The organism is Chitinophaga sp., from assembly GCF_019236475.1.
Taxonomy (GTDB): Bacteria; Bacteroidota; Bacteroidia; order Chitinophagales; family Chitinophagaceae; genus Chitinophaga.
In genome coordinates, this window is record NZ_JAFAIX010000012.1 from 403,701 (window position 1) to 461,371 (window position 57,671).

The 57,671-nt window shown below is 43.9% G+C and carries 51 protein-coding genes (1 of these 51 only partly in view); 20 read left to right on the forward strand and 31 right to left on the reverse strand.

The genetic code is table 11. The features are described 5' to 3' along the window. Positions 1 to 90 precede the first annotated feature (90 nt). Positions 91 to 780: an ABC transporter ATP-binding protein gene (locus JO154_RS17800; protein WP_291947985.1), complete on the reverse strand. Its 690-nt coding sequence runs from the start codon at positions 778 to 780 to the stop codon at positions 91 to 93. A 33-nt stretch (positions 781 to 813) separates the two neighbouring features. Further along, entirely contained in the window at positions 814 to 2,061 is a 1,248-nt protein-coding gene (locus tag JO154_RS17805) for an HlyD family efflux transporter periplasmic adaptor subunit (protein WP_291947987.1), read from the reverse strand. Positions 2,062 to 2,272: 211 nt separating this feature from the next. Between JO154_RS17805 and JO154_RS17810 the strand changes: the two genes are divergently transcribed. The 5 genes from JO154_RS17810 to JO154_RS17830 all read left to right on the forward strand — a co-directional run bounded on the left by JO154_RS17810 (position 2,273) and on the right by JO154_RS17830 (position 8,252). Next, positions 2,273 to 3,628 (forward strand): sigma-54 dependent transcriptional regulator, encoded by a 1,356-nt coding sequence (locus tag JO154_RS17810; RefSeq protein WP_291947988.1) that lies wholly within the window; start codon positions 2,273 to 2,275, stop codon positions 3,626 to 3,628. A 6-nt stretch (positions 3,629 to 3,634) separates the two neighbouring features. After that, positions 3,635 to 4,975 carry an ATP-binding protein gene (locus JO154_RS17815; RefSeq protein ID WP_291947990.1) on the forward strand — a complete coding sequence of 447 codons (1,341 nt, stop codon included), beginning with the start codon at positions 3,635 to 3,637 and terminating at the stop codon, positions 4,973 to 4,975. Between the two features lie 83 nt (positions 4,976 to 5,058). Continuing rightward, positions 5,059 to 5,664, forward strand: a complete 606-nt coding sequence (locus JO154_RS17820; protein WP_291947992.1) for a lysoplasmalogenase — start codon at positions 5,059 to 5,061, stop codon at positions 5,662 to 5,664. Between the two features lie 57 nt (positions 5,665 to 5,721). Next, complete coding sequence (nadB, locus tag JO154_RS17825) at positions 5,722 to 7,320, forward strand: L-aspartate oxidase (protein WP_291947994.1); 1,599 nt, start codon at positions 5,722 to 5,724, stop codon at positions 7,318 to 7,320. A 50-nt stretch (positions 7,321 to 7,370) separates the two neighbouring features. After that, complete coding sequence (locus JO154_RS17830; RefSeq protein WP_291947996.1) at positions 7,371 to 8,252, forward strand: lysophospholipid acyltransferase family protein; 882 nt, start codon at positions 7,371 to 7,373, stop codon at positions 8,250 to 8,252. 83 nt (positions 8,253 to 8,335) lie between these two features. Here the strand turns inward: JO154_RS17830 and JO154_RS17835 are convergent, their stop codons facing one another. From JO154_RS17835 to JO154_RS17860, 6 genes are all read right to left on the reverse strand, one after another. After that, the gene (locus JO154_RS17835; protein ID WP_291947998.1) at positions 8,336 to 8,713 is read right to left on the reverse strand and encodes a LysM peptidoglycan-binding domain-containing protein; all 378 of its coding nucleotides are present in this window, start codon (positions 8,711 to 8,713) and stop codon (positions 8,336 to 8,338) included. Positions 8,714 to 8,733: 20 nt separating this feature from the next. After that, on the reverse strand, positions 8,734 to 9,225 hold the full coding sequence (locus tag JO154_RS17840; RefSeq protein ID WP_291948000.1) for a BON domain-containing protein: 492 nt from the start codon (positions 9,223 to 9,225) through the stop codon (positions 8,734 to 8,736). 161 nt (positions 9,226 to 9,386) lie between these two features. Continuing rightward, complete coding sequence (locus tag JO154_RS17845) at positions 9,387 to 10,790, reverse strand: MBL fold metallo-hydrolase (protein ID WP_291948002.1); 1,404 nt, start codon at positions 10,788 to 10,790, stop codon at positions 9,387 to 9,389. 143 nt (positions 10,791 to 10,933) lie between these two features. After that, on the reverse strand, positions 10,934 to 11,293 hold the full coding sequence (locus tag JO154_RS17850) for a metalloregulator ArsR/SmtB family transcription factor (RefSeq protein ID WP_073084462.1): 360 nt from the start codon (positions 11,291 to 11,293) through the stop codon (positions 10,934 to 10,936). Between the two features lie 213 nt (positions 11,294 to 11,506). Continuing rightward, complete coding sequence (gene tsaB / locus JO154_RS17855) at positions 11,507 to 12,184, reverse strand: tRNA (adenosine(37)-N6)-threonylcarbamoyltransferase complex dimerization subunit type 1 TsaB (protein ID WP_291948004.1); 678 nt, start codon at positions 12,182 to 12,184, stop codon at positions 11,507 to 11,509. A 2-nt stretch (positions 12,185 to 12,186) separates the two neighbouring features. Next, positions 12,187 to 12,849: a 3-hydroxyacyl-CoA dehydrogenase family protein gene (locus tag JO154_RS17860; protein WP_291948006.1), complete on the reverse strand. Its 663-nt coding sequence runs from the start codon at positions 12,847 to 12,849 to the stop codon at positions 12,187 to 12,189. Positions 12,850 to 12,948: 99 nt separating this feature from the next. Between JO154_RS17860 and JO154_RS17865 the strand changes: the two genes are divergently transcribed. Continuing rightward, positions 12,949 to 13,332 carry a RidA family protein gene (locus JO154_RS17865; RefSeq protein ID WP_291948008.1) on the forward strand — a complete coding sequence of 128 codons (384 nt, stop codon included), beginning with the start codon at positions 12,949 to 12,951 and terminating at the stop codon, positions 13,330 to 13,332. Positions 13,333 to 13,399: 67 nt separating this feature from the next. Here the strand turns inward: JO154_RS17865 and JO154_RS17870 are convergent, their stop codons facing one another. The 5 genes from JO154_RS17870 to JO154_RS17885 form a co-directional block, all read right to left on the reverse strand. Continuing rightward, complete coding sequence (locus tag JO154_RS17870) at positions 13,400 to 15,070, reverse strand: L,D-transpeptidase family protein (protein WP_291948010.1); 1,671 nt, start codon at positions 15,068 to 15,070, stop codon at positions 13,400 to 13,402. Between the two features lie 188 nt (positions 15,071 to 15,258). Next, positions 15,259 to 16,809, reverse strand: a complete 1,551-nt coding sequence (locus JO154_RS17875) for an Rne/Rng family ribonuclease (RefSeq protein ID WP_291948012.1) — start codon at positions 16,807 to 16,809, stop codon at positions 15,259 to 15,261. A gap of 319 nt (positions 16,810 to 17,128) precedes the next feature. Continuing rightward, positions 17,129 to 17,224 (reverse strand): AURKAIP1/COX24 domain-containing protein, encoded by a 96-nt coding sequence (locus JO154_RS26535; protein WP_224118025.1) that lies wholly within the window; start codon positions 17,222 to 17,224, stop codon positions 17,129 to 17,131. A gap of 37 nt (positions 17,225 to 17,261) precedes the next feature. After that, the gene (locus JO154_RS17880) at positions 17,262 to 18,104 is read right to left on the reverse strand and encodes a tetratricopeptide repeat protein (protein ID WP_291948013.1); all 843 of its coding nucleotides are present in this window, start codon (positions 18,102 to 18,104) and stop codon (positions 17,262 to 17,264) included. Positions 18,105 to 18,129: 25 nt separating this feature from the next. Then, positions 18,130 to 18,417, reverse strand: coding sequence for an HU family DNA-binding protein (locus JO154_RS17885; protein ID WP_073084475.1), 288 nt, complete (start codon positions 18,415 to 18,417; stop codon positions 18,130 to 18,132). Positions 18,418 to 18,637: 220 nt separating this feature from the next. Here JO154_RS17885 and mutY point away from each other — a divergent pair, with 220 nt between their 5' ends. The 6 genes from mutY to JO154_RS17915 all read left to right on the forward strand — a co-directional run bounded on the left by mutY (position 18,638) and on the right by JO154_RS17915 (position 24,507). Next, positions 18,638 to 19,711, forward strand: a complete 1,074-nt coding sequence (gene mutY / locus JO154_RS17890) for an A/G-specific adenine glycosylase (RefSeq protein WP_291948015.1) — start codon at positions 18,638 to 18,640, stop codon at positions 19,709 to 19,711. Between the two features lie 131 nt (positions 19,712 to 19,842). Next, positions 19,843 to 20,304, forward strand: coding sequence for a single-stranded DNA-binding protein (locus JO154_RS17895; RefSeq protein WP_291948017.1), 462 nt, complete (start codon positions 19,843 to 19,845; stop codon positions 20,302 to 20,304). Positions 20,305 to 20,446: 142 nt separating this feature from the next. Continuing rightward, positions 20,447 to 21,790, forward strand: coding sequence for a gliding motility-associated protein GldE (gene gldE, locus JO154_RS17900; RefSeq protein WP_291948019.1), 1,344 nt, complete (start codon positions 20,447 to 20,449; stop codon positions 21,788 to 21,790). A 24-nt stretch (positions 21,791 to 21,814) separates the two neighbouring features. Further along, positions 21,815 to 22,414, forward strand: a complete 600-nt coding sequence (gldD, locus tag JO154_RS17905) for a gliding motility lipoprotein GldD (protein WP_291948020.1) — start codon at positions 21,815 to 21,817, stop codon at positions 22,412 to 22,414. Between the two features lie 79 nt (positions 22,415 to 22,493). After that, the gene (locus JO154_RS17910; RefSeq protein ID WP_291948022.1) at positions 22,494 to 23,063 is read left to right on the forward strand and encodes a DUF3109 family protein; all 570 of its coding nucleotides are present in this window, start codon (positions 22,494 to 22,496) and stop codon (positions 23,061 to 23,063) included. Between the two features lie 67 nt (positions 23,064 to 23,130). Then, complete coding sequence (locus JO154_RS17915; RefSeq protein ID WP_291948024.1) at positions 23,131 to 24,507, forward strand: LutB/LldF family L-lactate oxidation iron-sulfur protein; 1,377 nt, start codon at positions 23,131 to 23,133, stop codon at positions 24,505 to 24,507. On the opposite strand, the gene JO154_RS17920 is transcribed toward JO154_RS17915, so the two are convergent. From JO154_RS17920 to JO154_RS17955, 8 genes are all read right to left on the reverse strand, one after another. Beyond that, positions 24,508 to 25,614, reverse strand: a complete 1,107-nt coding sequence (locus tag JO154_RS17920) for an energy transducer TonB (RefSeq protein ID WP_291948026.1) — start codon at positions 25,612 to 25,614, stop codon at positions 24,508 to 24,510. It lies immediately after the preceding gene. Further along, complete coding sequence (locus JO154_RS17925) at positions 25,604 to 26,158, reverse strand: sigma-70 family RNA polymerase sigma factor (protein WP_291948027.1); 555 nt, start codon at positions 26,156 to 26,158, stop codon at positions 25,604 to 25,606. The genes JO154_RS17920 and JO154_RS17925 overlap by 11 nt, the downstream gene beginning before the upstream one ends. A 164-nt stretch (positions 26,159 to 26,322) precedes the next feature. Next, positions 26,323 to 27,837 carry a bifunctional phosphoribosylaminoimidazolecarboxamide formyltransferase/IMP cyclohydrolase gene (purH, locus tag JO154_RS17930; protein ID WP_291948029.1) on the reverse strand — a complete coding sequence of 505 codons (1,515 nt, stop codon included), beginning with the start codon at positions 27,835 to 27,837 and terminating at the stop codon, positions 26,323 to 26,325. A gap of 12 nt (positions 27,838 to 27,849) precedes the next feature. Beyond that, complete coding sequence (locus JO154_RS17935) at positions 27,850 to 29,766, reverse strand: ComEC/Rec2 family competence protein (protein ID WP_291948031.1); 1,917 nt, start codon at positions 29,764 to 29,766, stop codon at positions 27,850 to 27,852. Positions 29,767 to 30,089: 323 nt separating this feature from the next. Further along, on the reverse strand, positions 30,090 to 30,326 hold the full coding sequence (locus tag JO154_RS17940) for a hypothetical protein (protein WP_291948033.1): 237 nt from the start codon (positions 30,324 to 30,326) through the stop codon (positions 30,090 to 30,092). 283 nt (positions 30,327 to 30,609) lie between these two features. Further along, positions 30,610 to 33,426 carry a carbamoyl-phosphate synthase large subunit gene (carB, locus tag JO154_RS17945; protein WP_291948035.1) on the reverse strand — a complete coding sequence of 939 codons (2,817 nt, stop codon included), beginning with the start codon at positions 33,424 to 33,426 and terminating at the stop codon, positions 30,610 to 30,612. Positions 33,427 to 33,759: 333 nt separating this feature from the next. Continuing rightward, positions 33,760 to 34,887, reverse strand: a complete 1,128-nt coding sequence (locus tag JO154_RS17950) for an MFS transporter (protein ID WP_291948037.1) — start codon at positions 34,885 to 34,887, stop codon at positions 33,760 to 33,762. Between the two features lie 39 nt (positions 34,888 to 34,926). Then, complete coding sequence (locus JO154_RS17955) at positions 34,927 to 35,673, reverse strand: DeoR/GlpR family DNA-binding transcription regulator (protein ID WP_291948039.1); 747 nt, start codon at positions 35,671 to 35,673, stop codon at positions 34,927 to 34,929. Between the two features lie 83 nt (positions 35,674 to 35,756). Here JO154_RS17955 and JO154_RS17960 point away from each other — a divergent pair, with 83 nt between their 5' ends. Continuing rightward, positions 35,757 to 36,296 (forward strand): 5'(3')-deoxyribonucleotidase, encoded by a 540-nt coding sequence (locus tag JO154_RS17960; RefSeq protein WP_291948042.1) that lies wholly within the window; start codon positions 35,757 to 35,759, stop codon positions 36,294 to 36,296. 74 nt (positions 36,297 to 36,370) lie between these two features. On the opposite strand, the gene JO154_RS17965 is transcribed toward JO154_RS17960, so the two are convergent. Together JO154_RS17965 and JO154_RS17970 are read right to left on the reverse strand one after the other, a co-directional pair. Then, positions 36,371 to 36,814 carry a hypothetical protein gene (locus tag JO154_RS17965; protein ID WP_291948044.1) on the reverse strand — a complete coding sequence of 148 codons (444 nt, stop codon included), beginning with the start codon at positions 36,812 to 36,814 and terminating at the stop codon, positions 36,371 to 36,373. A 252-nt stretch (positions 36,815 to 37,066) separates the two neighbouring features. After that, positions 37,067 to 37,675 carry a helix-turn-helix transcriptional regulator gene (locus JO154_RS17970; protein WP_291948046.1) on the reverse strand — a complete coding sequence of 203 codons (609 nt, stop codon included), beginning with the start codon at positions 37,673 to 37,675 and terminating at the stop codon, positions 37,067 to 37,069. A 447-nt stretch (positions 37,676 to 38,122) separates the two neighbouring features. Between JO154_RS17970 and JO154_RS17975 the strand changes: the two genes are divergently transcribed. The 3 genes from JO154_RS17975 to JO154_RS17985 all read left to right on the forward strand — a co-directional run bounded on the left by JO154_RS17975 (position 38,123) and on the right by JO154_RS17985 (position 41,573). Then, entirely contained in the window at positions 38,123 to 38,440 is a 318-nt protein-coding gene (locus JO154_RS17975; protein ID WP_291948048.1) for a hypothetical protein, read from the forward strand. 195 nt (positions 38,441 to 38,635) lie between these two features. Then, positions 38,636 to 40,549, forward strand: coding sequence for an acetate--CoA ligase (acs, locus tag JO154_RS17980; RefSeq protein ID WP_291948049.1), 1,914 nt, complete (start codon positions 38,636 to 38,638; stop codon positions 40,547 to 40,549). A gap of 79 nt (positions 40,550 to 40,628) precedes the next feature. Beyond that, positions 40,629 to 41,573: an alpha/beta fold hydrolase gene (locus JO154_RS17985; RefSeq protein ID WP_291948051.1), complete on the forward strand. Its 945-nt coding sequence runs from the start codon at positions 40,629 to 40,631 to the stop codon at positions 41,571 to 41,573. 189 nt (positions 41,574 to 41,762) lie between these two features. On the opposite strand, the gene JO154_RS17990 is transcribed toward JO154_RS17985, so the two are convergent. The 6 genes from JO154_RS17990 to JO154_RS18015 form a co-directional block, all read right to left on the reverse strand. Further along, positions 41,763 to 42,329, reverse strand: coding sequence for a L,D-transpeptidase (locus JO154_RS17990; protein WP_291948053.1), 567 nt, complete (start codon positions 42,327 to 42,329; stop codon positions 41,763 to 41,765). 245 nt (positions 42,330 to 42,574) lie between these two features. Next, positions 42,575 to 45,517, reverse strand: coding sequence for a pitrilysin family protein (locus JO154_RS17995; RefSeq protein ID WP_291948054.1), 2,943 nt, complete (start codon positions 45,515 to 45,517; stop codon positions 42,575 to 42,577). A gap of 157 nt (positions 45,518 to 45,674) precedes the next feature. Further along, positions 45,675 to 46,025, reverse strand: a complete 351-nt coding sequence (locus tag JO154_RS18000) for a hypothetical protein (RefSeq protein ID WP_291948055.1) — start codon at positions 46,023 to 46,025, stop codon at positions 45,675 to 45,677. Between the two features lie 28 nt (positions 46,026 to 46,053). Further along, a complete protein-coding gene (locus JO154_RS18005; RefSeq protein WP_291948057.1) occupies positions 46,054 to 46,995 on the reverse strand; it encodes an outer membrane beta-barrel protein in 942 nt (313 codons plus the stop codon). Positions 46,996 to 47,010: 15 nt separating this feature from the next. Beyond that, positions 47,011 to 48,087, reverse strand: a complete 1,077-nt coding sequence (locus tag JO154_RS18010; RefSeq protein ID WP_291948059.1) for a hypothetical protein — start codon at positions 48,085 to 48,087, stop codon at positions 47,011 to 47,013. 27 nt (positions 48,088 to 48,114) lie between these two features. After that, a complete protein-coding gene (locus JO154_RS18015; protein ID WP_291948061.1) occupies positions 48,115 to 48,600 on the reverse strand; it encodes an RNA polymerase sigma factor in 486 nt (161 codons plus the stop codon). A 383-nt stretch (positions 48,601 to 48,983) separates the two neighbouring features. Between JO154_RS18015 and kbl the strand changes: the two genes are divergently transcribed. The 4 genes from kbl to JO154_RS18035 all read left to right on the forward strand — a co-directional run bounded on the left by kbl (position 48,984) and on the right by JO154_RS18035 (position 53,094). After that, the gene (gene kbl, locus JO154_RS18020; RefSeq protein ID WP_291948064.1) at positions 48,984 to 50,171 is read left to right on the forward strand and encodes a glycine C-acetyltransferase; all 1,188 of its coding nucleotides are present in this window, start codon (positions 48,984 to 48,986) and stop codon (positions 50,169 to 50,171) included. 100 nt (positions 50,172 to 50,271) lie between these two features. Beyond that, positions 50,272 to 51,078 carry a class D beta-lactamase gene (gene blaOXA / locus JO154_RS18025; RefSeq protein ID WP_291948066.1) on the forward strand — a complete coding sequence of 269 codons (807 nt, stop codon included), beginning with the start codon at positions 50,272 to 50,274 and terminating at the stop codon, positions 51,076 to 51,078. A 184-nt stretch (positions 51,079 to 51,262) separates the two neighbouring features. Beyond that, positions 51,263 to 52,288 (forward strand): VWA domain-containing protein, encoded by a 1,026-nt coding sequence (locus JO154_RS18030; RefSeq protein ID WP_291948068.1) that lies wholly within the window; start codon positions 51,263 to 51,265, stop codon positions 52,286 to 52,288. A 14-nt stretch (positions 52,289 to 52,302) separates the two neighbouring features. Continuing rightward, a complete protein-coding gene (locus tag JO154_RS18035) occupies positions 52,303 to 53,094 on the forward strand; it encodes a tetratricopeptide repeat protein (RefSeq protein WP_291948070.1) in 792 nt (263 codons plus the stop codon). Between the two features lie 252 nt (positions 53,095 to 53,346). Here JO154_RS18035 and JO154_RS18040 read toward each other — a convergent pair whose 3' ends face one another. Then, positions 53,347 to 54,471 carry an efflux RND transporter periplasmic adaptor subunit gene (locus JO154_RS18040; protein WP_291948072.1) on the reverse strand — a complete coding sequence of 375 codons (1,125 nt, stop codon included), beginning with the start codon at positions 54,469 to 54,471 and terminating at the stop codon, positions 53,347 to 53,349. Positions 54,472 to 54,498: 27 nt separating this feature from the next. Then, positions 54,499 to 57,671 carry the 3' portion of an efflux RND transporter permease subunit gene (locus tag JO154_RS18045; RefSeq protein WP_291948074.1) on the reverse strand. Its footprint extends 73 nt past the window's final position, so 3,173 of the gene's 3,246 nt are visible here — the last part of the coding sequence; its start codon lies beyond the right edge, outside the window; the stop codon is at positions 54,499 to 54,501.

Consider the following 57,671-nt stretch of genomic DNA (forward strand, 5'->3'; position numbering starts at 1 on the left):
TGATGTTCACTTGTTATTTCTGCTCTTAAATTATTTGAATGTATTTTAATAACGTTGTGGTATACACGTAGTTATAGAATTATTTGCTCGTTAAACATGGAACTGCTCTTTAATATTCTCCGTTACTACACGGCCATCAAAGAGGTTAATTACCCGATGCGCAAATCCGGCGTCATAGGGCGAGTGCGTCACCATAATCATGGTAGTGCCGGCATTATTCAGCTCCTGTAACAGTTTCATTACCTCTTCCCCATTGGAGGAATCCAGGTTACCGGTAGGCTCATCGGCCAAGATGAGATTAGGCTTAGCAACCACCGCTCTGGCGATGGCTACACGCTGCTGCTGACCACCAGACAACTGTTGCGGAAAGTGATTTCGACGGTGCATAATATTCATCCGCTCCAGCACCTCTTCCACTTTCTTCTTACGGTCCGGACCCGGCACTTTTAAGTACAACAACGGTAACTCCACATTTTCATATACTGTCAGCTCATCGATCAGATTAAAGCTCTGAAATACGAAGCCTATGGCGCCTTTGCGCAATTGTGCCCGCTGACGCTCACTCATCCGGGCTACTTCCTTCCCCCAGAAATGATATTCTCCGTCTGAAGGATTATCCAATAAGCCCAGTATATTTAATAAAGTAGATTTGCCACAACCGGAAGGTCCCATGATGGCCACAAATTCCCCATCCTGCACTTCCATATTGATACCATTCAATGCGGTTGTTTCCACTTCTTCGGTTGAAAACAGTTTCTGTAAATTAACAGTACGTATCATACTTTCTTTTTTAGGGATTTGAATATAATATTACTAAAAGGCTAACACATCTTTGTTGCCGAAACTTTCATATGAGGAAGTGATTACTTTATCGCCTGGTTTCAACCCTTCCAATACTTCAAAGAATAAAGGATTCTTACGACCCAGCGTGATATTACGCTTAATAGCCCGTTTGCCATCCTTATCAAGTACATACACCCAGTTTCCGCCGGTATCTGAGAAGAATCCGCCCAGTGGCAGTAATACTGCTTCCGCCGATTTCCCTAACACTAAACGTATCGGTGATGATTGTCCACGTCGAATTCCTTCTGGCGTCTTGGCTTCAAAATTCATATCGGCTTGGAAACGGCCGTTCTTCACCTCTGGATATACTTTCGTCACAATCATGTCGTAGGTTTTACCATCAAACTCGAAAGTGGCTTTTAATCCTGAGAACACTTGTGAAACATAGTGTTCATCAATATCTGCACGTAGTTTGAACCCATTTAGGTCATCGATTTGGCCCAGGTTCTGACCCGCTGTAATGCTGGAACCTACTTCTACATCGATGGAACTGAGCTGTCCGGATACGGGAGCCCTAACAATGAGACTATTCAGGTTTTCTTTCATCAGCGCAAGGTTACGTTGAGTACGCGCTAATGTGCCTTCCAACTGCGAAATCTGCCGAGTGGCGTTTTCATCTTGATAGCGCTGCGACTGCAACTGTATATCTCTTTGTTTAATGAGCCCTTCCAGCTCAAATTTATTCTTATTAAACTCCTGACGTGCTACTATCTTTTCTTCTACCAGTTGTTTGTTTCGATCGTATAAATCCTGTGCTGCTGCGATTTTCGCATCAAAATCATAAATGACTTGTTGCATCGTAAATTTCTGCTGACGAATAGACAACCTGGTATTTTGTAATTCATTTTGCAGCCGATAAATTTCTGTTTCATGGTTTACAAAGTCCATCATCAGACGTTGGTTATCCAACTTCAGGATGGAGTCTCCGGCCTTTACCATACTACCGCCTTCCAGGTATTTATGGCTTACATAACCGCCTTCTATAGCGTCTAGGCGAATAGTTTTCAGGGGCATTACAACGGCTGTTACGGCGATGTATACATCAAAAGTACCTTTGGTAACGGGAGATATCGTAATCTTATCTTTTTCCACGTTGAGGGTGGCGCGATGATCTGCAAATATGAGGGTGTATGCCAGTAGCATTACTACAAGTCCTCCAGCCCCTATCATCAGTATACGGCGCTTAGACCAAAACTTCTTTTCTATTTTTCTGTCCATGGTATTAACGGAAAGTTTGACGACCATGAAAAGCCAAGCCATATGCCAATAAAATAAACCATTCATTATCATTGTTTTATAACAGTTTAGGGAGACGACATCTGTCCTGTTCCGCACAGCCCCCGTTCGTATTCGAACACTTTGAAATCTTTGCTTTGATGCGCAGAAAAATTCTTTATTATTGTGCCTGATACCCAATCAAACCACTGCCATGACTACACTCCAACAGGGTAAAATCCTTATCATAGACGACGACGCGGATGTACTACGTGCTGCGAGACTTTTACTTAAAAGACACTTTGAACAGGTGGATTTCGAAAAGAACCCACAAAAGATTCCCTATCTAGTTACCAACTACGATTATGATGTGATTCTCCTCGATATGAACTTCACCCGCGATCTAAGCAGCGGCAAAGAAGGCTTCGAATGGCTGGATCGTATTCTGGATATAAAACCTGATGCAACTGTTGTTTTATTCACAGCATACGGGGACGTAGAAATGGCTGTCAGAGCAATTAAAGCCGGCGCTACTGATTTCGTGCTGAAGCCCTGGGAAAATGAAAAACTGTTAGCGACGATACAAGCTGCCTATAACAAACATACTGCTGCTAATACCAAACCTGGATTGCCTCCACAGCAACAGGCCAACAGCAATATGCTCATTGGTAAAAGTCCAGCTATGCTGGAGGTCTTGGAAACAGTTTCCCGCGTAGCAGGAACAGACGCCAATATCCTGATCCTCGGCGAAAACGGTACTGGTAAAGACATGCTGGCCAGACATATTCACCAGTTGTCTCATAGAAATAATAAATCCTTTGTCAGCGTAGATTTGGGAGCCCTCCCCGAAACGCTGTTCGAGAGCGAACTTTTCGGCCATGTGAAAGGTGCATTCACCGATGCCCGTGAAGACAGACAAGGTAGATTTGAAGAAGCCAATGGCGGCACTATCTTCCTGGATGAAATCGGGAATATCACGATTCCATTCCAAGCCAAACTGCTGACAGTACTGCAAAACAGAAATGTCACCAAAGTAGGCTCCAATAAAAATATTCCGGTGGATGTACGACTGATCTGTGCAACGAACCGTAATCTGCCACATCTCGCCACACAACAGCTTTTCCGACAGGACTTACTGTTTCGTATCAACACAATTGAAATACATCTGCCTCCACTACGGGAACGCATAGACGATATTGTACCATTGGCAGAACATTTCTTGAATGTCTATCGCGAAAGATATAAACGTCCGGTAAACAGTTTGAGTGATGCACTCATCAACCAACTGCATAAATACGACTGGCCAGGGAATATACGTGAGCTCCAACATGCAATGGAAAGAGCGGTGATACTCTCCCAAGGGAAAACATTACAGCCTAAAGATGTGTTTACCCGAAATAATAATGTAAACGATCAACCTACTGATACAGGTTATAACCTGGAGGATATGGAAAGAAATATCATCACCCAGGCGATGAAAAAATGTAATGGCAACATTACAGAAGCAGCCAGAGAACTAGGATTGAGCCGTGCTGCACTTTACAGAAGACTAGAAAAATACAATATCTGACCATAAATGAACAGGTTCAGTATTAATATCTCCCTGCGAGTAATATTACTTACCGCCACCATTGCTTTGGGCGTATGGATCTACTTCCGCGTCAATGATACACTGGCATATCTTTTTATTCCGATGGTGGTGGCCCAGATGTATGGTATCTACCATTATCTGAATCGCATCAATCGTAAGCTGACCCTGTTCCTGGAATCCATCCGCTATGAGGATTTTTCTATCCGTTTCAGCAGCGATAACAAGCTAGGTAAAAGCTTTAAAATGCTGAACCAACAGTTCAATGAAGTATTAGAGGCATTTCGACAAACACGCGCGGAGAAAGAAGCCAACCTGAAATATATTGATACCATCGTACAACATATCAGTATCGGCGTATTGTCTTTTGATGCGGAAGGAAAAATTGAACTCATCAACCCTGCGGCATTTCGCTTATTGGGCATATACCGACTCCGTAATTTGTCGGAATTGAAAACAGTGCATCCGGGCTTGGATACACTCTTGATGGAATTAACATCAGGGAATAAGTCGCTCTATGCTACCAAACAACAACAGCAGCTCTCTATACATGCTGCTGTCGTGCGTTTGCAAGGGCGACTAATCAAGCTCATATCTATTCAGAATATTCATTCCGAACTACAGAAAAAAGAGCTGGAAGCATGGCAGAACCTGACTAAAATTCTACGCCATGAAATTATGAATTCCGTTACGCCCATTGTGTCGTTGATTGGTACGATGCAGGAGATTGTGGAGATAGATATCGCTCCAACTTCCAGTAACCCTGAAGGCATCACGGACCTGCGGGAAGCCCTGGAAACAGTGGAGAGTCGTAGTAAAGGAATTATGAATTTTGTAAATGCTTACCGCGATTACACTGCACTGCCCCAACCACAGTTCACTTCAGTGAATGTGAAATCCCTAATTACCTCTGTAGCCAACCTCTTCCAGACCGATCTCAAACAGGCAGACATCCAATTTACTCTTGACATAGATACACAACAAACCACCATTCACGCAGATTTTTCACAACTGCAAATGGTGTTGATCAACCTGGTTAAAAATGCCATGGATGCCCTGGATCACACCCCCGATGGCGCCATAGAGCTAAAAGCCTGGCTCCCAGGAACAAACCAACTCACCATCGAGGTGACAGACAATGGTCCTGGAATTGATGAAGAGGCAATGGAAAAAATTTTCATACCTTTCTTTACAACCAAAAAGAAAGGTTCCGGTATAGGACTCAGTTTATCCCAGCAGATCATTCAACTGCATGGAGGCCAACTGAAAGTAAATAGTCCTGGTAATAACGGTAACGGTTCTACGTTTTTCATTATCCTGAATTATTAACCACTATGTTATCAACCCTTTTTCGCTCCAAATGGCAGCTACTGTACGCGTTCGTTTTATTGCTCGATGTAATTTTTACCGGAATGGACCTGCATTCCGCCCGCTTTGTCACCAAGCCGCTGTTAACCATCCTGTTGATGTTTTTTGTACTCACCAGCCACGGGAATATGAAGTCTCCCTACCTCAGACGCCTCATGCTGGCATTGCTATTCTCTTTCGGCGGAGATGTATTGCTGATGTTTGATTCGCAATTTCTGACTGGTCTGGGCAGTTTTCTGTTGGCACATGTCTTTTACATTCTTTTCTTCCTTAAAATCCGGTATAGCAATAATCCAGTGCCTATGTGCAAGTTCCCTATTATCTTTTTGCATGCCGCTTTTCTCATCAGTTTTATTCTTTTCCTGCTCCCTCATTTGGGCGCACTGAAAATCCCGGTGATCATCTATGCCCTTGCCTTGAGTATAACGGTACAGTCGTCCATTCATGCCTTTAATTTGAAATGGCAATCTGCTGGCTGGTACTGTATCATTGGCGCTGTATTGTTCTTGATCTCCGACAGTTTGATAGCACTAGGTAAATTCTATCAACCCCTGCCTGCCAATGGTGTACTGGTAATGGTTACCTATGGGCTAGCGCAGTGGGGCATCACCGCTGGAGCAGTCAGCTATTTCAACCCATTATCGCGCTAATGCAAGACATATTTTAGCAGTAGTATCAATCAGCTTAATTTGTATTTTTGTTGTCTTATGCAACAAACAGATTTCCTTGTCATCGGGTCAGGTATAGCAGGACTAACATATGCGCTGAAAGTTTCACAGCAGTGTCCTGATAAGAAGATTACTGTCATCACCAAAAGTAGGGAGGATGAAACCAACACCAAGTATGCACAAGGAGGCGTAGCAGTAGTCAACGACCTGGAAAACGATAGTTTCGAGAAACATATTGAAGATACACTGATTGCCGGGGACGGACTTTGTAACCAGCGTATTGTGGAGATAGTAGTCACGGAGGGGCCGGAAAGGGTCAACGAAATCATCGAGTGGGGTACTAACTTCGATAGAACCGCCAACGGTGACTTCTCTCTCGGCCGCGAAGGCGGACATTCTGTGTTTCGCGTACTTCACCACAAGGATATTACGGGTAAAGAAATCGAGCGGGCTTTACTGGAAGCCATTCATCAGCGGTCCAATATCGAACTCGTTACTCACTGTTTTGTTGTAGACCTGATTACTCAGCACCATCTGGGTTATCTCGTTACCAAATCCACTCCTGATATTGAATGCTATGGCGTGTATGTACTGAACCGCCAGACCAATCAAATAGAGAAAATTCTTTCCAAAGTAACACTGCTAGCTACCGGCGGAAATGGTCAGGTATATCGTAGTACCACCAATCCTACTATCGCTACCGGCGATGGTGTGGCAATGGTCTATAGAGCCAAAGGTCGTATTGAGAATATGGAGTTTATCCAGTTCCACCCTACCGCGTTGTATCAGCCAGGCGTAAGTCCGTCTTTCCTTATTACAGAAGCCGTTCGTGGCGATGGCGGTATTTTACGCAATATTCATGGGGAAGATTTCATGCAGAAGTATGACCCTCGCCTCTCTCTGGCACCACGTGATATTGTTGCCCGTGCGATGGATAGTGAGATGAAGATCACCGGTTCTGAATATGTATACCTGGATTGCCGGCATATGGACATGGAAAAGTTCATTCACCATTTCCCGAATATTTATGAAACCTGTAAGGCAGCCGGCATAGATGTACAAACCCAGATGATACCAGTATCCCCAGCAGCACATTACAGTTGTGGCGGTATCAAGACCAATGAATGGGGACAAACATCCATCCGCAACCTGTATGCCTGCGGCGAATGCGCCAGCACCGGCCTACATGGCGCCAACAGGTTGGCCTCCAATTCCCTGCTGGAAGCCATGGTATTTGCACATCGCTGCTTTTTGGACGCTACCAGCAAGATTGACACCATCAACTTCCGCGATAATGTTCCAGACTGGGATGCCAGAGGCACCACTGCTCCAAAAGAAATGATCCTCATTACCCAGAGCCTCAAAGAACTCCAACAGATCATGAGTGATTATGTAGGTATCGTGAGAACGGATGTCCGTCTGCAGAGGGCTATCCGCCGCCTCGACATGCTTCATGAAGAAACAGAACTACTGTACGAAACCACTGAAGTTTCCCCGCAGCTCTGCCAACTCAGAAATATGATTACAGTAGGATATCTAATCGTAAAAGGCGCAGCCTTCCGTAAAGAAAGTCGTGGCCTACATTACAATACAGATTATCCATTTAAATGTGAACTGGTGCAGAATATTGTACTGTAATCTAACCGTATTGAATTGCTTACCTTTGCACTCAATTCAATAAGGAAATAATGTATTATTTACTGCTGGTTATCTGTTATGGTATATCCCTGCTTCCTTTACGTGTATTATACCTATTGAGCGATTTCTTTTACGTATTGGTATATCACGTATTTGGTTACCGCAGAAAAGTGGTGTTTGAAAATCTGCGACAGGCTTTCCCTAATAAGTCAGATGCTGAAATCACTAGCATTGCGAAAAAATATTACCGCAATCTCACGGATATGATGGTGGAAACCATCAAGCTGCTCACCATGAGCAAGGGAGAACTTAAAAAGCGCTTCCGTTGCGATCTTACCGTATTACATGAACTCTATGCAAAAGGTAAGAGCTGTCAACTTCACTTAGGACATAATTTCAATTGGGAATGGGCTAACCTGTATTGTATGCAGGGCGTGGCTTTTCCGTTCCTCGTAGTGTATATGCCACTGACCAACAAAGCGGCCGACCGTTTATTCAGACATTTCCGGGAGAAAGCAGGCTCCATTCTGTTACCTGCAAATGATATGGGTAATAGTATCAAACCATGGCTGGATAAACAATACCTGATTGCGCTCGTGGCTGACCAAAACCCTGGAAACCCGCGTAGTTGCCTTTGGTATCCTTTCCTAAACAAAATGACACCTTTCTACAAAGGGCCTGAAATGAGTGCCAAACGTCATAATATTCCTGTTGTATTTGTGGATATCCGCAAAACAAAAAGAGGGTATTACGATGCTAAGCTGCAATTGATGTTTGAAGAACCAGGCAATGAACCTGCTGGCAAAATAACGGAGACGTTCGTACGATTTCTGGAGAAAAATATTCATGAACAACCAGAAGTATGGGTATGGAGTCATAGAAGGTGGAAACACCGTTATGAAGACTGGGTGAAAGAAGAGGCGAAGGCTTAATGTCCATATTTTTTTTTGTCGCCTCTGCTCGCTGGGCAGGGGCGACAGGTAGTAGATTTCACCACAGGTAAACCATTGATTTATCAGGCAGATGGAATCTTTAACTCCCATCCTGGCTGTATAATATTAGGATCTTTGATCTGATCTTTATTCGCCTCATAAATATCTTTCCAGGAAATACCGGGATAATTTTTAGCGATTTTGCTGAGGTTATCACCGGATTTTACCACATAGGTTTGTTCTTCTTTTAGCGCATCTGTAGCGCTGATATTCATCACTACATCCGCTGAACGCATTTCGGGGTCCAGTTTTTCGTAGGTATCCCACAACTGGTCTTTCACTTCCGAAGTAGTAGTACCATCGATATACAATACATTATCCTGCTCTCTGACTTGTAGATCAGCTACACCAGCACTTTTAGCCTGGTCGATCAGTTCCTGGTATTTATCCTGTAAGCCCATGACAATAACATTTTAAAGGGTTATTTAACTTTAATATTGTTTACGACTTTCTTTGGTTTGGATTCCTGCGCTGTTTGTACAATTTTCCGAAGATCCGCTTTGGTAGCGGAACCATCTAAGGTTACAACACCACTGTCTACTGTTACACTGATACCGGAAAATCCAGCAGCAGCATAGGAAGAATCCAGCGATTTCTTTAATACTTCGTCTGGATTGATGATCACAGGAGCCGCTTTAGCTACAGGCTCAGGTGCTTTCACCATAATTTTGTTTTCTACATTCTTAATGCCTTTTACACCTTTAATGGCATCTTCTGCTGCCGAACGAGCAGCTTCATCGGAGACTTCTCCGGTTAGGGTAACGTTGCCATTGTGTACTTCAGCTGTAATTCCGGGGATCGCACTCAACTTTTCATTCACAGCCTGCTTAATGTTACTGTCAGATGGTTTGCAGGCAAACAGAAATATGCCCATGAGTAATACCAGGGCGGCAAGTAAGGATTTTCTATTCATGACTCCTGATTTTTAGTCGAAGAAGTTAAGCAATAACAGGGGAATAGAAAATTATTTTATGCATTAACTAATTGAAAATCAATTGTACGCATGGCCAAATATTCACATATTAAAAAAAGCCTTCCCATATGGGAAGGCTTTTAATCAGTATGGTGAAGGGTTTAGTTTAATACAGTTTTCTCCTGTACTACCACCAGTCCTTTTTCATCTTTCATTTTGGCATAACCGCCATCCACATTTCTAATGTTGTGGATACCTTCTCTTTTCAGGATAGAGCAAGCAATGATACTACGGTAACCACCTTGACAGTGAACATACAAGTTCAAGTGTTCATCCATATCTGCCAGTTTACCAGGATCAGTCATTTCTCCTAATGGCAAGCTTACTGCATCTTTGATATGGCCGCTAGCATATTCTGCAGGTTTACGAACGTCCATAATCACGAGGTTTTCATCATGTGGAATATCCATCGCCAGTTCATCTGGTTCAACCGTAATAATCAGGTCTCTTTGCATACCAGCAGCTTCCCATGCAGCCCAACCACCTTCCAGGTAACCTACTACGTTTTCGAAGCCTACACGCGCCATTCTTACTACGGTTTCTTCTTCTTTACCAGGAGGAGTCACCAGAATGATATCTTGATCAAATGGCAGTAAGCTACCAGCCCATTCAGCAAAACGACCTTCCAAGCCAATGCTGATAGCGCCTGGTACAAAACCGTCGCCAAATTCAACTGCAGGACGCGTATCCAAGATCAGTGCTCCAGCATCAGCTTTCTCTTTGAAAGCGGCTGGTGCCAACGGTTGCATGGCTTTATCCATTACCGCCTGCATCGCATCATATCCTTCTTTATTTATTTTAGCATTGATAGGGAAATAAGACGGAGGCGTTGCCAGTCCACTAGTTACTTCCTCAATGAATTTTGCTTTATCTGTGGCCAGTAAGGCATAGTTAGTCGCCTTTTCATCGCCGATAGTGCTATAAGTATTAGGACCAAGGTTCTTACCACAAGCGGAACCAGGACCATGTGCAGGATACACAATCACATTATCAGGCAATACCTTAATAACATCATTGAGAGAATCATAGAGCATGCCAGCCAGTTCCTCTTTGCTGAGATTACCGCTGAACAGATCTGGGCGACCTACATCTCCCACAAACAACGTATCTCCAGTAAACAATGCATATGGTTGCTGTTGTGCATCAGATAAAAGGTAGCAGGAAGACTCCAATGTATGACCAGGAGTATGCAACACTTTGATCGTCAGATCACCGATATTAAACACTTCATTATTCTGTGCAATATATGCCTGGAAGTTCGTCACAGCATCAGGTCCGAATACAATTTGCGCACCAGTGGCCTTCGCTAGCTCCAAATGTCCGGAAACAAAATCAGCATGGAAGTGCGTTTCGAAGATGTATTGGATCTTGGCATTTCTCTCTTTGGCCAGGTCGAGGTAAACCTCTATATCACGCAGTGGATCAATTACTACAGCCACTCCGTTCGACTCAATAAAGTAGGCAGCCTCAGACAGGCAGTTGGTATATAATTGTTTAACGAACATGGTTTTTGATTTATACAAAATTACTAATTAATGGTCGGTGTACTTATGGATAAAATCTATACCAAAATAAAAAAGTAGCCATTATGGCTACTTTTTCTATAATTTTCCCTGCACAACTGGCGTGAAGTCATGCAATAAAATAATTAACCTACCAGTTCTTCCACAAACTTCGCCACTTCAGCAATACGTTGCTTGTTAATGGTATAGTGAATGAACTTACCATCTCTTTCTGTAATTACTATGCCCGCTCTTCTTAAAATAGCAAGATGTTGTGATGCTACCGATTGTTCCAGACGCAGTTTCACATAAATCTCTGTCACAGTCATTTTTTTATGATCCTCCAACAGCTTGATCATCTGCTGGCGCAGTTTATGGTTGATAGCACGCAATACCATAGCTGCTTTTTTTACGGCAATGTAATCCAATTTGATCTGGTCTTTTTCATTGTTACCTCTAGAAATAATAAGAGTATTAGAAGAGGTAGTTAATAATGTTTTTTCCATCGCATAATAGTTTTAAAAAATGATGAAATGAAAGGGATCAACGGACAGTACTCACAAACAGTTAGACAACAATTGTGGTTATCGATTTATACAAAAATATAATATCTGTCACAATAAAAAAAATTTCTATACCTTATTTTTTCATATATATCCCTAGGATACGTGCTAAAAAGATGTAATTTGACAGAATTATGACAAAATCAAACGGATGTGCTATGATTTTTTGGGGAAAAAGAACGGTTTAAGGTAAAAAGGACTGAAATAAGCAAGGTCAGCAAAGGATTTTTGACCATATGCCGCCTCTGAAAGCAGTGACATATCCCCTGCAGTCATTTCATAAAGCCCGAAAATGGCATTATCCTGCGAAACCAGCATCTGGCGCCACTTCGGACTACCATCGCCGAAAAATATGATCTTATGTTTTGATAATAGGTCTTTGTACGAATTTTCATCTAAAATCAAGGCCTGTGGCGGCATTACCTCTTTTAGATCAGCATCATACACCGCTGTGAATACTTCCTGCCTACGGGCATCCAACATTGGGCAATACAGTATTTGACTGTCGTTCTGCTGCAGTAACATACCCTGCGCCATCATCTGTAAGGTGGAAACAGCAATCAACGGCTTATTCCACGCATAACACAATCCCTTGGCAGTTGCTACGCCCACACGGAGACCCGTATACGAACCCGGCCCTGCACTCACTGCTATAGCATCCAGCGAATCAGGATTTACACCCTGCTCTAACAGTAACTGCTGCACGAATAATGTCATCGTTGCTGCATGATCCTTCTGCTCTTCACTTGCCAGCGTCTGTAATACTTTTCCATCACGGGCAAGACTAACAGAGCCTCTTACCGTTGCAGTATCGATATTGATTATAAGTGCCATAACTATATTGCTTCGTATTCTGTTTCTAATAATGCCGCTACTTCAAAGCGATTGTCGTCCAAGCTTTCTTGAACGGCTTTTAATACTTCATACACGTTTTTCACTCCTATCCGCTCACACCATTCAAATGGCCCGAATGGATAATTAGTTCCCAGTTTCATGGAGATGTCAATATCAGCGCGACTCGCAGTACCTTCCTCAGCGGTGATATATGCTTCATTAATGATCATACATATCACCCGGGGAGTGACCATTCCTACCGAATCCGCTACTGCGGCATATTCCCAACCCAACTGATACATCAGGTTATCCAACTGTCCGAACTGTGTATTATCCAATACAGATACCTCTGTAACAGGCATGGTGATAAATCCTGGCAACAAATTGCAGCCCATGATATTGAAGCCTTGCTCAAAGGCCGTATGGTTCATGACTTCCGCCAAAGATACCTTTACAGTACAGGCCAATACAGGCACTTCAGGATTACGGGCGTAAATGGCTGCGTTGGATAGCCTGTCGTCAAACAAGGTATCAATCACCAAATCAAATGCTTTGACAGATAAGACATCTTCCAAGTTTGTCTTCCACTGTACATCGTGCTTTCCCAGCCCTTTCTCCTGCAATTCCTCATACCGCTGGGCATCTGCTATTACCAGGATATTCATGTATTAAATTTCAGCAAACCTAATAAAGAATCATTAATTCTGATGCAACTGTCTGGCCGCCACTGGTGTTGTAGTTATTTTATTTTTATTTTCGCCTTCATGGAAAAGCAAATCATTAATACCCAGAACGCCCCTGCTCCTATCGGGCCATATAACCAGGCTATAAAAGCCGGCAATACACTGTATGTTTCCGGTCAGATTGCACTGAACCCGGCTACCGGCGAAATCGTAAAATCCGGTGTGGTGGATGAAACACACCTGGTAATGAAAAATCTCCAAGCTGTCTTAACCGAAGCTGGTATGAGCTTTAGCGACATCGTAAAAAGCACCATTTTCATTACAGACATGAACGCGTTTGCGCAAATCAATGAAGTATACGGCAGCTATTTCACTGGCAATTATCCTGCTCGTGAAACCGTGCAGGTATCCGCTTTACCGAAAGGGGTAAATGTGGAAATCTCTGTGATTGCCGTAAAAGGATAAGGCATAAAAAAAGCATGCAGTCGTACCAAAGGCGCGACTGCATGCAGTTTTATTATGTGTGCTTTTATTATTTTCCGAATAGGGTGGCCGCCAGTTTAGCATCATGGCCATATACATCATCTCTGAAATTGAGTCGGCCTTCACTATCCACCCATGCTGTGAAATAGCCGATAAATACCGGAACTCTTTCACTTTCTTTCAGGGTTACATATTTCTCCTTCGATGCATTCATGGCATCATCAATTTTTTGTTCTGTCCAGGAAGTATCATTGCGTAACAACCACATAGCCAGATGTTTAGGCTCTTCTACCCGGATACAACCATGGCTGAATGAACGTTTGTTCTGACCAAACAGGTATTTGGCTGGTGTATCGTGCAGGTAGATATTGTATTCATTCGGGAAAAGGAATTTCACTTTACCCAGGGAGTTTTTTCCACCAGGCAGTTGGCGTACGGTATATGGGAAACCTTTACCAGCGTATTTGCTGGCAACAGATGGGGAGACAACTTTCCCTCCAGCCCCAACAATCTCCATATTTTGACGAGCCAGGTAACCAGCTCCACTCCGACGGATACCAGGCAACACTTCTTTATATAAGATTCCCGGAGGCACGTTCCAGTAAGGGCTGAACACAACATACTTCAATTCATTGCTGAATACTACTGTATGCGTACCCGGCGTACCTACTACTACATTGCAGCTCCAGGCAAGTTTGCTATCCTGGTAAACATGCATTCTGAATTCCGGAATATTCACGAGGATATAAGTTTTAGGCGGTTCTACCGGCACCCAACGGAGGCGTTCCATATTCAGCAGGATCTGGCTGATACGCTGTGATACAGGTACATTGAGCGATTTAGTCACTGCCGAAGAAATTTGGCCATCTACTTTCAGTCCCATCCTGGTTTGATAATTACGTACAGCCGTGTCCGTAGCCAAATCAAAGGTGCCGGAGCTATCATGTCCGGGAAGGTCGCCAAACGCTTCCAGGCGGAGTTTTACATTGGCGATTAATGCCGACGAGTCTCCTTTCTTCAGACTTTTAGTGGGAGCAGCGAGGGTATCCCATTTCGTTTTTTCATTGATAACCGCCAGTTGTTTCAGGCGTTCCCGCAGCATTTTATATTGTGGATTTACAGGAGCATTTGATTCAATATTACCGCCTGTTTTGCTGAGTGCCGAATCCAGGATACTGGCAAGATCCAGTTTCTTACGTGGGATAAACCATTCCAGATCTTTAGCATTATCGCTAGTAAGACCACCCCATACTTTGTTGCCATAGCTGAAAAACTGTGCAGTCAGCATCATTTCTGTGCGGGGAATATCCGCAGCACTAACTGCCATGGTAGAATCGGTGAGTGCTAGGGAATCTGTCAGCATCTTCAATTCCGGTGTTCTGACAGTGCTATCCTGTAAGCCGAATGCCGCATCATTCTTCATCATATTGACGAAGTTGCCTGCTTGTTCGGTGAGGGTATCCTTATTGATCCAGGCATAGTGGTAATCACGCTGCCGATAGAAGTTTTTAATGAATTCACCGTAAGGCTGGTAGTTGGGATGGGCTGCCAGGAAGGAATTCAACTGGTTGGAGTCCAGTGTTTTCTCGATATACTCCTGTTTGGTGTAATGGACGGTATCTCTCGCTTTCAGGCGTTTACGTTCACCGCTATTAGACTGACAAGCCACAAAGGCCAACAGGAACAGTAGAGAAATTGAGGTGTAGAAACGTATACTCATAGTTGTTATGGATGTTTACAATATGCATTACAGGCTGAAATGATGGCCTATAATGGGGTGATTGCTTAGGTAAATGTATGAAATATATAGCGTTATAGCATTTCACATGGACATGGTAATAATTTTAAAGGGAGATGTGACCATTTGGTAACATCTCCCTTTAATAACTTATTGGTTCATCTGTTTGTTTAGAGTTTTATTTCCTCCTCGTTTGCATCGAAGAAACGATATTCTGTCAGGTGGTAATTGGAGTCGGCTTTTACCTTAATCCATTTCTTGAATTGGAAGTACCATTTCCACTGTTTGGAAGTGAGGAATCCCTTGGTCAGATATGCGTACAGAATTGGGTGAACCTGAATGGTCAGTCCTTTATGCTGATGATTGATCAGATATTGCAGGTTTTTCTCGATATCATCCATGATAAGCATGGAAGCGCCGATTTTGCCGGTACCTTTACAGGTTGGGCAATCTTCCGCTACGGAGATGGTCACTTCAGGTTTTACCCTTTGACGGGTAATCTGCATGAGGCCAAATTTGGAAATCGGGAGGATGGTATGTTTAGCTCTGTCCAGTTGCATAAACTTCTCCATTGCTTCGAAAACTGTCTTTTTATTTTCGGGCAGTTTCATATCAATGAAGTCGATGATAATAATACCACCGAGGTCGCGCAGGCGGAGTTGTCTGGCTATTTCGGCCGCTGCTTCCAGGTTGGATGCGAGGGCATTTTGTTCCTGGTTATTGCTGGAAGATTTGTAACCGCTGTTAACATCGATTACGTGCAGGGCTTCAGTCGCTTCGATAATGAGGTAAACCCCAGAGTCGAGGTTAACGGTTTTACCGAAGGAAGCTTTTACCTGGCGGGTGATACCGAAGTTATCGAAGATAGGAGAACCGTTATTGTAGTAGTCTACAATATTTTGTTTTTCCGGCGCTATTTTCTGGATATAGGCTTTGGTATCGGTATAGATATTTTTGTCATTGATGACAATGCGGTTGAAGCTCTCGTTCAGGAGGTCGCGGAGGATACTGGTCGTTTTAGCTTGTTCGCTCAGTATTTTCTGCGGGGCCTGACCACCTTTGAGGTTGGACTGGATATTTTTCCAGGTTTCGACCAGGGTAGTGAGATCTTCGTGTAGTTCAGCCGTTTTCTTTCCTTCCGCCGCTGTTCGGACGATTACGCCGAAGTTGGGAGGTTTGATGGCTTCCACGATTTTCTGCAATCTTTTTCTTTCTTCGGAAGAGTGGATTTTTTTAGAAACCGCAACAATATCATTAAAGGGTGTTAACACGATAAATCTTCCAGGCAGAGAGATTTCGCAGCTAAGGCGTGGGCCTTTAGAGGAAATGGGTTCTTTGAGGATCTGAACGAGTATATTAGGTTTACCGCCCAGAACATCAGTAATTTTTCCGGTCTTTACTATCTCCGGTTCATTTTTAAATTTCGTAAAATCAAATCCTTCAGGGGATTTATCGCTGAGGGCTTGTTGAGTAAATTTAAGAATGGAACGGATATAGGGGCTAAGATCCGTATAGTGGAGGAAGGCATCTTTTTCGAAGCCTACGTCAACGAATGCAGCATTTAAGCCGGGAATCAGCTTTTTCACCTTGCCCAGGTATAAATCGCCTACTGCAAAGTTAGGATTGCCGCTTTCGTGGTGTAATTCAACTAACTTTTTATCTTCCAGTAACGCAATTTCCACCCCTGTGGGAGCCGCATTTATAATAAGTTCCTTATTCAAGCGTCCAAAATTTTAACCTTTAAAACTTCACCTTTATGCTATGCACACGGCTGTTGATAACAGCTTCCTGCATACCAATTGTAGCTCACTATAAAGTTAGCATATTCGTCACGTACGTGATGATGGATTGCTTAAGGGTTCAGCGATCACTGCAGGTAATTATCCGGAGAATTCTTATGCGGGATCTATGGAAACAACCTGCATGACTTTAGCAATTTAAGAATTAAAGCTAAAATCATGCAGGATATATGAAAATTTTTATCCGACCGCCGCGCCGGGTCATTTAATACCTAGTATAAATGGCGGGAAACTGGAGTAATTATTTCTTACCTTTTTTATGCCGGTTCTTTCTCAGTCTTTTTTTACGCTTGTGAGTGGCAATTTTATGTCTTTTTCTTTTCTTACCGCAAGGCATACGCTAATACGTTTTTAGATGATTGAAAAAATAAATATTATTGAATACTCTTGATATAGCTATCTACTTCTTTCTTCAGTTCCGGATCTTCCATGTACTGTTTACTTTTGTTAAACAGTTCGATGGCTTTTGCTTTATCTCCTTTACTTCTGTAAGACTCGGCCAATACAAAAATTACTTTCGCATTGTTCGGATGTCTCTTCATTACTTCTTCCAGTCTGTCAATAGCTTTATCATATTGTCCGGAAGTGATAGCCAGGTTCGCAAGCGTTACCTGAGCATCAATATTATCCGGATGTTTTGCCACCACATCTCTCAGAATGCCCACACCTTTCATTGGTTCGCCACTGTTCATGAAAATCATGGCCTGTGACATTTTCAGTGTGTCGTTCTCAGGGCTGAGTGCAATCGCTGCATCAAACAGTTCGGCTGCTTGATTAGCTTCCCATTTTGCAACTGCTGGATTTTCCGCATGTTGCAGATGAGTTAAAAATAAATTGGCTGCAAAGGTGAGGCTTTTTTCGGAATTTTCCAACTTGGCCGCTTGTCCGAGGTAATATGCGGCCACTGGTGCCTCATTGAGACTATCCCACGCGGTATAGAGCTGGCGATACGCAGCTATTTGCTGGGTTTTTACATCCCCACGCACCACATTGGTTTCAATCGTATTTACTTGGAGCAGTTTTTCTGCGGGAATACGTTTCTTCGCTGCATCCAGCAGCTCAGAAAAAGCAATAGGGGCCACCTCCTGTCCGCCCTGCATAGGAGCGGCAGTTGACATAGCTTTCTTGTCCGACCGGGGCACTGTACGGCCAAAGGCATATAATACCACCAATAACGCTACAGCAGCACCAATAAGGAGAACTTGTGATTTTCGCATGGCCTAAATAAATTAGGCTGCAAAATTAAGAACTTTTAAGCTTCTTTACTTCAGCAACAAATTCTTTCGATGGTTTGAATGCAGGAATAAAGTGCTCCGGAATCTCCACAGCAACGTTCTTCTTAATGTTACGGCCGATCTTGGCGGCTCTCTTCTTGGTGATAAAACTGCCAAACCCTCTAATGTAAATGTGTTCTCCATTCGCAAGCGCTTCTTTCACTTCCTTGAACATAGCCTCCAAGGTTACTAACACATCTACTTTGGGGATGCCGGTTTTTTCAGCAATGTTGTTAATTAAATCAGCTTTTCTCATATAAAAGCGAGAGGATTACTTTACTCTCAAAGTTAATTTAAAATTTTTAATTGCTGAATTTTAAGCAAATAAATTTTATTATTTTTCCTTATAACTGTATTGGCGATATTTTACATTTATTTGCATCCCTGAAAAAGGGTAACAGATGTGCCTTATAGGGTTCTCAGGCCACCTTTTGCCATATCAATATACTAAATAATTTTATTAAAATAATATATAAATGCACGCCGCCCGACTTTTTTTTACCGAAAAATTACTGGAATGGAACCAAGAACACAATTCTCGCTCCATGCCCTGGAAAGGTGAAAAAGACCCCTATCGCATTTGGCTGTCGGAGATAATTCTCCAACAAACACGCGTAGAGCAAGGCTGGCCGTATTACGAACGATTTATCTCCCAATACCCTACTGCCAACGACCTGGCAGCAGCCAACGAAGAAGAAGTATTCCGCCTCTGGCAAGGCCTCGGATATTATGCCCGCTGTAAAAATATGCTGGCGGCCGCCAAGGAAATTTCACAAACCTATCATGGTCGGTTCCCAGATAAATACGATCAGATTAAAGCATTGAAAGGCATCGGCCCCTATACAGCCGCCGCTATCGCCTCCTTTGCCTTCAATCTCCCCTATGCCGTACTGGATGGGAACGTTTTCCGCGTACTCGCCCGCTTCTTCGGCATCGATACCCCCATGGATACCACGGAAGGGAAAAAATTATTCGCAGACCTCGCCCAAGAATTATTGCCAAAAGATAAATCAGCCGTTTATAATCAAAGCATTATGGACTTCGGCGCGGTTGTTTGCAAACCGCAATTACCGGAATGCGATACCTGCCCACTACAAAAAAAATGCGCTGCCTATCACCAGGGTATCGTGTCTCTCCTACCTGTAAAAACTAAAAAATTACAGATCAAAAAAAGATATTTCAACTATATCATCGCTTCCTGGAAAGATCAGGTCTATATCCGGAAACGTACCGAAAGCGATATATGGCAGAACTTGCATGAGTTCATTCTCCTGGAAACGGCAGCCCCCGCCGATAGCACGCAAATCCTCTCGGGAACTGATTTCCAGCAGATTTTTGGAGACGCCCCTTTCGAAACAACCCGCATCTCCAAACCATTCAAACAACAACTAACTCATCAAACAATTCATAGTCAATTCATTAACATCTCTATCAATCACCCCTTGGAAATCCCAGGTTATCAACTGATACCCACCGACTCACTTGATAACTTTGCGTTTCCAAAAACAATCACCAGCTTCCTGCAATCCAAAACTGGCCTGCTTTTATAGCTACCTGGCCCCCATTTGGAAAGTTTTATATTTTTTTGAAGGCCGATTGCAAAAAAATATTAACTTTAAGAAGGTTGTTTATTTATTAAAAGAAGAACTCTTTATCAATAGACTAAAAAAAACCTACAACTATGAGAGGTGTTAATAAAGTAATACTGATTGGCAATTTAGGAAGGGACCCGGATGTACAGTTTTTGGAAGGTAATATTGCCGTAGCCAAATTTTCATTAGCTACTACAGAAACATTCAAGGACAGAGCAGGTAAACTTATCAGTCAAACAGAGTGGCATACCGTCGTTTTATGGCGTGGACTCGCTGAACTGGCTCAAAAATACTTGCACAAAGGAAGCCTTGTCTATATCGAAGGTCGCTTACGCACCCGCAGCTGGGAAGATAAAGAAGGTAATAAGAAATTTGCAACTGAAGTTGTAGGAGACAACCTCGTTATGCTCGACAAACGCATGGACCTTAACAGCTCAGATCACCCCATTCCTCATCATAGCGGCACCGGTTCCACTACTGGAGAAAACTTTCCTAATAACATGGAAATTCCCCCTTCATTGAACGAACCTGCAGACGATCTGCCTTTTTAGTAATATTAAAAAAGTTTAAGTTTTTATTAGGACGTAATCCCATTTAGGGACATTACTTATATTTGCGTGCATGGAACTTTCTTACCTGCCTCCGCAGTTTGAATTTCCATTATCTCGATTTGTTACATCAAAGCTGTAAAACTTGGATATCACTCCGGCTAGCAACATATCCTCTCTCCTGCAAACCAACAGCGCTATTGCGGCACCTAATGTTGTGGTGTTTTCGCTGGTGATTTTTGTATTACTTGTACTCACCTTTATCGTTGCAGGTGCAGAGGTGGCATTCTTTTCCCTGAATTATAAGGACCTCAACGTGCTTAAAACCAGGCAGAACGCCTCCGGCAAACTCATTACCAAATTGCTGGAAAAACCCAGGTCTTTACTAGCCTCCCTGCAAATCGCAGGCATCGTGCTAGGAATCGCCTTTATTCTCACTACCAACTACCTGATCACACAAATGGAAGACCTGCAAACACTGCCGGTCGTTTCCTATGTGGTACGCATATCTGTTATCTGCCTAGTACTCCTATTCTGCGGCCAGATACTCCCTCGCGTATGGGCAGCACAAAACAATATCCGCTTTGCGACCTATTTCGCTTGGTTTGTGAGCATCGTACATGCTACCCTGGAACCAGTGAGCGATTTCTTCGTTTCCATGAGCGGCAGCATCGAAGCTAAACTCTTTCACCGTGGCGCCGGTCCTGTTAATTCCCAGGAAATCGATCAGGCCATCGAAATGAGCGTGGACCCTACCGCCTCCCAAGAAGAAAAAAATATTCTGAAAGGAATTCTCAAATTTGGTAACATCACCGTTAAACAGATTATGAGAGGGAGACTCGATGTAAACGGCATCGAATACGACCTTCCATTTTCAGAGGTGGTGAAACGCGTGGCTGACCTCCATTATTCCCGCCTTCCGGTATACAAAGGAAACCTGGATAATATCGTGGGCGTCATCCACACCAAAGACTTGCTGCCTCACCTGGATAAAGACAATACCTTCGATTGGCACGAAGTAATGCGCCAACCCTTCTTTGTTCATGGCCATAAACTCATCGAAGACCTCCTGCACGAATTCCAAAGCAGAAGAATGCACTTCGCTGTAGTGGTGGATGAATTTGGCGGTACCTCCGGTATCGTTACCCTGGAAGATATCATGGAAGAAGTTATCGGAGATATTAAAGACGAATTCGATGAGGAAGAATTCAACTACAGCAAGGTGGATAACTTCACCTATGTGTTTGAAGGCAAAACCATGCTCAACGACGTTTGTCGCATTATGAACATCTCCGCCGATACCTTTGAAACAGTTAAAGGTGAAAGCGATTCCCTGGGCGGACTAATCCTGGAACTCTCTGGAAAATTTCCTGAAGAAAACAGCGTTATAAGCTACAGCAACTATGATTTTACTGTACTGGAGGTGAATAAAATGCGCATCCAGAAAGTACAGGTAACTGTAAGGCCAGACGCTTCCGAAGAAGCTTAAGCCCTCTCAAACGTATATCCTGAAATGCCAAAAAGAAAACATCTCCTGTTCGTATGCCTGATACTTTCTGTTGTATTCAGCGCCTGTGACCAGGCCTATACACCGAAGCCAAGAGGTTATTTCCAGATCAATTTCCCAGAAAGAAAATACAAAACCTTCGACGCTCCGGGATACCCTTATACTTTCGAATATCCGGAATATGCCCAGATCATCAAGGATACTTCCTTTTTTGGGGATAAACCAGAAAACCCTTACTGGATCAATATCGACTTCCCTAGTCTCAACGGGAAAATCTATCTCAGTTATAAAATTATCGGTCAAGGCCAAAACAATCTGCGCAAACTGATTGACGATGCCTTTAAAATGACCTATAAACATACCTACAAGGCAGACTACATCGATGAAAATGCCATCGCCACTCCCAACAACGTGTATGGTACATTTTACGCTGTAGGCGGCAATGCGGCTTCTGCACGTCAGTTCTTTGTAACAGACTCATCCAAACATTTCCTTCGTGGAGCCCTTTATTTCGATGCTACCCCCAACGCCGATTCCCTGGCACCAGTAAATAAATTCCTGGAACAGGATATGCGCAAACTGGTAGAATCCTTACGCTGGAGGTAGTAAAAAAAGCCCGCATTTTCCCGTAACTTTGTGGTCTGTAAACTAAAACACGCTGTAACCCAGCATCAGACCATACCCAATGATTATTATCGACGACAAGTATATCAGTGATGAGCTAGTGGAAGAAAAGTTCGTATGCAATTTGTCGGCCTGCAAAGGCGCATGTTGCGTAGCGGGCGATTGTGGCGCGCCGCTCGATAAAGAGGAACTCAAAATCCTGAAAAAGATTTACCCTAAAATCAAATCTTATCTCCGCCCTGAAGGTATCAGCGAAATCGAGAAAACCGGCACCAATACTACCGATCCGGAACACGGTTACGTGACGCCTATCGTTAATAACGGCATCTGTGCCTACGCAACGATTGACGAACATGGCGTAGTAGGATGCGGTATCGAAAAAGCATATAAAGATGGCGTGGTGGACTACAAGAAACCCATTTCCTGCCACCTCTACCCCATCCGCATTACGAAATATGAAAGCTTTGAAGCTGTCAATTATGACCGCTGGGACATTTGCAAACCCGCTTGCAAGAACGGGAAAGCCCTAAAGGTACCTGTGTACCGCTTTCTAAAAGAAGCTATCATCAGAAAATACGGCACGGAATTTTATGAAGTGCTGGATAAAATTGCTCAGAAGCAATACAAATGAGGAAATTATGAGTTCGTAATTCCTCCGGTATAAACTATCTTTATTACGCATTTTATCGGATTTGCTTATGCACGAAACAGCATCCACCTTTCTTGAGGAAAGCGAAAAAAAAGCGTCTGATCTAGGTCACCGGCAGACTATCAACTTCAACATAGGAAAATATAATACGGCGGTTAAAGCCGGCAAACTGCAGTTCACTGATCTCCAGGGTGCCCGCGAACGTGCCAAGAATGTGAAATGGAGAGCGATTGAGCACCTCGACAAGCACCTGGAAGAATTCGAAATGAATATCACCAGAAGAGGGGCCAAAGTGATCTGGGCGGAAACAGCAGAACAGGTACAACAGGAAATCCTGGCTATCTGTAAAGCCAAAAGTTGCAAGAGCATCGTAAAAAGCAAGTCCATGGCCACTGAGGAAGTACATCTCAACTCCTTCCTTCAGTCAAATGGTATCGAATGCGTAGAAACTGATCTCGGTGAATATATCCAACAGTTGGACGGCGAACCTCCTTACCACATCGTTACACCAGCCATGCATAAAAGCAAGGAAGATGTGGCCCGACTCTTTGCGGAAAAACTGGGTACTGATCCCGGACTGACGCCCGAACAACTCACCATGGTGGCGCGCGAAAAGCTCCGCCAGAAATACCTCGAAGCGGAAATCGGCATCACCGGCGCCAACTTCATCATCGCAGACACAGGCTCCATCTGTGTTACAGAGAATGAAGGTAATGCCCGTCTGAGTACTGCATTTCCCAAAACACATATTGTATTGGTAGGCATTGAGAAAGTATTGCCTTCTATTACTGATCTGGCCTTGTTTTGGCCACTGCTGGCCACTTATGGAACCGGTCAGTTGGTAACTGCTTATAATAGTATTTTCAGTGGTCCCCGTCAGGAAAATGAAATAGATGGTCCGGAGGAGATGTATGTGATCCTGATGGACAATGGCCGTACGAATATCCTCCAGGATACAGTGGCTAGGGAAAGTCTGTATTGCATCCGCTGCGGCTCCTGCCTGAATGCTTGCCCTGTTTACAAAAACATCGGCGGCCATACTTATGGCACTACTTACAGTGGTCCTATTGGTTCTGTTATTACCCCACATCTGAAAGATATGGGTACATATATGCACCTTAGCTTTGCTTCTTCCCTTTGTGGCAACTGTACAGAAGTATGCCCAGTGCGTATTAATCTGCATGAATTACTGCTCCATAACCGTCAAAAAGCGGTAGAAGAGAACTTTACTTCCGGCTCTGAGAAACTGGCTTGGTTTGGCTGGAAACAGGGTTGCCTTAGTCGCAAAATGATGAACATGGCCAGTGGCAAATGGAAAAACATCCTGCTGCGCCGGTTCTTTGCGAAAAGCTGGGGCGATAACCGGGATTTACCAGTATTTGCGCCGAAGTCATTTAATCAAATGTGGAAAGAGAGAAATAAGTAATTATTGCTTTTTCATCCGGAAGGCTATTCTCACCTTCACCTCTTGCGGTTGACCGTTTTTGGCGGGTTTCCAGGCTGGTCCGGATTTAATGATATTTATAGCTGCCTCGTTGGCGGCTATATTTTTGCCCTTAACAATCCGGAAACTATCCAGACCACCATAAGGGAGCACTGTAAACGCCACCCGTACTACATTACCCGCCATCAGGGTATCTGTTACCATACGTTTATCATTCAGGTATTTAATAAATGAAGGGTATCCTGCAACTGGCTCTGGACCCGCATTATCTGCTGATACATCTACATCGTCATCAGAAGTGCTATTAATAGCGCCACGTCTAACCACCACCACTTCATTCAGCGCACTTCCATTTGCACCAAGTTCCGCTCTTGCCACATTCCCCTGAACGAAGTGTTGTGCCTCAACAGTATCCGCGGCTACTACTACTTTAGCTTTTTTCTGCATTACTTCACTTGCTGGAGCGCTCGCAATGGAGTATCCGGCAGGGGGAGGCACATTTTCTTTAGCTACAGGAGCAGCAAAAGCAGTTACTGGCTCTGCTGAATCCATTACTTTATCAGCACTTATTTCGCTAGCCACCACCTGTTTTTTAGCTGTTGCTTTTTTAGTTTTTTCGGGAGATGCCGCTGCAATCAAAGGTTTCTCGGGTTCCTTCGAAATAGGAGCTGCAGGAGGGTTCGTTTGATCCGCAGTTGCCTTTTCCGAAACACTACTATCTGGGATGGTAGGTATTCCTGCTACCTGTGGATGATCTGTATGCGCAACAGGCTGTTTCAGGAGGAACCAGCCCCCTGTACATAATAATAAGAGGATAGCCGCCGCGGCAGCAATCCGGTAATACAATGGCCTTATTTTGTCTTTTGCAGGGGCTACACGAGTGGCCAATCTTGTATGGAGGTCGTCCATATTGGCGGACTGATCAGGCATGGCGGATTCGAACCCTTGCAGGGCCTCGGCCAGGAATGGATCTGCCAGGGCCTGGCGTTCCAGGGCATGCATGGCCTTATCGTCCAGCTCTCCTGCGAGATACTGACGGATAAGCTCCTGGCTTACTGGCTGATCCTTATGTGATTTATTATCCGCCATTTTGCTCCATACAAAGTTTTAAATTGCGCTTTCCGTTCTGAATATAGCTTTTCACCTTATTCATATCATATCCGGTCAGCGCGCTCACCTCTCTATAGCTTTTTTCTTTAAGGTAAAACAGGTCTACGCTGCGCTTTTGCTCCTCTGGCAAGGTTTCCATACACCTTTCCATTGCCTGGAGATTATCTTCCAGCGTGACTTCACCCTCATGATGCCCAGAATTTCCATTTTCCATAAGTTGGGTATCATCAATAGACACCTGCTTGGATTCCTTATTTTTCATGGAACGGATTTTCATCAGGCAATGATTCCGGGTCAGCACGTGCAACCAACTCTTAAAGTTCTGAATTTCATGCTGTTGCACCTTATTAATCAGCTCCTCAAAAATCTGCATCACCGCATCTTTGCTCGAGTCTTCATCAAAATATTTCAGGCAGACACCATATACCAGGTTCATGTAACGCTGGTAAAGGGCAGCCAGGACCTCGAGTTTGCCGGAGCGCTTGTACTCTCCGATCAAATCTGCGTCTGTGGCGTCTTTCATTATATTTTGATGTAAAAACAATTGCTAGTTGGGTCTGTTCTGTCGGCAATAATAGTATTAAATTCTAATAAGATGAAAATTGGATGTAAACCAAGGCTCCAGGTATAAAAAAAGCATCCCGCTCAAGTGGCGGGATGCTTTTTTATAATTTATAATGCAAAAGCTTAGTGTCTGAAGTGACGCATACCGGTCATCACCATCACCATGTTGTTCGCTTTAGTGAACTCGATGGAATCGTTATCACGAACGGAGCCACCTGGCTGAATAACAGCGGTGATACCTGCTTCGTGAGCGATGCTTACGCAATCATTGAATGGGAAGAAGGCATCAGAAGCCATTACCGCACCTTTCAGATCGAAGTTGAACTGTGCAGATTTCTCAATCGCATGACGGAGTGCATCGATACGGGAAGTTTGGCCACAACCTTTACCTACCAGTTGTTTATCTTTTACCAGTGCGATAGCATTGGATTTCAGGTGTTTGCAGACAATATTAGCGAATTCTAGATCTGCTTTTTCTGCAGCATTGGCTGGGCGGGCGCCTACATCATTCCATTCTTTGTAGTTACCGTTGTCAACATCTTGCAGGAGAACGCCGTTTAATACGTTTTTGTAAGCGTATTTGCTCTTCACTGGTTGTTTTTGTTCCAGCAGGATGCGGTTTTTCTTACCCTGGAGGATAGTCAGTGCATCTGCATCAAAGCTAGGAGCAATCAGTATTTCGAAGAAAATTTCGTTGATAGACGCAGCAGTTTGTGCGTCTACGGCTTTGTTACAAACCAGTACGCCACCGAATGCGCTTTCTTTATCGCCAGCCAGTGCAGCTTCCCAAGCAGCAGAAAGGGTTGGACGGGAAGCGATACCACAAACATTGGTATGTTTAATGACAGCGAAAGTAGTTTCAGTAAACTCCTGGATCAACTGACATGCAGCATCTACGTCTACCAGGTTGTTGAAAGACAGCTCTTTTCCATGGAGTTTATTGAACACTTCGTTCAGATCGCCATAGAAAACACCACGCTGGTGAGGGTTTTCACCATAACGGTTAACCTGACCTTCTTTTACAGATACCTGGAAGTAGTCGCCTGGTTCGTTGTTGAGGAAATATTGGGAGATAGCTACATCGTAGTGAGCGCATACTTCAAACGCTTTAGCAGCGAATTTTCTGCGATCTTCTATAGTAGTAGCCCCGTTGTTTGCAGTCAGTACGTTTTCCAGATCAGCGTATTGGTCTTTGCTGGCAACGATTACCACATCTTTAAAATTCTTACCAGCAGCGCGGATGAGGGATACGCCACCTATGTCAATTTTTTCAATGATAGCCTGTTCTTCGCTGGTGTTTTTCACTGTTTCTTCGAAAGGATACAGATCAACGATTACAAGGTCGATTTCAGGAATTTCATACTGTTTCAGCTGTTCCAGGTCCTGTGGATTTTCCCGACGAGCGAGGATACCGCCAAACACTTTAGGGTGCAGTGTTTTAACGCGACCACCCAGGATGGAAGGATAAGCAGTGAGGTCTTCTACGGCCACACATTTTACGCCCTGGTCTTCAATGAATTTCTGGGTACCACCTGTAGAATAAATAGTTACACCTTGTTCACCCAATTTTTTGACAATGTTCTCCAGGTTATCTTTATAGAAAACGGAGATCAGAGCTGATTTAATTTGCTTTTGCATGAATGGAAAACATTAGAAATTAATAACATAGGCTCCCTGGTCCGGAACCGAAATGAAGCGCAAAGTTAAGACGTCACATTCACTTTTCCACTGCTCAATCCGCCGGGGGGAATTTCCAGCCCCTATTATGAGGGTGTCAAATCGGTAGAAATCCAGTATCCGCCGGATATCCGTATGTGGATTTCTCGTCAGTAAAATATAATCTGCCTGGAATTTTTTGGCCGGAATACCCGTTCCCAAAGCGGAATCTATCACTACTATCTTCTTTCCCTGGTGCAGGATATAGTTTTTGTATCGATATTCTTCCGGTGGTGGTTTTAGGGAGACAGCCAGTATTCCTGCCACCACAGCCCCACAGCAGCAGAAAATAGCCCATTCTCGGGCCGATCTGAATTGTTGCTGATATAACACCCAGCAAGCAATGGCCGCATATAACAGCAGCGTAGCTGGGATACTGCAAGTAATCCCCCGAATGAGGGCACCTGGCCAGAGCCCAATGAAGCGTACACTGGCATCCATGGCTATTATCAACCATTTTACCAGCATTCCGATGTAATGAGCCGCCCAAGAAGACCACGATACCGCCAATAACAATATGGAAAGATAGATGACCACCGTAGAAAGCGGCACTGCCAGCAGATTAGCAGGAAGAAACCAGGTGGGAAACTGGTGGAAGAGGTACAGGCATATGGGCGTTGTCAATATCTGAGCGGCAAGAGTCAGTGCCACCATCTGCCAAAGGTGATCCAACCATTTGTTCGGGCATTTGATACCGGTGTAAATAGCCTGGTAAAATAGCAGGATACTCAATACCGCGAGGTACGACAACTGAAACCCCACATCCATCACCAGGTAAGGGTTATAACACAACAGTAGGAATGCAGAAGCGGCCAGTGTATTAAAGATATTGCTTTGTCTTGCCAGGATAAAACGTCCGATGGTAGTGCCACTAAACATAACGGCTGCACGAAGCACGGAGGCACTCGCTCCCGTCAATAGTGTAAAGCTCCAGAGGAAAAACAGCACCACAGCAGCCTTTATCCAGTTGGCCCCTCTCCTGGCGGGCAACCAGGACAGTAATAATAGAAGGCTGCTATATAATAAGGCCAGGTGCATACCGGAAATCGCAATGACATGTATAATGCCCGTATTACTATAATCCTGGACGATTTCCTTATCCAGGCCTTGGCGGAACCCTACCAGCAAGGCGGAGGCCATGCCCGCTTCAGGATCGCCGATATATTGCTGAAACTCTTCGGTACAGCAATGCAGGCCTTTATACAACCCGTATTCCAGCCAGGAGGGGCCATTCCGCTGAAAGAGCTGGCTGTCTCCCCGACGCAAAAACAGTTGCCCATAGATGCCCTGCATGGCACAGTACTGCCGGTAATCAAAACCACCCGGCCCATTACGTATAGGCGACGGCGTGGCCTTGACCAGTATGTCGTCTCCCCATCGCAAACTGTCTTTCAACTGCCTTTCTACATATACCAGTAACTTCCCCCTAGCGGGCTTCCACTGGCCCTGATGGCTCAGTCCCTGTATGGTAGCCGTCATACAGATGCTCCGGTTCTTCTCTACTGGTGGCCCTTCTAGCCTAAGCAGGATCGCATCTCCCGAAACATAACTCCCTTGGTAAAACAACGGATGATATCGCTCATCATGGCAGTATAACAGTATAGCCCCTACGAAAAACAGTTGTACATGCACCAATACATGGAGCCAATGTCGCCAAGCATACTTTCGAACAGGAGGCAACCACCGGTAACCTAGGCTCAACAAGGCTATCAGCGGTAATAACCAGAACGTATATACGGAGAAATCAAGATAAAATTGGGCAATAATTCCGGCGATCAGTGGGATTATCAGGCGCACAAATGGCATCCGGCCCTTGGTATCCAAACTTGATAAAGAAGATTCAAATAACATGACGGGTTAACACTTTATGTATTAAAGTTAGTACTCCGAAGTATGTAATTCCTTTACCCGATGTTAATAAATTGACTGTTTTTAACGGGACATATGAATATATGGTTACTAGGAAATTTTCGGTCAACTGCGGAAATACCGCATAAATTGTCCCAGATTAAAGTTTTTATAAATTATTACAGATCAATATATTTAATATTAATAATTTACTCATCTGTTATTGATTAGTTAACATCTTCTTTAAATATAATATTATTTGTAAACTGCATTACCGGTCACGCTATTTGTATCGTATCAAGATTCAATAGTCGTGTCTTTAATGGTTATTTTGAGGGAAAAGAAGGAGCCTGATTTTTATCAGGCTCTATTTTTTTGCAGTAAATTTTAGCTTTTGATATAGTGGCGAAAGTCGCGATCACCTGCGGTGATCGCGACTTTCGCTTTTCTTTTAGTATAGTTGGCCGCCATTGGCGGCCAACTATACGCTGCTGATTTTCATTGCTTTTTGTTGTGGAATAAGGCCACAGGCAGCATTTTGGGCGAAGCAGTATTACTTTCATTTTGATTTAGTGTTATGCAAAAGGCGGCGTATAGATGAGCTGGAATGGATTAGGTTTTGTTGTGGTGCTACGCCATAGGCGCTACTTTGGACGAAGCGCTATTGCTTACGTTTTGATTTAGTACTATGCAAAAGGCGTATAGATGAGCCGGAATGGATTAGGTTCTGTTGTGGTGCTAGACTTAGAAAACCAGACAGACTTAAGGTGAGCGCTGATTTACAGCAATAAAAAAGCCTCCGTTGTAACGGAGGCTTTTCTGTATCATTAAAGCTTTTGAGTGCTTTTATTTACTCAGGTACATGCTCTTTTCTTTGTACAACTGTCTGAAGTAAGGATCACGCAGGTCTTTGATGAAGCGGATTGCTTCCCCTGTGGATTTCATTTCAGGACCGAGTTCTTTGTTCACACCTGGGAATTTGTTGAAGGAGAATACAGGCTCCTTAATGGCAAATCCGGTGAGTTTTTTCTCAATCGTGAAGTCAGCCAGTTTGTTAGCGCCAATCATCACTTTGGTAGCAATGTTCAGGTAAGGAACCTGGTATGCTTTCGCGATGAACGGAGTGGTACGAGATGCACGTGGGTTGGCTTCGATCACATATACCTGTCCGTTTTTAATGGCGAACTGGATGTTGATCAGACCACGGATATTCAGTGCGCGAGCGATTTTCTCAGCATAGTATTCCATGGTAGTCACCTCAATTGGAGTGAGGTTGAACGCTGGCAGCAACGCATGGCTATCGCCACTGTGGATACCTGCTGGTTCAATGTGTTCCATCACACCCATTACATGGAATTCCTCGCCATCGAAGATACCGTCGATTTCAGCCTCCTGGCAACGATCCAGGAAGTGGTCGATCAGGATCTTATTACCTGGGAGGTGTCTTAACAGGCTGAGTACAGACTCTTCCAGTTCTTCCTCGTTGATCACGATACGCATGCGCTGACCACCCAATACATAAGAAGGACGCACCAGTACAGGGTATCCTACCTCTTTCGCAACCTCAATTGCTTCATCTGTATTGTAAGCAGTACCATACTTAGGATAAGGGATATTCAGATCTTTCAGCATGTCGGAGAAACGGCCACGATCTTCAGCGATATCCATGTTGTCGAAGGAAGTACCGATGATCTTAATACCTTTTTCTTCCAGGCGTTTAGCCAGTTTCAGCGCTGTTTGACCACCCAACTGAACAATCACCCCTTCAGGTTTTTCCAGCTCGATGATTTCCCAGAGATGCTCCCAGAATACTGGTTCGAAGTACAGTTTATCTGCCATGTCGAAGTCGGTAGATACTGTTTCAGGGTTACAGTTTACCATGATTGCTTCATAACCGCAATCCTGGATAGCCTGCAGACCGTGTGTACAGCAGTAGTCGAATTCAATACCCTGGCCGATTCTGTTAGGACCGGAGCCCAGTACGATGATCTTCTTTTTATCAGTAACCTTACTTTCATTTTCGGTATCGAAAGTAGAATAGAAGTAAGGAGTTTTCGCTTCAAATTCAGCAGCACAAGTATCTACCATTTTGTAGGTACGGGTGATACCGTTGTCTTTACGTTTTGCATATACTTCTTCTTCCTCGCAGTTACCGAAGAGGATAGACAACTGTTTATCGGAGAAGCCCATTTTCTTCGCATCGCGGAGCATATCCACTGGAACGCTTTCCAGGTCATGTTCCATGAGTTGTTTTTCCAGGCTTACGATATCGTTGATCTGGTGAAGGAACCAACGGTCGATATAAGTTTGCTGATGTATATGTTTAACAGAAACACCTTCCATGAGCGCATCCTTGATACGGAATATACGATCCCAGGTTGGGCGTTTCAGTTTTTCCAGGAGTTGTTCCCCTTTCAGCATGGATTTGCCATAGTAACCGAGACCGAGGGCATCGTTCTCCAAGCTCTGGCAAGCCTTCTGCAAGGCTTCTGGGAAAGTACGGCCGATAGACATTACCTCACCTACTGATTTCATCTGCAGACCGAGGGTGTCGTCAGCTCCTTTAAATTTGTCGAAATTCCAACGTGGCATTTTCACGATCACGTAGTCCAGCGCTGGTTCGAAGAATGCGGAGGTAGTTTTGGTAATCTGGTTTTCCAGTTCATCCAGGGTATAACCGATTGCGAGTTTCGCAGCGATTTTAGCGATCGGATAACCGGTAGCTTTCGATGCGAGTGCAGATGAACGGCTTACACGTGGATTGATTTCGATGGCGATCAGTTCTTCATTCTCTGGATTCAGAGAGAACTGAACGTTACAACCACCAGCAAAATTACCGAGGTCACGCATCATCATCATGGCTTTGTTACGCATGTCCTGGAAAGCGGTATCGCTCAGGGTCATGGCAGGCGCCACAGTAATGGAATCACCTGTGTGGATACCCATTGGGTCCAGGTTTTCTACTGTACAGATGATAACAACGTTGTTGTTTTTGTCGCGCAGCAGTTCCAGTTCATACTCTTTCCAACCAAGTACCGCTTTTTCCACCAGTACTTCGTGGATTGGAGAAGCTTTCAGACCACGGTCCAGGGCTTCATCCAGATCTTCTTTACTGTGTACGAAACCACCACCGGTTCCACCCAGCGTAAAGGAAGGACGGATTACCAGCGGGAACCCAATCTCCTGTGCAAATTCTTTACCTTCCAGGAAAGAGTTCGCTGTTCTGGCAGGAGCTACAGGAACACCCAACTGAATCATCCACTGACGGAACTGTTCACGGTCTTCCGCTTTGTCGATGGCTTTGATGTCCACACCAATCAGGCGTACATTGTTTTTCTCCCAGATCCCCAGTTCATCCACTTCTTTACAAAGATTCAGCGCAGTCTGCCCACCCATTGTAGGTAACACGGCATCTATCTGGTTTTCTTCCAGGATCTGCTCAATGCTTTCCACGGTCAGTGGCAGCAAATACACCTTATCGGCCATCATTGGATCTGTCATGATGGTCGCGGGGTTGGAATTAATCAAAATCACTTTAATTCCTTCTTCACGCAGCGAGCGTGCTGCTTGTGATCCGGAATAGTCAAATTCGCAAGCCTGACCAATAATAATAGGACCAGAACCGATAATGAGAACAGATTTGATAGATGAGTCTTTTGGCATTTGTGTAATCTATTGAAAATGAAAAACCAAATTGATTCTTCTGCCAACGATGGGAACAAAAAAATCGTGCAAAGCTACGGAGAATACAGATTATTGCACAATAAAATTTTAAAAAATTTTCTGACTGCTATCAAATTGCAGTGGAAATAACTATTATATTAGACAATTATTTTATTGATTGAAGTGCGATCAAAGTGGTAGATTATCAGGATGCCATAACCACCAAATACTTATCCCCTCTTGCGAAGAGCAAATCTGTTCATGACAGCAGTACCACAACAGCTTGACTATTGCCAGCACCCTCATTGATAAAATCTATCGAATTTAAAAATCCTATAACTTAATTCTGCTAGACATCACCGCAATCAGCGCCCCCATTACTGCAATCATCGTAAAGGAAACAGAAAGACTACTTAATTGCGCTACATATCCAATCAGTGGCGGACCGCAGAGGAACCCCAAATAGCCAATGGTAGAAACCGTTGCCAGTGCCATTCCTGGCGTCATCAGCTTCGTTGTGCCGGCTGCACTATAAACCAATGGGACGACCGCACAAACACCTAACCCAACGAGCATAAAGCCGAATATGGCGGTAAAGAAATAGGGGAATATTACTGCGATCATCAGTCCGGAAGCAGTCAGTATGCCACTCATGATCAGCATCTTTTTTGCGCCAAATCGGATGCGCATGCTATCCGCTATAAAGCGACCAGTGGCCATGGTGGTCATGAATGCAAAGGAACTCGCTACCGCAAAAGACGGATCTATCTTCAACACCCTTCTGAAATAGATAATGCTCCATTCAAACATAGTTCCTTCGCAGATCATAGAGCAAAATGCGATAATACCGAGTATCAATAGAAATCTGTCTGGTTTGGAAAACAACGGTTGATTTTCCTGCACGCCTGCATCTTGCTGTAAGATGCGAGAAGCGGAGAAAGCAAGGATCATCCAGCCTAGGAAAGCTATAATGAGGAAGTGATAAACAGGGGGAATATTTAAAGCCACCATTATCCAGCCAATGCCAATGCCAGTAGCACCGGCAGTACTCCAGAGGCCATGAAAGGAGGCCATGATGGATCTGCCATACATGGATTCAACGGCCACAGCCTGTGTATTAATGGCAATATTTCCCAGATTACCACTAAACCCAAATAATACGAGTACCAGCATCAACTGCCATGGCTCCTGTGCCAAGCCTAACACAGGCAATAAAGCTGCATAGACAATACCCGCATTCACCGCTACTTGTCTGCTCCCATATTTGGACACCAGCACCCCTGCTGTTGGCAGTGAGATGAGCGAGCCTATAGGAAGTGCCAGCAGCACTGTTCCTAATCCTGCATTGTTAAGATGCATCGCTAGCTGTATATCGGCTATCCTGGAGGTCCAACTGCTGAAACAAAGGCCGGTTAGGAAGAACAAAGCGCTTACAGCAATGCGGATCGTTCGTTTATTCATTAGGTCTATTGACAAATCTTGAATCATGTGCAGGGAAAATTATAATACCTGGATACCCAAGTCGATATAAGGTTGGAGGGAAGGTAATTCCGGTTTATCGGTAATGATGATATCTATGCCAGTGATATCACATACTTTATAAGGTTCTGCTGTTCCCATTTTATCACTGGTAGCAAGTGCAACATTTTTATAGGCAGACTCCATCATGACTGTTTTCACATCGGCTTCGCCGAGATCCAGGCCTGTTACACCGGCTACCGGGTGTAATGAACAGATCCCAAGGAAACAGAGATCGGCTTTTACACGTTGCAGCATTTTGATGGTGTCCATACCGCCTGCTGTCTGGGAATCTTTCCCAATACGGCCTCCAGTAAAAATAAGATCAATAGACGGATGTTCTACCAACTGTGAGAGAATAGGAACACTATTAGTAATCACCGTCACTTTTAGGTTCGGAGGCAGCATTTTAGCGAGTGTTAAGGTAGATGTACCTCCATCTAAAATGATCGTTTGCCCATCGTGAATGAGAGATAGCGCTTTGGCCGCCATATGCTTCTTATCGTTCTCATGATAAACGATTCTTTCCTTAAATGAATAGGGATTAGGAGAATGGGGAATAGCTCCTCCCCTCACTTTGATCAACTGTCCACTCTGCGCCAAAGCTTCCAGATCCCGACGAACCGTGTCTTCCGAAACCTGTAAATCGTTACTCAGCTCTGTTTGAAGGACTTTATTGTCCGCCTGCAGCTTCTTCAATATGTAATCAAGTCTTTCCTCTTTCAGCATGATCTTGCTATTTTATGCAATATTATGAAATATCTTGCAATAATGTGCGGAATTTTGCATAAGTTTGCAAGAAATAGCAAAATATGGCAAGAATTGCAATTGATATGGATAATGTGATGGCGGATTTGACCAGTCACATGATCCATTTGTACGAACAGAGGCATGGCGTAAGGGTTTCGATGGAATCTTTAAACGGGCATCCGGATGGTGGTGGTTTTCCGATAGAAGGGGAAACGCATGGATTTATCCGGGAAGCGGGATTTTTCAGGAATTTGCCGGTAATGCCCGATAGTCAGGAAGTGATTAAAGCATTGATGGAAAAACATGAAGTGTTTATTGTATCTGCTGCTACGGAGTTTCCATTATCATTAAAGGAGAAAATTGATTGGCTGGAGGAGTATTTTCCTTACATCAGTTGGAAGAACATTGTTTTATGTGGTTCCAAAACCATTGTGGATGCGGATTATATGATTGATGACCACGATAAAAATCTGCGTTATTTCAATGGAGAAAGGCTTTTATTCACAGCGCCACACAATATTTACTTGACAGATTACAAACGTGTGAACAACTGGAAAGAAGTAGCGGAATATTTTCAACTGACACCAGCAGCGGTGCAGTAAATCGAATGAATTCGCATGGTGTTGTTATGCCACTGGTTTGAAATCCCCATGTATGCAGGTAGGCTTCCTTCCAGTTAATTATTGGAATTATTAGTCTCTCGGCTAATAAAATGTTCTGGAGCGAACTGGATGGAAGTCTGTAGGGCCAGGAGCTGTTCTTTTGAAAGTACCCGTAGTTCTCCCCATTTATACAATTCACTCAACTTGATACCCAATTGTTTCGCCACTTTCCTCACTTTTAGATGATTATTAGCCATATAGGTTAATAACATTTCTCCTTGATGGGAGGAATTATCATGCTGTATGGAGTTCCAGCAATAGAATTCTTGCAGTGTCATCGGGAATGCGGCCAGTAGCTCAACGAGCCGTTTCTTTTTGATATCCGATTGTTCCAGATTATCGTATACCCATTGCCGTACTATACCTGTCATTGCTGCAAAACGAATAACTGATATTTTCTTCTGCCTTAGTATACGTCCTAGTCGAACACCGTGATGAAAATTATATTGATCGTGCATTGCGTATTAATTTTTAAGGGGTACGGGGTCTTACACAATTACACAAATATATCTTTTTACACTGACAAATCAAGAAATAAAGAAACGAAACCGTTTACAACATTATCATTTTGATCACACAAATTCACAGTATCATTTTGATAATACCGTTATCATTTTAGTTGTTTTAGTTCGGATGGATAATGATATTGGGAGACGCGAAGTAATCTGTGTGCAGTGGGTTAAATCATCAGGGAGGAGGAACTACCGGGGTTAACGGAGCCTGGTGGGTTTCTTAATTTCCTGCAATTCTCTTCTGAGCTGGATAACTTCGTCTTTGAGATCGCTGTACATGCGGAGGAGTTCATTATGATCTTCCAACAGTTTATAGTATTTCTCTCTTTGCGTCATCATCTCTTCTGAGTCGCTAAGGCGGGCTTCCGCAACAGTGCCAGGGTTCAGGAATGCTTCCAGGCTCATATCTACGGCTCTGGCAGCGCGTTCCAGTTCACTGGGAGAGAAGGTAGATTTTTCGAAGAGATTGTACATAGTACGGCGGCTCATATCCATTCTTTCTGCGAGGCGACTTCTATTCAATCCTTTTTCCGCGATGATATCCAACAGTCGTTGTCCGTGGTGGAGATTTTTATCCTGTGCAATCAATTGCGCGCCATTCCAGCGCATGAATTCATCGGGGGTTATACCGATAATTGTACAGAATCTTTCCAGGTTCGCTCTTTTCATATCGCTCTTTCGGAGGTGATAATGAGCAATCTGATTAGTGAATCCGGCTTTCTTAGCGAAATCGATCACTTTTATCTTTCGCTGTTTGAGGATAAGTTTCAGTCGTTGCCCCATGTGTATTAGGCCTGTCTGCATCATTCAATTTTTTGTTTATACTGTCCATTTTCGGCTGGCGCCGGTAATAATCGCCGTATAATTTAGCAAAAAACTGGATCATCGTGATAATTTAATTATCGAACGGTGAAATTTGCCTTATCAAAGACTTCGGATCTGCACTGAATTTCAATATAACGTCAATGAATAAACGAAAGAAAAACTACTTCTTTTTAACCCCGTTTTAATACCCTCATTATCATTTTAAAAATCAGCATAAAAGCGATCAAAATAAATTACTCAATTCTGAGAAAAAAAGTTTGTGCAAAAAATATAAACATTTCACCAAACACAATACCACACTGCATTACATACGATAAATTCATTTTAAATAAATATAATCTAGAATGATGACATTTAAATAAAATGACAATATATTTGCTTACACCCTGATGCCATTCCATTGCTTAATTAAAAAAATATTTCTGCACCATGTTAGCCTTAATTAAATCAACCAGTGGATCGGTATCTGGAAAAGGGATGAAAAGGAAACCGAATGTATTATCTGACATTCATACGCGGTTGACTAATCTACCTATCAGATTCAGAGAGCGGATCTGTGAAGAATGTAACTGGAGTATTCCAACATTCTACAGGAAAATGCGACTGAGAGACAAAGTAAGTAACGAGGAAGAGGGAAAAATTATTCCAGCCCTTAGCAATGCGGAGAAAGAGAAGATCATTGCTGTACTGATGGAGCTTTTTGCTGAAACAGGACAGCATTTTCAACGCTATTCGCATAAACACTGAAAGATCTCCAGTTTGGGCAGCGTTTTCCAAGGCAAAATACCCTGCTTTACATTTATGTGAAGCAGGGTTTTCCTTTTGAATAATAATTGAAATTTCAAGTCTTTTTTTAGATTTTCTCTACTAAACGATTCCTTTTCCTTAAATTTAAAGCCCGTTAGGAAATGCTTCTATTTAAAAAATTAACAATACGGTGCTATGTCGTACCCATACCAGATCAAGAACATTGAAGAATACGAGCAAGCTTACAAGCAAAGCGTTATGGACCCGGAAGGCTTCTGGGCAAATATTGCGGACCATTTTCTTTGGCGCCGCAAGTGGGACAAAGTGTTAGAATGGAACTTCTCTGATCCGGATATTAAATGGTTTCAGGGTGGTAAACTGAATATCACAGAGAACTGTCTCGATCGTCATCTGGGAACACTTGGCAACCGTCCAGCCATTATTTGGGAACCCAATGATCCAGAAGAACGTCACAGAATTCTTACTTATCGCGAATTATATACTAAAGTATGTCAGTTTGCCAATGTCCTCAAGAACAACGGTGTTAAAAAAGGCGACCGCATATGTATCTATATGGGTATGATTCCTGAACTGGCTATCGCTGTACTGGCCTGCGCCCGCATCGGTGCAATCCACTCAGTGGTGTTTGGTGGTTTCTCTGCTCAATCCATCTCCGACAGGATCAAAGATGCTAGCTGCAGCCTGGTGATCACCTGCGATGGCGCATTCCGTGGTAATAAGGACATCCCGCTGAAATCAGTAATCGATGATGCCCTGATGACTTGCCCTACCGTTAAAAAAGTAATCGTTGCCACCCGCACTCGCACTCCTGTCAGCATGTTGAAAGGAAGAGACGTTTGGTGGGAAGATGAAATCAAAGCGGTAGAAACCATGGGTAACCCTCCTTGCCCAGCGGAAGAAATGGACGCAGAAGATATGCTCTTCATCCTTTATACTTCCGGCTCCACCGGCAAACCTAAAGGGGTGGTACATACTTGCGGTGGTTATATGGTTTATGCCAACTATACTTTCGTAAATACATTCCAGTATCAGCCAGGTGAAGTATACTTCTGTACCGCAGATGTAGGCTGGATCACTGGTCACAGCTATATTATCTACGGTCCACTCTCTGCCGGCGCTACTACCTTGATGTTTGAAGGGGTTCCAACTTATCCGGATGCTGGTCGTCTGTGGGAAATTGTAGACAAATTCCGCGTGAATATCCTCTACACTGCTCCTACTGCTATTCGTAGCTTGATGGGATATGGTCTCGGCCCAGTTAATCACAAAGACCTCAGTTCTCTACGTAAACTGGGAAGTGTGGGCGAGCCTATCAATGAGGAAGCATGGCATTGGTTTAAGGATAATATCGGTAAAGGCAGATGCCCAATTGTAGATACTTGGTGGCAAACCGAAACAGGTGGTATTATGATTACCCCTATTGCCGGCATTACCAAAGAGAAACCTGGATACGCTACACTCCCAATGCCAGGCGTGCAACCTATCCTGGTAGATGAAGCGGGTAAAGAGATCCAAGGCAATGGTGTCAACGGAAACCTCTGTATAAAACACCCATGGCCAGGTATGCTGCGTACTACTTATGGCGATCATGAAAGATTCCGTAATACTTACTTCTCTACTTACGAGAACCTCTACTTCACTGGTGATGGTTGTCTTCGCGATGAAGAAGGCTACTATCGCATCACTGGCCGTGTGGATGATGTACTGAATGTCAGCGGTCACCGTATCGGCACTGCGGAAGTGGAAAACGCTATCAATATGCACGCTGGTGTGGTTGAAAGCGCTGTAGTCGGCTATCCACACGATATTAAAGGTCAGGGTATCTACGCATACGTAACCCTGGAACATTTAAGTCATGATGCAGAACTGACTAAAAAAGATATTGCGCAAACAGTAGCCCGTATCATCGGTCCTATTGCCAAACCGGATAAAATTCAGTTTGTAGACGGATTGCCGAAAACGCGTTCTGGAAAAATCATGCGCCGTATCCTGCGAAAGATTGCTGAAAACGATTTGGACAATCTGGGCGATACCTCCACACTGCTGGATCCATCTGTAGTAGAGGACATTAAAAAAGGAAGATTATAATATTTTCAAGTGGCTGCTTTTTACGGCAGCCACTATATTTTCCCTTATTTTTACGCCGCTCTTGCGGCGTTTTCTTTTTATGAAACTACTTAAACGTCTTGGATACGTTCTATTATTCCTCGTACTGCTTTTAAACCTTATTGCAGCATTTCATGCCTGGAAGTTTACCCACTTCTACGATGATCCCCAACATGTCAATAAGAAGCCTGAACAGATGAATGCCAGTGAAAAACTGGGAATGATATTCCTAGGGGTTAGGATATCTAAGTCTGTCGTTCGGCACTTTCCAGATACGGTTTATACCACCATTAATCGCACTACTGTCAATGGTACCAATATCAATAGTTGGTGGATACCGGTAGCTAAGTCAGTGGGTACTGTTATTCTGTTTCATGGGTATAATGGCAGCAAACAGGGACCGCTGCCGGAGGCCGCTTATTTTCGTAGTCTGGGTTACAATACGCTATTGGTGGATTTCCGTGCCCATGGCCTTAGTGGAGGCAATGCCTGTAGTATAGGGTATTATGAAATGGAAGAGGTAAAAATGGCGGTGGACTTTGTTCAGCAACAATCAGCCAAACCCGTGATCCTGTGGGGTGTTAGTATGGGCGCTGCTGCTATTCTGCATGCCATCGACTATTATCAGTTGAACCCAAAGCAAATCATTATTGAATCCCCCTATGCTACGTTGATGGATGCAGTTAATAGTCGCATGAGAGCTGTTCATCTCCCTACAACTCCTCTATCCCAACTGCTTACATTCTGGGGAGGAACAGAACAAGGATTCTGGGGATTTAAAATGAATCCGGCCGACTTCGCAGCCAGTGTACATATGCCTGTCCTTTACTTCTGGGGCCGCGAGGATATCCGGGTAATGGAATCAGAAACGAATACCGTTTATCAACATCTTGGTACCAGTAAAAAGAAACTATGTGTGGTGGAAAATGCCGGTCATGAATCCTTTTGCAGAAAGGCGCCGGAAATTTGGAAAAAAGAGGTGTTGGCTTTTCTGACGCACCAATAAAAAAGCGCGCACCATCCGAGTGGAGCGCGCCCCTTCACAGGATCATACCCGCCTGATATATGTGGATTCATGATGTTCCCCACTTTAAAGGAAACATCATTACATGCGATCCGAGGAGCTGTGATAAAGTTACAGCATTCGCCTGCCGTCCGAAATCACTACCTAAAATCTTACAAAAATCTTTCCGGATTATTTTCGGATGACCACGGGTGTACCTACTTTAATAAATTCGTACAATTCGTTGACATCTTTATCTTTCATACTGATACAACCCAAAGTCCAGTTGATACGACTATCTACATAAGTATCTGTAATGCCAGAACCAGCCTCCACCCCGTGAATACCAATACCACCGCCAGGTGTAGCCGCTGTACTAACTAATCCATTTTCCTGCATTTCCCGAAATTTCTCCATACTGGCTTCATTGGGATAATCCAATAAGAGGAATCTACTCCACAGTTTATCTATTCTTTTGCTTTGAATATGAAAGGTTCCTTCAGGTGTTAGGCGATCTCCTTCCTTTCGTTTATCGCCTTGATCGCGGCTTCCAAACACCACTTTGTAGATTTTACGCAACGTTACATCCTCATAGACATACATGCGATAATCGCTCTTGTCGATCAGCAAAAAAACTTTATCTGCATTAATATTTGCAGTAGTAATTCGCACATTATACAAATCATTATTATTCACAAACCCTGTCAGCGCGAATATTGACAACAGGGTTGCAATCCAGTAAAGACGGCACTTTTCCATAGGGGTATTCGATAAAGACTCTTAACGATTAATGCATGCAAATTATTGTATATGAATCCTTCTGCTCGTTTTACGAAGCTAGAATGATTTCTGTTGAAAAAAGATGATTAACGACATCGTTTTATATGCACAGTAATCATCGTTTGCCGCATCATTAATATCTTTTAGGCATCAACTAAAAAAAGAAACAGGCCCAGAAGCATTATAGCTTCTGGGCCTGTTTTATGCAAATGTGATAACAGTTACTAGTAACCGAAAAGTTCCTCCAGGGTGAGTTTTTTCACATCACCTATTTTCTTCAGATCTTCTACATTCACTTTGTTTGGAGAAGCCAATACGCAGTAGGTATATGGTTTGTTCGCCAGGTTTTCGTTATGGAATTTCTTCACATCATCGAAGCCCATTTTGTCGATAGACTCATATACATCTTTGCGGATATCAGTGCTCAGACCGAGTTTTTTAGCCTCCAGGAATTTGAAGATGATACCATCGTTGGTGATACGCTCTGTTTCCAGATCCTGTTTCATGCTTTGTTTAGCAGCAGTCAGCAGTTTATCGGAGCGAGGAATATCATTCAACAGATCGTTCATACCGTTTACTGCTTCATGCATTTTATCCGCCTGGCAACCAACGTATGCTACCGCAGTGTAGCGATCGTGTTGTTTTGCAGGAGAAGAGTAGAATGCATAAGTAGAGTAAGCCAGCGCTTTGGATTCGCGGATAGTCTGGAATACAATAGATCCCATACCACCACCGAAGTAACCATTGAACAAGGAAGTGATGGCTGTCTTACCAGCATCATAATCTCCACCGTTTCTGATCCAGTTTACTTCAGACTGCACCATGTCATAATCAGCAAACAATACTTTGTTATTGTCCTGAGAAACTTTGGTGAAGTTGATGGCTGCAGGAGCTGCTGCGAAAGTAGCAGATACTGGATGTACTTTGGTGATATCAGCTTGAGCTGCGCTCAGCGCCTGAGGACCCCAATAGATAACAGTATGCTGGAATTTCATCAGGCTATGCAGCAGATCCGTCAGCTCATTGGCAGTAAGTCCATCCAGTTCAGACTGTGACAACTGATAATTGAATGGATTTTTAGCGCCATAAATAGCGTAGTTCTGTAAACCTTTCAGGATTTGTCCTTTATTCAGTTTGCTGTCTGTTCTTGCTTTATTCAGACGGCTTTTCAGCGCAGCCAGTGCCTGTTCGTTAGGCTTACAATTTGCAATGATGTGTTCGAAAAGCGCTACTGCTTTATCGAAGTTTTCTTGCAGACCGGTGATAGTAACGGTAGTATTCTCAGTACCAGCTCCTATATTGAAGCTACAAGCAATATTGTAGAATTCTTTACTGATCTGTTCAGCAGTATACTTATCTGTATTCAGGAACTGTAGATACTGAGCAGCGAGTCCCAGTTTCTTGTTATTCCAAGAACCGACATCAAAGCGGTAGTACAGGCGGAAAAGACCATTGTCTTTATTCTGTACATACAGCAGATCTGCGTTGCCCACTTTACCTTTTTGGATATCGCGGTTGAAGTCCAGCCACTGTGGTTGTACCGGTGTAGCAGGCATAGCGGCGATTTTAGCCAGGAAAGGTGACTGTGCTTCTCTGTTTACTTCAATTGGAGTGATAGCAGGTTTTTCTACTTTCTCGATATTTTTATCTTCTCCTTTTCTTTTGTAAACGATCACATAGTTGTTACCAAAGTATTTGTTGGCGTAGTCAACAATCTGTTGTTTGGTAACTTTACTCATGTCATCAACAGAAGACACATCATAAGCCCAGTTTTTGCCGCGGCTCTTGATGAAACCGTCCATCAGACTGGTAGCACGATTGTTATTGCTTTCCAGGCCTTGTAATTCCTCCAATTTCGCATTATTAACGATTGCCTTCACCAGGGATTCATCGAATTCACCTTTTTTCAGGATATCCAATTGACCGAGGAGCAAACCTTTAACATCTTCCAGGGATTGTCCAGGTTTAGCTTTACCCTGCATTTGGAAAATGGAATAGTCTTTCAACGCCATCGCGCCAGCACCTGCAGACAACATTTTTTGTTGTTTATTCAGGTTCAGGTCTATCAGGCCGGCTTTACCATTTTGCAGGATGCTACTGAGCACATTGAGAACAACCATAGATTTAGTATCCAATGCGCCTGGCATTCTGAAAGCGATTTGCACGCTTTCTGCGTCAGGGCCCATTACCGTTTTCTCAATAGGAGCAGCGATTGCTTTTTCCGGAGCAGGTTTGTATTCTTTTACCGGTTTAGCCTGCATATATCCAAATTTCTGATCGATGGATTTGATAACATAATCTGGATCGAAGTCACCCGCCATTACTATCGCCATATTGTTTGGCACATAGTACTCATTGTAGAACTGGCGAATAGCTTTCAGGTTTGGATTTTTCAGGTGTTCAACGGTACCGATGGTAGACTGTTGACCATAGTTATGTGTAGGGAACAACGCGCCGAGCATGGTTTCGTACACTTTACGGCCGTCGTTGTCCAGACCGCGGTTTTTTTCCTCGTAAACTGCTTCCAGTTCAGTATGGAAAAGGCGGAATACTGGATCTCTGAAGCGTTCAGCCTGAACGGTCAGGTATTTATCGGTAGCATTGGAAGGAATATCTTCTTCGTAGATAGTTTCTTCCACCCAGGTGTGGGCGTTTGTACCTTGTGCGCCCATAGCGGTCATGAGTTTATCGTACTCATTTGCGATTGCATATTTGGCGGCAACACCTGAAACGCTGTCGATTGCATGATAAACAGCCTTACGTGCATCCGTGCCCGTAGTTTTGTTATACTTATCGTACAGAGATTCGATTTGATCGATATATGGTTTTTCTTTTGCCCAGTCGAGCGTACCATATACCTGCGTGCCCTTGAACAGGAGATGTTCCAAATAGTGGGCAAGACCGGTATGATCTTTTGGATCATTGTTACTTCCAGCCCTGGTACCTATCAGGGTTTGGATGCGTGGTTCTTTTTTGTTAACGCTGAGGATAACTGTCAGACCATTTTTCAAAGTGTAGAAGCGGGCCTTCATGGGGTCGTTGGTTACGTATTTGTAGTTGTAACCACCGGAACTGGCCTCCTTCCATTCATACTTGCTCTGGGCACCTGCAGGCAGCAGGGAGCAGGCGAGTATCATTAGCAGGATTCCCTGTTTAAGAACTCTCATAACATGATTGGTTTTAAGAAATAGCTCCCAAATATAACCGGAAGTCCAAAAATAACCTGTAAAAGGGGGAACAAATTTTCAAACGGCAATAGAAAGGCCTTTACAACCGATTGTTGTTATCCGAAAGGTAAAAGATAAAATTATCCTGCGATCTCACTCAGGGAGTCAAAATAGCTCCATTATGGCTTAATTGCTTGATAACCATTGCATTAAAGAAAGAGGAATCTGCGGTGGAGATATTTACGGCTTTTTTGATGAAGGTAGGTTTAGTGTTAAGTTTTAAATTGGCTGCCAGTTTTTTAGGCTGAGTTTGAAAAGGCTCTTGGGCAGTTATAGCATGATCATCCGCAGCAACAACTGGAAGTTGATCTGCGGTACCAGCATCCACGGTAAGATTAGACAGTGATTGAGGCTGTATTCCGATATGAATGCTTAACAATCTCTTTTCACAGGAATGTACCCAGGCAATGCAGGCTATGCATGCCATCAGGGCAACGAATGAACGCATAATTTCAATTTAGCATCTAGTCAATAAATCAGAACCCATTCAATCTTAAACCGATTGAGAAGGGATACTGTTGCAACCCATAATCGTGAAGTGCGGTGAGTGCAAAATTGGCGTAGAGTTTCACAGGACCATAGCCCAGCTCACTAGCCAGACCGAAACGCCATTTGTTTAGATTAAAATCATCGGTTTTTCTGACTTTGCCTCTTTCCTCACTTATTTGTTTTGTTCTGCTCTTAAGGAGATAACCTCCAGTTACACCAAAGCTAGCTTGGAAAGCACGGCTTGGGCGAGCAGGATTTGAGTTGAAGTTTAACATTACCGGTACGGTAACATATTCAGCAAATAGTTTGTTCTTGGAAAAATTTACAGTATCCCGCACGATAGTGGTAGGATAGCCTGGTTTGTAGGTAATACTACGGGCATATCTGTAATTATTCATTTCCAAACCTAAGGCATATAACAAGTTCAGTTTGTGTTTTGTTATATTAAGTCGCTGTTCAATCAACCATATGTTTACATTGATCGATTTTCCGGTGATAAGTTTAAATTCAGATGGAGTTAAAGGTTCTCCGGGTGATCGGGGAGCCAAGGTAGCCAGCCCAACCGCACCATAACTATACGACCGATTGGCGGTCTGCAGCGTATTTTGACTAGGAAAATCAAAATAGTTGACGTAAGTAGCGCCGGAATAGTCACTTCTGTCGATATAGTTATTAAAACCTAAGTCGAAGACGAAGAATCTGGTCTGTAGATTTTTTTTGAGTTTATTACGGGTATAGGCGGTATCGTTATAAAATTTATAACTGTTACGGCCTTTGTCGTTCTTAGCCTTTATGATGATCAGCCCTTTGATTTGGATGGTATCAGCGGCTGTGGTAGGGTTCTTATAGGTATCAACAGCCTTCTGCGCATGAGTTAGTCCAGACCACAAGATCAACATCAACAGAGAGAGTAAAACTTTATGCTTCATATGCTATTTCAAAAGTTATTTATTCCGTTTCCGGGAGAAAAATTTAGCTACGTTCGTTACCTTATCTAGAATTTTACTGTCACTGCCGCTTACAGACATAATGAGTTCTCCCTTGATACTTGGCGCTGAGTTATTATGACTAACATCTGCTATAGGAGCAGGCGTGGAGGCAGTATTTCCAGCAGCGATAACGGTTTCCTTTTCGGTGGCACTCACCGAATGGTTGTTATTCAATGCTACAGAGGGGGCTGCAATAGGAGCTGCCTGTCTTTCGATAATTTCCTGTGTAGTATTTCTGGGAGGAGGAAGTTGAGGACTTCCGGAAGATTCCGCCTTGGGCGATGATGTGACAGTATTCTTGGCGAGGGCTTCTGGCTGTGCCTTTTCAGGGGCGGCAGCAGTTCCGCGAGTAATATTTACAGGTTTAACAACACGAGGTTTGGCAGTTTCAGCAACAGTGTTCCTTGTATCGGCTGGTTGTGAAGTTGCTGGCACTACGGGAGATACAGAGGAGGCAGCAGGAACAGTTCCCACCGGAGCAGATTTTTTCACGGCATCTGCCAGTGCTGGATGTGGATGAGCTTGCCTGCTATTATCCAATGGCATCATCCAAACCATAATACCTGCCACTACTGCAGCGGCAGCACCCCACCATACGGGGGCAATCCTGTAAATAGGTTTACGGGAGTGCCTGTAAAGGGAGGATTTGTTGGGGAAAATTATTTTTTCGTTGTCATCCAGTTTAGATGCCAACAGTAAATTCAAGTCTGTTTTTGCGGCAGGGTGCTTTTCCAGGTAAGCCGTTAGCTCTATTTGTTTGGCGCTTTCCAGCTCTCCATCCACATAAGAGAGCATGAACTCTTCCATGTTGGTTGCCACTGTAGAGGATCTGTATAATGCTTGCTTATTATCAAACACAACGTCCTCTTCAGGCAACACACGCGCATTTCCCAGCAGATCCAGCTCCTGACGTAAGACAGGGTGCTGTTCTAGGAATGCTTCCAATGCAGCCATTTCTTCCGCTGTCAGCTCACCATCAATGTAGCTGAGCAGGAAGCTTTCGTAGTTTGATATGTTAATATCTATAGCCAAACTAAATTATTAACAATTATAATAATATCAGATTACATTTTCCATTTTTACGAGGTAGTTCTTCAGATGAATCCTTGCCCTGTGGAGGTATACTTTTACCTGTGAGGGATTGAGATTCATGATTTCGCCTATTTCCTCGTAACTATATCCTTCATAATCCTTTAGCATTACCAGGGAGCGTTGTACTTCACTCAATTTGGCAAGTGCCTGTGCTATCACTTCCCGGGCGTTATGTACCTTATGATCACTTATTTTTTCTTCTTCTTTGAACTCATCCACCAGCGTTATGCGCTTAACCTTTCGGACATGATCTATCATATTGTGGTAGCCGACTGTAAACAGGTATGACTTAGCCTTTTCAAAAGGCACATCCTGACAGTGTTTCCACAATATTTCGAATGCGTTCTGTACTACGTCCCGGGCATCTTCCGCGTTCTCTAAATTTTTGACAATGAAGCGAAAGAGGTTGTCCGAGTACAGATCTACACATTTATTGTACTCCTTTTCCGTCATTCAGGTGGCGCGGGATTTAAGTGCTAATTTCCGACAAATACTTTATGTTAATGCCCTGGATACAATCCGGTCATCATTTTCCCACCCCCCAATATCCATTCTAACACCAAAACCAATCGTAGGAACAGTTAATAGTTTTCTGATAATCTTTTGATTATATATTCACAGAAAAATTATTCTCTGTAAATTCACCTAAGAATACCAGTTTTGTATTTCATGACTGTGACAATCATGATACTATTATGACGGAGACCAGTAACTAAATGTTACACCTGGGTCAAACTTTTTGCATGAAACCCCTGTTGTGAGCTAATCGATTGATAATCGTAATATTTTTAGCATCGCAACAATTAATTACAAGATTTAAATCTGATAACTAAAGTATGAATACCAAGTTTACTGCCCGTTTGCGGGAAGAACTGGACGAAATTAACAAGGCCGGTCTGTATAAAAGAGAGCGAATTATTACTTCCGAACAAGGTGCTGAGATACAGGTTGGCGGCAATACTGTAATTAACTTTTGTGCCAATAACTACCTGGGACTCTCATCTCATCCTAAAGTGATCAAAGCGGCAAAAGACGCCATTGATACCCATGGATATGGGATGAGCAGTGTACGTTTCATCTGCGGAACCCAGGATATTCACAGAGAGCTGGAACAAAAGATTTCCAAATTCTTGGGAACTGAAGATACCATCCTGTATGTAGCTGCGTTCGATGCCAATGGTGGCGTATTTGAACCACTGTTCAACGAACAAGATGCTATCATTTCCGATGCCCTCAACCATGCTTCCATTATCGACGGGGTGCGTCTTTGCAAGGCACAGCGTTTCCGTTATGAACATAATAACATGGCCGACCTGGAAGCCAAATTGCAGGAAGCGAAAGACTGCCGTAGCCGTATTATCGTTACTGATGGCTCTTTCAGCATGGACGGTACTATCGCTCAGTTGGATAAAATCTGCGAACTGGCAGATAAATATGACGCGATTGTAATGTCGGACGAAAGCCATTCCTCTGGCTTCCTGGGTAAAACTGGTCGTGGTACCCATGAATACCGCGGTGTAATGGGTCGTGTGGATATCATCACTGGTACCCTGGGTAAAGCACTGGGTGGTGCATCCGGTGGTTTCACCAGCGGTCCTAAAGAGGTAATCGATATCCTGCGTCAGCGCAGCCGTCCTTACCTGTTCTCCAACTCTGTAGCTCCAAGCATTGTAGGCGCTTCTATCGCGGTACTGGATATGCTGAGCGAAACTACTGAGCTGCGTGATAAACTGGAATACAATACCAAATACTTCCGTTCCAAAATGACGGAAGCTGGCTTCGATATCAAACCAGGCGATCACCCAATCGTTCCTGTGATGCTTTATGATGCAGTGTTGAGTCAGCAATTTGCCGACAAACTCCTGCAAGAAGGCATCTACGTAATCGGCTTCTTCTTCCCTGTGGTTCCAAAAGGCCAAGCACGTATCCGTGTTCAGTTGAGTGCCGCTCACGAACAGGAACACCTGGATAAGGCGATTGCCGCCTTTACCAAAGTGGGTAAAGAACTGGGCGTTATCAAGTAATCGACCTTCTTTTTAGATAATTGCCGAATGGCACAAGGTGTGCATACACTTTGTGCCATTCGGCTTTATACTTACTTTTGCAGCTACAAATCATAAAGACATGATGAAACAACTCGGCTGGGTGCTAGCGGTGGTGATGATTTCACTGGCAGCCTGTGCTCCCAATAATGTTAAAGAAGAAAAAGGCTGGGAAAAGTATTTTAGCCAATACAAGGTAGAAGGTACCTTCATGTTGTTTAACAATAACAAGGGAGAATTCAAGGTGTATAACCTCGACCGTGCAAAAGAGCGCTTTCTCCCCGCTTCCACCTTCAAAATCTTTAACTCTCTCGTGGGCCTGACTACCGGCGTAATCAAAGATACTGGTATGGTTATTCCTTGGGATGGCGTTACCAGAGAGATGCCTGAATGGAATAAGGACCAGAGCATGCAACAGGCTTTCAAAGTGTCTGACGTTCCTTACTTCCAGGAAGTAGCCCGCCGAATTGGCAAACAGCAAATGCAGATGTGGCTGGATTCCGTGAAGTATGGTAACATGAAAATCAGCCGTATAGATACTTTCTGGCTGGATAATACTCTCCAGATCTCTCCGGATGAAGAAATGGGATTTGTGAAAAAATTATACTTCGACCAATTGCCTTTCTCCAAAACAGCCATGAAATCTGTCAGAGATGTCATGTTGATGGAGAAAACCCCTAAATATCAACTGTCTTACAAAACTGGCTGGGGCGTAGTTGGTAAGAAAAATATCGGCTGGATTGTAGGATGGATCGAAGAAAACAGACACCCTACCTTCTTTGTCCTCAATTTTGAAACAGAAGATCCTAAGCTGGACCTAGTAAAAGCCCGTATGGATATATTACGCAATATATTGACCGACGCCGGTTTCTTTAAGGGTGAAATGTAAGGCGACTTGCATCTCCCGAAAAAATACTTCAGTAAAACGCCGCCTATCGCGGCGTTTTCTTTTTTATACAACTGCGTTAAAAATTACCTAAACCCTGCCGTAAGCTCTTGCAATACGTTACAAAAAAATTATTTTTGAGTTCTTACCTGGTTTACTACCGGTAACGAATTTCTTAAAATAGCATATGTTACGATTTCAACATACAGAGTATTTATGGGGCCTAACGCTGTTACTGGTACTGCAACTGGCTTTCCTGGCCGTGTCCTGGTGGAAACGCAGGTCCATCAAGCGTATGGGAGATCCCGCACTGGTGGAGAAACTCTTTACAGGATACTCACGTAAACTATTCATTCTCAAATTCTTACTGATTTTCCTAGCCTTTTTCTTTGGCGTGGTAGGTCTGGCCAACCTGCAGAAAGGAAGTCGCATGGAGAAAATTACCCGCAAAGGCGTGGACGTGATCATCGCGCTGGATGTGAGTAAAAGTATGTTGGCTACAGACGTACAACCCGACAGGCTGACACGAGCCAAGCAGTTGATTACCAAGCTAATGGACAAGCTGGAAAACGATCGTATCGGATTAGTGGTATTCGCAGGGAATGCTTACCTGCAAATGCCCCTCACCATCGATTATTCCGCCGCTAAAATGTACCTGAGCACCGTTACGCCAGAAATGATCCCTACCCAGGGAACCGCTATTGGACAAGCCATCGAGACAGCAGACGATGCTTTCAATAAAAAAGAACGCAAACACAAAGCGCTCATCCTGATCTCCGACGGGGAAGACCATGACGAAACTGCTGCTGGCAAAACAAAAGCGGCCTTCGAAAACGGCGTTGTGGTAAATACGATCGGTATCGGCTCTCCTACCGGATCTCCTATCCCAGACACAGAAAATGGCGGCTACAAAAAAGACCGAGAAGGAAATACCGTAATCTCCAAACTCAATGAACAGGAGCTGAAAAGCATCGCTTACTCCGGACACGGTATCTACGAACACCTGGACAACAATACAGATGAGGTGGTGAACTCTCTCGCAGCAAAGATCGATGGCATGGAACAGAAAGAATTCGGAGAGAATATATTTACGGACTATAACAGTTACTTCCAGTACTTCCTGGGAGTAGCCCTTGCGCTCTTACTGATTGAATTTTTTATCCCGGAAGTACGCCGTACTAAACGTACAGACCTTCCTTCATCAGTAGCTTAATTATGCAATTAATCATGAAGATACAGTTGATAAAATATGGTTTGATTGTCGCGGCACTCGTGCTGACAGGGCTTTCCGCTGAGGCACAGCAAAAAGGCGCCGGCAATAAATTTATCCGCAAAGGAAATGAACTGTACAACAAACAGCAGTACGCTGATGCGGAAGCCAATTACAAAAAAGCACTGGAACAGAATGGACAGTCGGCCATCGGTAGCTATAACCTGGGGAACTCTCTCTACCAGCAAAAACGCTATGATGAAGCCCGCTCCCAGTATGCCAACAGTCTTAAATTAACCGATAAATCCGATACAAAATTCGATGCGGACTATAACATCGGTAATACTTTCATGGAGAGTAAAAAGTGGGAAGAAAGTATCAAGTCTTACAAACAAGCCTTGAAACTCAATCCCAAAGATGAAGATGCCCGCTATAACCTCGCCTATGCGCAAGCCATGCTGAAAAAGCAACAAGGCGGCGGAGGCGGAAAAGATAAAGACAATAACAAAGACAAGAATAAAGACAACAAAGACAAAAACAAGGATAAGAATAAAGATAACCAGGACAACAAAGACAAGGATAAACAAAATAAGGATCAGCAGAACAAAGACCAACAGAATAAAGACAACAAGGATAAAAACAAGGACAAACAAGACCAAGAACAACAAAAGCCTGAACCACAGCCAAGCAAACTGAATAAACAAGAAGCAGAACGCTTGCTGCAAGCCCTCTCCAACAAAGAGAAAGAGCTTCAGGACAAAAACAAAAAAATGAAAGGTCAGGTAGTGCCAGTAGAAAAAGACTGGTAATTATCACTTCCTATATAATAGAAGCCGGGATTGACGTCTACATCAATCCCGGCTTTTTTTTCGTCGTTCCTGCCCGCTGGACAGGAACGACAGGCACGAGTGTTTTAACATAAATCCTTTGTACATCTGAGCGGAGATATCAGCCCTCAGCTCTTATATTCATCCCGTTATCTATTGCTGTTGATTAATTCCAGGTCATCACTCTTTTCATTAATCGGGCGGATATCTCACTCAAATGCTTCTCTGCACCCATCACTTCACTGATTGCAGCACAGTTCCCTCTTTGATTTCATCTGTTGCATTCTGAACAATGATGTCATTGTCCGCCAAACTGCCGAATATTTCCACTTTTCCGTTTGATTCATTTCCTCTCTGAACGGGAACCCATACTGCTTTGCTATTCACAGATTTTATAACGAATACTTTTTCTGAATTGCTCACAATGGCGCCTTTCGGTACTACATACACATCTTTCTTTCCAGGCAGTGGCACACTCACCTCAGCATACATACCCGGCAATAACTTACCATCGCTGTTATTAATATCCATTTCCAGTTGCTCGGAACGCAGGCGCGTATCCAGACTACCAGCAATACGATTTACTTGCGCCTGGAAAGTGTCCCCTGGCAAAGATTTCACGGTAAATTTCACAGCGGAAGCATGGCGGATATCATCCGTATATATCTCAGGAACGGCCACGGCTAAACGTAGTTTCTTCTGTTCTTCTAATCTAAACAAAGGTTTGTCAGAGCCCTTCCCTGCAGGGCCTACATAAGTACCTGGGTGGATGTTACGCTGACTGATAATCCCACTGAAAGGCGCCTTAATCACCAGGTATCCCAGCATCTGCTGTACTTCCTGGTAGGAAGATCTGGCAGACAACAGTTCTGCACTGTCTGCACTCATTTTCTCAAAGGCCATATCCAGGTCGTTGGGAGAAATCGTTCCTGGTACGCGACTCGTTTTCAATAAGCGACTATAAGTGGCTTTACTAGCACGAAACATCGCTTCTTTGGTGTGCAGTCTGGACTGGGCTTCCAGGAGCTGGGTATTCATCTCCGGCGCTTCGAGGGTAGCCAATACCTGTCCGGCATTGACCTGGCTGCCCATATCCACACTGACTACTTTTACGTAACTGTTCACTTTTGCATATAGGTCTGCAAACTGGTATGGCTTCACTTCTCCAGGCAATTTCAACTGCGCTTCCAGTTGGCTTTTTTGTAACTGTATTACTTTTACCTGCACCGCATTGCTATGCTCTGCTTCTTCATTATCCTCCGCTTTGATACTATGACAGCTAGCCCAAAGTAACCCCAGCGGCAGCAAAGCAACTGTGGCAAGTGTGGCGTATGATGATCTGTAGTTTTTTATAGTCATGATATTATTATCGTTTATGCGTGATGGTTATACGTATTTGGGTCCTGGTACATAATACTGGCTGTCTTCATCTTCTGGATCCAGGGAAACAGATTTGGTAGATGTTTTCTGTTGCGCCCATGAAAACACCAGTGGTAGTATAAATAAAGAGGCAATGGTACTGGCTACCAATCCGCCGATTACAGCTCTTCCTAATGGAGCGGTCTGGTCGCCGGCTTCTCCGAGGCCCGAAGCCATCGGAATCATACCCACCGCCATCGCGATACTGGTCATCAGAATGGGGCGAAGCCTGATAGAAGTACCTTCCAGCGCCGATCTTCTAGCATCGCCATTTTCTAGTCGCAGCTTTTCAGCGTTGGTAATCAGTAGGATAGCGTTAGACACGGATACTCCGACTGACATAATTATACCCATATAGGATTGTAGATTCAAGGTGGAACCGGTTATCAACAGCATTATTAATGATCCTGCCAGCACCGCCGGAATAGTAGCCAGCGACACAAACGCCACTCGGAACGACTGGAAATTAGCCGCCAGCAATAAGAATATCACCACAATCGCTACTAGCAAACCGGATTGCAGACTATCTAAGGTCTCATTCAGGAGATTCATCAATCCGCGTTTTTCCACCGTGATGCCTCGAGGAGGCTCTCCGGCGCGGCGAATCGCGTCTTCCACAGCCCTTGTCGCATTTCCTAAATCCTTTTTATTAATATTCGCGCCAATAGACAGAATACGTACTGCCCCAATCCTATCATATTGCCCAATCACCGTATCTGGCACGAGGCTAGCTACATCTCCCAACACAGGGCGCGCTCTATCTTTACTCAACGGAATGGCCTCCAGATCACTGATAGCAGCCATCTCATTTTCCGGCACTGCCACCTGCACAAAGTAGGAGGTCGCATTCTTTTCATCCAGCCATACGTTCTTCTCCGTAAAGCGGCTTGATGAAGTAGCGGCCGTCAGCGATCTTGATATCTCCCCAACAGATACTCCCAATTGTGCAGCTCTTTCTCTGTCAATATTGATGCGGATAGCAGGATAATCCAAGGCCTGATTCAGGTGTAAGTCGCGCAGATACGGGATCTTCTTCATCTCCGCCAAAATCTTCTCTGCAAAAGGCCTGCTGTCTTTCAGGTTCTTACCCATGACTGCCACTTCAATCGGCGTACTGGCGCCCTGGCTCATCACTTTATCCGTAAGATCTATTGGTTCAAAAGTCATCGTTACTTCCGGCATTTCTGCGTGTATGCGTTTACGTAACTTCTCTTTCAATTGATCCAGATTGATTTTGAAATCCTCCTTCAGATTTACCTGTAATACGGCTTCGTTAGGACCAGCCATAAACAGGTAAATCGGGTTTGTTGAATAGGAAGACGGATGCATACCGATGAAAGAAGAAGTGATATCGATGTTCTTCGCTCCCACTATCTCTTTCAGGATGTCCGTAGATTTAAGCAGCATGGTTTCCGTTCGTTCGAGGCGGGTACCGGTAGGCTCTTTGAGCCTCACTTGAAATTGTCCGTTATTGAGTTTAGGTAATATATCACGGCCGATAATACTCATACAAAGCACTACTATACCTCCAATTCCCAGGAAGTACGTGGCAATCGCCAGTTTACGACGTTTCATCATCGCTTCCAGCCATCCCATAAAGCGCAGTTTAAATTTATCAAACCGGGAAATCGTTTGTGGGTGTTGCTTTTCATCTGCCAGTTCTGTTTCTATATAACCGGCAGATTTATGTGTTTCACTGCTGTACACATGATGATGCGCGCCATGGTGTTGGAATTTCTCTGCTTTCAACATCCAGTTTGCCAGCACCGGCACCATTGTCTGCGACAGCAAATAAGAAGCAATCATCGAAAATCCAATCGCGAGCGACAATGGCAGGAACATCGCTCTGGGCACGCCTGTCATGGTAAAGGAAGGTACAAACACCGCCAGGATACAGAGTAATATCAGCAGCTTAGGGAAAGCGATTTCCTGGCAAGCATGCCAGATGGCCTGTGCCTTGGTTTTACCCATTTCCAGGTGTTGGTGAATATTCTCAATGGTAACCGTAGACTCGTCTACCAATATACCAATCGCCAATGCCAGACCGGAAAGGGTCATAATATTGATGGTTTGTCCGGCTAGTTTGAGGAACATCACACCCGTTATCACAGATACCGGAATGGTAATAATAACGATGTAAGCGCTTCTGCGATCACCAAGGAAAAGCAGCACCATGAGGGCCGTCAGTATTGCGCCGATGACTCCTTCACTGATCAAACTTTTCACCGCATTTACTACGTATACACTCTGGTCAAAAACGAAGGATACCTTTACATCTTCCGGTAGCAGCTTTTGTATACCTGGCAAGGCTTTCTTCAGGTTATTCACCACCGTCCAGGTACTGGCATCAGCAGTTTTGATAATGGGTAAGTATACAGAGCGTTTACCATTAATCACTGCGTAACTGGAAGTGATATCTGCCGCATCCTCTACTTTAGCCACATCTCGCACAAAAACAGTAGGACCACTGCCAGCCACCAACGGAATATTTTCAAATTCTTTTACCGTACGTATGACCGTATTAGCCGGCGTGAGATAGGTAACATCGCCAATACGCACGTTACCAGCCGGAGAGATTTGGTTATTATCTTTTACTGCCGCCACAATCTGATCTGGCGTCAGGTTATGACTACGCATCAATGCGGGGTCTACGTGGATAACTATTGTACGGGAGTTACCGCCAAAAGGCGCGGGGGCCGTCAGTCCTGCGATACGACTAAAAGAAGGTCGTACCACCGTCATGGCCAGATCCTGTAGTTCATTATTACTACGGGTAGTACTGCTGAGTGCCAACTGTCCGATTGGCAATGTAGAAGCATCGAAGCGAATAATAAACGGAGGCTGTGTACCAGCGGGCATTGCAGAGAAAGCGCGATTAGCCATTGCCGTTACCTCTGCTGCCGCCTGCGCCATGTTCGTTCCTTCATAAAAGGAGATCTTAATCATGGTGAGGCCTTGGATATTTTTAGCTTCAATATCTTTTACACCCGTAACATAGAGAAACAGGTTAGAATAGTTGGTGGCGATGAATCCTTCCATTTGCTGCGGCGACATCCCGCCGTATGGCTGGGAAACATAGATAGCCGGAAGATTCAAGTCTGGGAAGATATCAATTTTGATAGTCCTGACTGCATTTATAC

What these genes read in the sequence shown, in the direction of transcription:
- JO154_RS17800 (WP_291947985.1), bottom strand. Translation starts at nt 780, where the DNA reads ATGATACGTACTGTTAATTTACAGAAACTGTTTTCAACCGAAGAAGTG.
- JO154_RS17805 (WP_291947987.1), bottom strand. Translation starts at nt 2,061, where the DNA reads ATGGACAGAAAAATAGAAAAGAAGTTTTGGTCTAAGCGCCGTATACTG.
- JO154_RS17810 (WP_291947988.1), top strand. Translation starts at nt 2,273, where the DNA reads ATGACTACACTCCAACAGGGTAAAATCCTTATCATAGACGACGACGCG.
- JO154_RS17815 (WP_291947990.1), top strand. Translation starts at nt 3,635, where the DNA reads ATGAACAGGTTCAGTATTAATATCTCCCTGCGAGTAATATTACTTACC.
- JO154_RS17820 (WP_291947992.1), top strand. Translation starts at nt 5,059, where the DNA reads ATGGACCTGCATTCCGCCCGCTTTGTCACCAAGCCGCTGTTAACCATC.
- nadB (WP_291947994.1), top strand. Translation starts at nt 5,722, where the DNA reads ATGCAACAAACAGATTTCCTTGTCATCGGGTCAGGTATAGCAGGACTA.
- JO154_RS17830 (WP_291947996.1), top strand. Translation starts at nt 7,371, where the DNA reads ATGTATTATTTACTGCTGGTTATCTGTTATGGTATATCCCTGCTTCCT.
- JO154_RS17835 (WP_291947998.1), bottom strand. Translation starts at nt 8,713, where the DNA reads ATGGGCTTACAGGATAAATACCAGGAACTGATCGACCAGGCTAAAAGT.
- JO154_RS17840 (WP_291948000.1), bottom strand. Translation starts at nt 9,225, where the DNA reads ATGAATAGAAAATCCTTACTTGCCGCCCTGGTATTACTCATGGGCATA.
- JO154_RS17845 (WP_291948002.1), bottom strand. Translation starts at nt 10,790, where the DNA reads ATGTTCGTTAAACAATTATATACCAACTGCCTGTCTGAGGCTGCCTAC.
- JO154_RS17850 (WP_073084462.1), bottom strand. Translation starts at nt 11,293, where the DNA reads ATGGAAAAAACATTATTAACTACCTCTTCTAATACTCTTATTATTTCT.
- tsaB (WP_291948004.1), bottom strand. Translation starts at nt 12,184, where the DNA reads ATGGCACTTATAATCAATATCGATACTGCAACGGTAAGAGGCTCTGTT.
- JO154_RS17860 (WP_291948006.1), bottom strand. Translation starts at nt 12,849, where the DNA reads ATGAATATCCTGGTAATAGCAGATGCCCAGCGGTATGAGGAATTGCAG.
- JO154_RS17865 (WP_291948008.1), top strand. Translation starts at nt 12,949, where the DNA reads ATGGAAAAGCAAATCATTAATACCCAGAACGCCCCTGCTCCTATCGGG.
- JO154_RS17870 (WP_291948010.1), bottom strand. Translation starts at nt 15,070, where the DNA reads ATGAGTATACGTTTCTACACCTCAATTTCTCTACTGTTCCTGTTGGCC.
- JO154_RS26535 (WP_224118025.1), bottom strand. Translation starts at nt 17,224, where the DNA reads ATGCCTTGCGGTAAGAAAAGAAAAAGACATAAAATTGCCACTCACAAG.
- JO154_RS17880 (WP_291948013.1), bottom strand. Translation starts at nt 18,104, where the DNA reads ATGCGAAAATCACAAGTTCTCCTTATTGGTGCTGCTGTAGCGTTATTG.
- JO154_RS17885 (WP_073084475.1), bottom strand. Translation starts at nt 18,417, where the DNA reads ATGAGAAAAGCTGATTTAATTAACAACATTGCTGAAAAAACCGGCATC.
- mutY (WP_291948015.1), top strand. Translation starts at nt 18,638, where the DNA reads ATGCACGCCGCCCGACTTTTTTTTACCGAAAAATTACTGGAATGGAAC.
- JO154_RS17895 (WP_291948017.1), top strand. Translation starts at nt 19,843, where the DNA reads ATGAGAGGTGTTAATAAAGTAATACTGATTGGCAATTTAGGAAGGGAC.
- gldD (WP_291948020.1), top strand. Translation starts at nt 21,815, where the DNA reads ATGCCAAAAAGAAAACATCTCCTGTTCGTATGCCTGATACTTTCTGTT.
- JO154_RS17910 (WP_291948022.1), top strand. Translation starts at nt 22,494, where the DNA reads ATGATTATTATCGACGACAAGTATATCAGTGATGAGCTAGTGGAAGAA.
- JO154_RS17915 (WP_291948024.1), top strand. Translation starts at nt 23,131, where the DNA reads ATGCACGAAACAGCATCCACCTTTCTTGAGGAAAGCGAAAAAAAAGCG.
- JO154_RS17920 (WP_291948026.1), bottom strand. Translation starts at nt 25,614, where the DNA reads ATGGCGGATAATAAATCACATAAGGATCAGCCAGTAAGCCAGGAGCTT.
- JO154_RS17925 (WP_291948027.1), bottom strand. Translation starts at nt 26,158, where the DNA reads ATGAAAGACGCCACAGACGCAGATTTGATCGGAGAGTACAAGCGCTCC.
- purH (WP_291948029.1), bottom strand. Translation starts at nt 27,837, where the DNA reads ATGCAAAAGCAAATTAAATCAGCTCTGATCTCCGTTTTCTATAAAGAT.
- JO154_RS17935 (WP_291948031.1), bottom strand. Translation starts at nt 29,766, where the DNA reads ATGTTATTTGAATCTTCTTTATCAAGTTTGGATACCAAGGGCCGGATG.
- JO154_RS17940 (WP_291948033.1), bottom strand. Translation starts at nt 30,326, where the DNA reads ATGAAAGTAATACTGCTTCGCCCAAAATGCTGCCTGTGGCCTTATTCC.
- carB (WP_291948035.1), bottom strand. Translation starts at nt 33,426, where the DNA reads ATGCCAAAAGACTCATCTATCAAATCTGTTCTCATTATCGGTTCTGGT.
- JO154_RS17950 (WP_291948037.1), bottom strand. Translation starts at nt 34,887, where the DNA reads ATGAATAAACGAACGATCCGCATTGCTGTAAGCGCTTTGTTCTTCCTA.
- JO154_RS17955 (WP_291948039.1), bottom strand. Translation starts at nt 35,673, where the DNA reads ATGCTGAAAGAGGAAAGACTTGATTACATATTGAAGAAGCTGCAGGCG.
- JO154_RS17960 (WP_291948042.1), top strand. Translation starts at nt 35,757, where the DNA reads ATGGCAAGAATTGCAATTGATATGGATAATGTGATGGCGGATTTGACC.
- JO154_RS17965 (WP_291948044.1), bottom strand. Translation starts at nt 36,814, where the DNA reads ATGCACGATCAATATAATTTTCATCACGGTGTTCGACTAGGACGTATA.
- JO154_RS17970 (WP_291948046.1), bottom strand. Translation starts at nt 37,675, where the DNA reads ATGATGCAGACAGGCCTAATACACATGGGGCAACGACTGAAACTTATC.
- JO154_RS17975 (WP_291948048.1), top strand. Translation starts at nt 38,123, where the DNA reads ATGTTAGCCTTAATTAAATCAACCAGTGGATCGGTATCTGGAAAAGGG.
- acs (WP_291948049.1), top strand. Translation starts at nt 38,636, where the DNA reads ATGTCGTACCCATACCAGATCAAGAACATTGAAGAATACGAGCAAGCT.
- JO154_RS17985 (WP_291948051.1), top strand. Translation starts at nt 40,629, where the DNA reads ATGAAACTACTTAAACGTCTTGGATACGTTCTATTATTCCTCGTACTG.
- JO154_RS17990 (WP_291948053.1), bottom strand. Translation starts at nt 42,329, where the DNA reads ATGGAAAAGTGCCGTCTTTACTGGATTGCAACCCTGTTGTCAATATTC.
- JO154_RS17995 (WP_291948054.1), bottom strand. Translation starts at nt 45,517, where the DNA reads ATGAGAGTTCTTAAACAGGGAATCCTGCTAATGATACTCGCCTGCTCC.
- JO154_RS18000 (WP_291948055.1), bottom strand. Translation starts at nt 46,025, where the DNA reads ATGCGTTCATTCGTTGCCCTGATGGCATGCATAGCCTGCATTGCCTGG.
- JO154_RS18005 (WP_291948057.1), bottom strand. Translation starts at nt 46,995, where the DNA reads ATGAAGCATAAAGTTTTACTCTCTCTGTTGATGTTGATCTTGTGGTCT.
- JO154_RS18015 (WP_291948061.1), bottom strand. Translation starts at nt 48,600, where the DNA reads ATGACGGAAAAGGAGTACAATAAATGTGTAGATCTGTACTCGGACAAC.
- kbl (WP_291948064.1), top strand. Translation starts at nt 48,984, where the DNA reads ATGAATACCAAGTTTACTGCCCGTTTGCGGGAAGAACTGGACGAAATT.
- blaOXA (WP_291948066.1), top strand. Translation starts at nt 50,272, where the DNA reads ATGATGAAACAACTCGGCTGGGTGCTAGCGGTGGTGATGATTTCACTG.
- JO154_RS18030 (WP_291948068.1), top strand. Translation starts at nt 51,263, where the DNA reads ATGTTACGATTTCAACATACAGAGTATTTATGGGGCCTAACGCTGTTA.
- JO154_RS18035 (WP_291948070.1), top strand. Translation starts at nt 52,303, where the DNA reads ATGAAGATACAGTTGATAAAATATGGTTTGATTGTCGCGGCACTCGTG.
- JO154_RS18040 (WP_291948072.1), bottom strand. Translation starts at nt 54,471, where the DNA reads ATGACTATAAAAAACTACAGATCATCATACGCCACACTTGCCACAGTT.